Source organism: Gemmobacter fulvus (genome assembly GCF_018798885.1).
GTDB classification, from domain to species: Bacteria; Pseudomonadota; Alphaproteobacteria; order Rhodobacterales; family Rhodobacteraceae; genus Gemmobacter; species Gemmobacter fulvus.
In genome coordinates, this window is sequence record NZ_CP076361.1 from 2,790,649 (window position 1) to 2,844,930 (window position 54,282).

58 protein-coding genes and 2 pseudogenes (2 of these 60 cut by a window edge) are annotated in these 54,282 nt (G+C 64.8%); 32 read left to right on the forward strand and 28 right to left on the reverse strand.

The window, feature by feature from the left end; translation table 11 throughout:
- Both recN and KM031_RS13500 read left to right on the forward strand, forming a co-directional pair.
- A protein-coding gene (gene recN / locus KM031_RS13495) for a DNA repair protein RecN (protein ID WP_215506159.1) crosses the window boundary here: on the forward strand, nt 1-1,234 show its 3' portion. 410 nt of this gene lie to the left of the window's left edge; 1,234 of the gene's 1,644 nt are visible here — the last part of the coding sequence; its start codon lies off the left edge, out of view; it ends in the stop codon at nt 1,232-1,234.
- A 123-nt stretch (nt 1,235-1,357) separates the two neighbouring features.
- The gene (locus KM031_RS13500) at nt 1,358-1,522 is read left to right on the forward strand and encodes a DUF3563 family protein (RefSeq protein WP_215506160.1); all 165 of its coding nucleotides are present in this window, start codon (nt 1,358-1,360) and stop codon (nt 1,520-1,522) included.
- A 2-nt stretch (nt 1,523-1,524) separates the two neighbouring features.
- Here KM031_RS13500 and KM031_RS13505 read toward each other — a convergent pair whose 3' ends face one another.
- The 4 genes from KM031_RS13505 to KM031_RS13520 form a co-directional block, all read right to left on the reverse strand.
- Complete coding sequence (locus KM031_RS13505; protein WP_215506161.1) at nt 1,525-1,908, reverse strand: SgcJ/EcaC family oxidoreductase; 384 nt, start codon at nt 1,906-1,908, stop codon at nt 1,525-1,527.
- Nucleotides 1,895-3,274, reverse strand: coding sequence for an FAD-binding oxidoreductase (locus KM031_RS13510; RefSeq protein WP_215506162.1), 1,380 nt, complete (start codon nt 3,272-3,274; stop codon nt 1,895-1,897). Before KM031_RS13510 ends, KM031_RS13505 begins: the two co-directional genes overlap by 14 nt.
- 65 nt (nt 3,275-3,339) lie before the next feature.
- Nucleotides 3,340-3,981 carry a DUF1638 domain-containing protein gene (locus tag KM031_RS13515; protein ID WP_215506163.1) on the reverse strand — a complete coding sequence of 214 codons (642 nt, stop codon included), beginning with the start codon at nt 3,979-3,981 and terminating at the stop codon, nt 3,340-3,342.
- Nucleotides 3,982-4,102: 121 nt separating this feature from the next.
- Nucleotides 4,103-4,801, reverse strand: a complete 699-nt coding sequence (locus KM031_RS13520; protein ID WP_215506164.1) for a cobalamin B12-binding domain-containing protein — start codon at nt 4,799-4,801, stop codon at nt 4,103-4,105.
- A 165-nt stretch (nt 4,802-4,966) separates the two neighbouring features.
- Here KM031_RS13520 and KM031_RS13525 point away from each other — a divergent pair, with 165 nt between their 5' ends.
- Nucleotides 4,967-6,055, forward strand: a complete 1,089-nt coding sequence (locus KM031_RS13525; RefSeq protein ID WP_215506165.1) for a PA0069 family radical SAM protein — start codon at nt 4,967-4,969, stop codon at nt 6,053-6,055.
- A 74-nt stretch (nt 6,056-6,129) separates the two neighbouring features.
- Here the strand turns inward: KM031_RS13525 and KM031_RS13530 are convergent, their stop codons facing one another.
- From KM031_RS13530 to KM031_RS13550, 5 genes are all read right to left on the reverse strand, one after another.
- On the reverse strand, nt 6,130-7,524 hold the full coding sequence (locus KM031_RS13530; RefSeq protein ID WP_215506166.1) for a glutamine synthetase family protein: 1,395 nt from the start codon (nt 7,522-7,524) through the stop codon (nt 6,130-6,132).
- Nucleotides 7,521-8,909, reverse strand: a complete 1,389-nt coding sequence (locus tag KM031_RS13535) for an aspartate aminotransferase family protein (RefSeq protein WP_215506167.1) — start codon at nt 8,907-8,909, stop codon at nt 7,521-7,523. The genes KM031_RS13530 and KM031_RS13535 overlap by 4 nt, the downstream gene beginning before the upstream one ends.
- A 192-nt stretch (nt 8,910-9,101) precedes the next feature.
- Nucleotides 9,102-10,673 carry a 5-guanidino-2-oxopentanoate decarboxylase gene (locus KM031_RS13540; RefSeq protein ID WP_215506168.1) on the reverse strand — a complete coding sequence of 524 codons (1,572 nt, stop codon included), beginning with the start codon at nt 10,671-10,673 and terminating at the stop codon, nt 9,102-9,104.
- Between the two features lie 48 nt (nt 10,674-10,721).
- A complete protein-coding gene (locus tag KM031_RS13545; protein ID WP_215506169.1) occupies nt 10,722-11,909 on the reverse strand; it encodes a pyridoxal phosphate-dependent aminotransferase in 1,188 nt (395 codons plus the stop codon).
- A complete protein-coding gene (locus tag KM031_RS13550; protein WP_215506170.1) occupies nt 11,906-12,571 on the reverse strand; it encodes a TetR/AcrR family transcriptional regulator in 666 nt (221 codons plus the stop codon). Before KM031_RS13550 ends, KM031_RS13545 begins: the two co-directional genes overlap by 4 nt.
- A gap of 73 nt (nt 12,572-12,644) precedes the next feature.
- On the opposite strand from KM031_RS13550, the gene KM031_RS13555 reads away from it, so the two are divergent.
- The 12 genes from KM031_RS13555 to KM031_RS13610 all read left to right on the forward strand — a co-directional run bounded on the left by KM031_RS13555 (nt 12,645) and on the right by KM031_RS13610 (nt 23,354).
- Nucleotides 12,645-13,421, forward strand: a complete 777-nt coding sequence (locus tag KM031_RS13555) for an ABC transporter ATP-binding protein (RefSeq protein WP_215506171.1) — start codon at nt 12,645-12,647, stop codon at nt 13,419-13,421.
- Nucleotides 13,422-13,455: 34 nt separating this feature from the next.
- A complete protein-coding gene (locus tag KM031_RS13560) occupies nt 13,456-14,226 on the forward strand; it encodes a transporter substrate-binding domain-containing protein (protein ID WP_215506172.1) in 771 nt (256 codons plus the stop codon).
- 5 nt (nt 14,227-14,231) lie between these two features.
- Nucleotides 14,232-14,975, forward strand: a complete 744-nt coding sequence (locus tag KM031_RS13565) for an ABC transporter permease (protein WP_370879014.1) — start codon at nt 14,232-14,234, stop codon at nt 14,973-14,975.
- Complete coding sequence (locus KM031_RS13570) at nt 14,972-15,742, forward strand: ABC transporter permease (RefSeq protein WP_215506173.1); 771 nt, start codon at nt 14,972-14,974, stop codon at nt 15,740-15,742. Before KM031_RS13565 ends, KM031_RS13570 begins: the two co-directional genes overlap by 4 nt.
- A gap of 181 nt (nt 15,743-15,923) precedes the next feature.
- On the forward strand, nt 15,924-16,628 hold the full coding sequence (trmB, locus tag KM031_RS13575; RefSeq protein WP_215506174.1) for a tRNA (guanine(46)-N(7))-methyltransferase TrmB: 705 nt from the start codon (nt 15,924-15,926) through the stop codon (nt 16,626-16,628).
- 90 nt (nt 16,629-16,718) lie between these two features.
- On the forward strand, nt 16,719-17,774 hold the full coding sequence (locus tag KM031_RS13580) for an amidohydrolase family protein (protein WP_215506175.1): 1,056 nt from the start codon (nt 16,719-16,721) through the stop codon (nt 17,772-17,774).
- A gap of 162 nt (nt 17,775-17,936) precedes the next feature.
- A complete protein-coding gene (gene aroA, locus KM031_RS13585; protein WP_215506176.1) occupies nt 17,937-19,283 on the forward strand; it encodes a 3-phosphoshikimate 1-carboxyvinyltransferase in 1,347 nt (448 codons plus the stop codon).
- 43 nt (nt 19,284-19,326) lie between these two features.
- Nucleotides 19,327-19,929: a (d)CMP kinase gene (locus KM031_RS13590; protein WP_215506177.1), complete on the forward strand. Its 603-nt coding sequence runs from the start codon at nt 19,327-19,329 to the stop codon at nt 19,927-19,929.
- Nucleotides 19,930-20,108: 179 nt separating this feature from the next.
- Nucleotides 20,109-21,794: a 30S ribosomal protein S1 gene (gene rpsA, locus KM031_RS13595; RefSeq protein ID WP_215506178.1), complete on the forward strand. Its 1,686-nt coding sequence runs from the start codon at nt 20,109-20,111 to the stop codon at nt 21,792-21,794.
- Between the two features lie 199 nt (nt 21,795-21,993).
- Complete coding sequence (gene ihfB, locus KM031_RS13600) at nt 21,994-22,278, forward strand: integration host factor subunit beta (protein ID WP_215506179.1); 285 nt, start codon at nt 21,994-21,996, stop codon at nt 22,276-22,278.
- Between the two features lie 77 nt (nt 22,279-22,355).
- Complete coding sequence (locus tag KM031_RS13605; protein ID WP_307742828.1) at nt 22,356-22,712, forward strand: LapA family protein; 357 nt, start codon at nt 22,356-22,358, stop codon at nt 22,710-22,712.
- Nucleotides 22,713-22,715: 3 nt separating this feature from the next.
- Nucleotides 22,716-23,354 carry a phosphoribosylanthranilate isomerase gene (locus KM031_RS13610; RefSeq protein WP_215506180.1) on the forward strand — a complete coding sequence of 213 codons (639 nt, stop codon included), beginning with the start codon at nt 22,716-22,718 and terminating at the stop codon, nt 23,352-23,354.
- Nucleotides 23,355-23,490: 136 nt separating this feature from the next.
- Here the strand turns inward: KM031_RS13610 and KM031_RS13615 are convergent, their stop codons facing one another.
- Nucleotides 23,491-24,270, reverse strand: coding sequence for a DUF4394 domain-containing protein (locus tag KM031_RS13615; protein WP_215506181.1), 780 nt, complete (start codon nt 24,268-24,270; stop codon nt 23,491-23,493).
- A 223-nt stretch (nt 24,271-24,493) separates the two neighbouring features.
- On the opposite strand from KM031_RS13615, the gene trpB reads away from it, so the two are divergent.
- From trpB to KM031_RS13635, 4 genes are all read left to right on the forward strand, one after another.
- Nucleotides 24,494-25,726 (forward strand): tryptophan synthase subunit beta, encoded by a 1,233-nt coding sequence (gene trpB, locus KM031_RS13620; RefSeq protein WP_215506182.1) that lies wholly within the window; start codon nt 24,494-24,496, stop codon nt 25,724-25,726.
- A 203-nt stretch (nt 25,727-25,929) separates the two neighbouring features.
- Nucleotides 25,930-26,544 carry a hypothetical protein gene (locus KM031_RS13625; RefSeq protein WP_215506183.1) on the forward strand — a complete coding sequence of 205 codons (615 nt, stop codon included), beginning with the start codon at nt 25,930-25,932 and terminating at the stop codon, nt 26,542-26,544.
- A gap of 136 nt (nt 26,545-26,680) precedes the next feature.
- Entirely contained in the window at nt 26,681-27,142 is a 462-nt protein-coding gene (locus KM031_RS13630) for a hypothetical protein (RefSeq protein ID WP_215506184.1), read from the forward strand.
- Nucleotides 27,139-27,726 (forward strand): helix-turn-helix transcriptional regulator, encoded by a 588-nt coding sequence (locus KM031_RS13635; RefSeq protein WP_215506185.1) that lies wholly within the window; start codon nt 27,139-27,141, stop codon nt 27,724-27,726. The genes KM031_RS13630 and KM031_RS13635 overlap by 4 nt, the downstream gene beginning before the upstream one ends.
- Here the strand turns inward: KM031_RS13635 and KM031_RS13640 are convergent.
- The 3 genes from KM031_RS13640 to pth are packed head-to-tail and all read right to left on the reverse strand — an operon-like array spanning nt 27,723 to nt 29,990.
- Nucleotides 27,723-28,097, reverse strand: a complete 375-nt coding sequence (locus tag KM031_RS13640) for a DUF2237 family protein (RefSeq protein ID WP_215506186.1) — start codon at nt 28,095-28,097, stop codon at nt 27,723-27,725. The genes KM031_RS13635 and KM031_RS13640 overlap by 4 nt on opposite strands.
- Nucleotides 28,090-29,253, reverse strand: a complete 1,164-nt coding sequence (locus tag KM031_RS13645; RefSeq protein ID WP_215506187.1) for a serine hydrolase domain-containing protein — start codon at nt 29,251-29,253, stop codon at nt 28,090-28,092. Before KM031_RS13645 ends, KM031_RS13640 begins: the two co-directional genes overlap by 8 nt.
- 26 nt (nt 29,254-29,279) lie before the next feature.
- Nucleotides 29,280-29,990 (reverse strand): aminoacyl-tRNA hydrolase, encoded by a 711-nt coding sequence (pth, locus tag KM031_RS13650; protein ID WP_215506188.1) that lies wholly within the window; start codon nt 29,988-29,990, stop codon nt 29,280-29,282.
- Nucleotides 29,991-30,106: 116 nt separating this feature from the next.
- On the opposite strand from pth, the gene hmuQ reads away from it, so the two are divergent.
- Nucleotides 30,107-30,421 (forward strand): heme-degrading protein HmuQ, encoded by a 315-nt coding sequence (gene hmuQ / locus KM031_RS13655; RefSeq protein ID WP_215506189.1) that lies wholly within the window; start codon nt 30,107-30,109, stop codon nt 30,419-30,421.
- Between the two features lie 53 nt (nt 30,422-30,474).
- Nucleotides 30,475-31,470, forward strand: coding sequence for a glycosyltransferase family 2 protein (locus KM031_RS13660; protein WP_215506190.1), 996 nt, complete (start codon nt 30,475-30,477; stop codon nt 31,468-31,470).
- Here KM031_RS13660 and KM031_RS13665 read toward each other — a convergent pair.
- Both KM031_RS13665 and KM031_RS13670 read right to left on the reverse strand, forming a co-directional pair.
- Nucleotides 31,380-31,793, reverse strand: a complete 414-nt coding sequence (locus tag KM031_RS13665) for a hypothetical protein (protein WP_246567152.1) — start codon at nt 31,791-31,793, stop codon at nt 31,380-31,382. The genes KM031_RS13660 and KM031_RS13665 overlap by 91 nt on opposite strands.
- A 95-nt stretch (nt 31,794-31,888) precedes the next feature.
- A complete protein-coding gene (locus KM031_RS13670; RefSeq protein WP_246567153.1) occupies nt 31,889-32,059 on the reverse strand; it encodes a chromate transporter in 171 nt (56 codons plus the stop codon).
- 124 nt (nt 32,060-32,183) lie between these two features.
- On the opposite strand from KM031_RS13670, the gene KM031_RS13675 reads away from it, so the two are divergent.
- Entirely contained in the window at nt 32,184-32,684 is a 501-nt protein-coding gene (locus tag KM031_RS13675; RefSeq protein WP_215506191.1) for a MarR family winged helix-turn-helix transcriptional regulator, read from the forward strand.
- Between the two features lie 26 nt (nt 32,685-32,710).
- Nucleotides 32,711-33,046 (forward strand): DUF6616 family protein, encoded by a 336-nt coding sequence (locus KM031_RS13680; protein ID WP_215506192.1) that lies wholly within the window; start codon nt 32,711-32,713, stop codon nt 33,044-33,046.
- A gap of 72 nt (nt 33,047-33,118) precedes the next feature.
- Here the strand turns inward: KM031_RS13680 and KM031_RS13685 are convergent, their stop codons facing one another.
- Nucleotides 33,119-33,712, reverse strand: a complete 594-nt coding sequence (locus KM031_RS13685) for a 50S ribosomal protein L25/general stress protein Ctc (protein WP_215506193.1) — start codon at nt 33,710-33,712, stop codon at nt 33,119-33,121.
- A gap of 58 nt (nt 33,713-33,770) precedes the next feature.
- Nucleotides 33,771-34,232: an Rrf2 family transcriptional regulator gene (locus tag KM031_RS13690; RefSeq protein WP_215506194.1), complete on the reverse strand. Its 462-nt coding sequence runs from the start codon at nt 34,230-34,232 to the stop codon at nt 33,771-33,773.
- 48 nt (nt 34,233-34,280) lie between these two features.
- Between KM031_RS13690 and KM031_RS13695 the strand changes: the two genes are divergently transcribed.
- Together KM031_RS13695 and KM031_RS13700 are read left to right on the forward strand one after the other, a co-directional pair.
- Nucleotides 34,281-35,225 carry an NAD(P)/FAD-dependent oxidoreductase gene (locus tag KM031_RS13695; RefSeq protein WP_215506195.1) on the forward strand — a complete coding sequence of 315 codons (945 nt, stop codon included), beginning with the start codon at nt 34,281-34,283 and terminating at the stop codon, nt 35,223-35,225.
- A gap of 67 nt (nt 35,226-35,292) precedes the next feature.
- Nucleotides 35,293-36,438 (forward strand): MFS transporter, encoded by a 1,146-nt coding sequence (locus KM031_RS13700; protein ID WP_215506196.1) that lies wholly within the window; start codon nt 35,293-35,295, stop codon nt 36,436-36,438.
- A 2-nt stretch (nt 36,439-36,440) separates the two neighbouring features.
- Here KM031_RS13700 and KM031_RS13705 read toward each other — a convergent pair whose 3' ends face one another.
- Both KM031_RS13705 and trpA read right to left on the reverse strand, forming a co-directional pair.
- Nucleotides 36,441-37,604 (reverse strand): alpha-hydroxy acid oxidase, encoded by a 1,164-nt coding sequence (locus tag KM031_RS13705; protein ID WP_215506197.1) that lies wholly within the window; start codon nt 37,602-37,604, stop codon nt 36,441-36,443.
- Between the two features lie 179 nt (nt 37,605-37,783).
- Nucleotides 37,784-38,575 (reverse strand): tryptophan synthase subunit alpha, encoded by a 792-nt coding sequence (gene trpA, locus KM031_RS13710; protein ID WP_215506198.1) that lies wholly within the window; start codon nt 38,573-38,575, stop codon nt 37,784-37,786.
- A 168-nt stretch (nt 38,576-38,743) separates the two neighbouring features.
- On the opposite strand from trpA, the gene ychF reads away from it, so the two are divergent.
- From ychF to istB, 4 genes and pseudogenes are all read left to right on the forward strand, one after another.
- Nucleotides 38,744-39,841, forward strand: coding sequence for a redox-regulated ATPase YchF (gene ychF, locus KM031_RS13715; RefSeq protein ID WP_215506199.1), 1,098 nt, complete (start codon nt 38,744-38,746; stop codon nt 39,839-39,841).
- A 114-nt stretch (nt 39,842-39,955) separates the two neighbouring features.
- On the forward strand, nt 39,956-41,323 hold the full coding sequence (locus KM031_RS13720) for an NAD(P)/FAD-dependent oxidoreductase (protein WP_215506200.1): 1,368 nt from the start codon (nt 39,956-39,958) through the stop codon (nt 41,321-41,323).
- A gap of 118 nt (nt 41,324-41,441) precedes the next feature.
- Nucleotides 41,442-43,081: pseudogene (gene istA / locus KM031_RS13725) on the forward strand (IS21 family transposase).
- Nucleotides 43,014-43,742, forward strand: a pseudogene (gene istB / locus KM031_RS13730) (IS21-like element helper ATPase IstB). Before istA ends, istB begins: the two co-directional pseudogenes overlap by 68 nt.
- Before the next feature lie 143 nt (nt 43,743-43,885).
- On the opposite strand, the gene KM031_RS13735 reads toward istB, so the two are convergent.
- From KM031_RS13735 to menC, 4 genes are all read right to left on the reverse strand, one after another.
- Nucleotides 43,886-44,701 (reverse strand): IS3 family transposase, encoded by an 816-nt coding sequence (locus KM031_RS13735; RefSeq protein ID WP_260692143.1) that lies wholly within the window; start codon nt 44,699-44,701, stop codon nt 43,886-43,888.
- Nucleotides 44,677-45,042, reverse strand: coding sequence for a hypothetical protein (locus tag KM031_RS13740; RefSeq protein WP_246567528.1), 366 nt, complete (start codon nt 45,040-45,042; stop codon nt 44,677-44,679). Before KM031_RS13740 ends, KM031_RS13735 begins: the two co-directional genes overlap by 25 nt.
- A 239-nt stretch (nt 45,043-45,281) precedes the next feature.
- Complete coding sequence (locus KM031_RS13745; RefSeq protein WP_215506965.1) at nt 45,282-45,995, reverse strand: GNAT family N-acetyltransferase; 714 nt, start codon at nt 45,993-45,995, stop codon at nt 45,282-45,284.
- A complete protein-coding gene (gene menC, locus KM031_RS13750) occupies nt 45,992-47,104 on the reverse strand; it encodes an o-succinylbenzoate synthase (RefSeq protein ID WP_215506963.1) in 1,113 nt (370 codons plus the stop codon). Before menC ends, KM031_RS13745 begins: the two co-directional genes overlap by 4 nt.
- A 153-nt stretch (nt 47,105-47,257) precedes the next feature.
- On the opposite strand from menC, the gene KM031_RS13755 reads away from it, so the two are divergent.
- Nucleotides 47,258-47,434 carry a CTP synthetase gene (locus KM031_RS13755; protein ID WP_215506961.1) on the forward strand — a complete coding sequence of 59 codons (177 nt, stop codon included), beginning with the start codon at nt 47,258-47,260 and terminating at the stop codon, nt 47,432-47,434.
- Between the two features lie 9 nt (nt 47,435-47,443).
- Here the strand turns inward: KM031_RS13755 and KM031_RS13760 are convergent, their stop codons facing one another.
- A complete protein-coding gene (locus KM031_RS13760; protein ID WP_215506959.1) occupies nt 47,444-48,217 on the reverse strand; it encodes an alpha/beta fold hydrolase in 774 nt (257 codons plus the stop codon).
- Nucleotides 48,218-48,316: 99 nt separating this feature from the next.
- Here KM031_RS13760 and KM031_RS13765 point away from each other — a divergent pair, with 99 nt between their 5' ends.
- Nucleotides 48,317-48,688 carry a hypothetical protein gene (locus KM031_RS13765; protein WP_215506957.1) on the forward strand — a complete coding sequence of 124 codons (372 nt, stop codon included), beginning with the start codon at nt 48,317-48,319 and terminating at the stop codon, nt 48,686-48,688.
- On the opposite strand, the gene KM031_RS13770 is transcribed toward KM031_RS13765, so the two are convergent.
- On the reverse strand, nt 48,621-49,508 hold the full coding sequence (locus tag KM031_RS13770; protein ID WP_215506955.1) for a DUF817 domain-containing protein: 888 nt from the start codon (nt 49,506-49,508) through the stop codon (nt 48,621-48,623). The two genes, KM031_RS13765 and KM031_RS13770, sit on opposite strands and share 68 nt — an antisense overlap.
- A 76-nt stretch (nt 49,509-49,584) precedes the next feature.
- The gene (glyA, locus tag KM031_RS13775; RefSeq protein ID WP_215506953.1) at nt 49,585-50,877 is read right to left on the reverse strand and encodes a serine hydroxymethyltransferase; all 1,293 of its coding nucleotides are present in this window, start codon (nt 50,875-50,877) and stop codon (nt 49,585-49,587) included.
- 210 nt (nt 50,878-51,087) lie between these two features.
- Here glyA and KM031_RS13780 point away from each other — a divergent pair, with 210 nt between their 5' ends.
- Nucleotides 51,088-51,843: an NAD kinase gene (locus tag KM031_RS13780; protein WP_215506951.1), complete on the forward strand. Its 756-nt coding sequence runs from the start codon at nt 51,088-51,090 to the stop codon at nt 51,841-51,843.
- Between the two features lie 72 nt (nt 51,844-51,915).
- Here KM031_RS13780 and prpE read toward each other — a convergent pair whose 3' ends face one another.
- Together prpE and KM031_RS13790 are read right to left on the reverse strand one after the other, a co-directional pair.
- Nucleotides 51,916-53,820, reverse strand: coding sequence for a propionate-CoA ligase PrpE (gene prpE / locus KM031_RS13785; protein WP_215506949.1), 1,905 nt, complete (start codon nt 53,818-53,820; stop codon nt 51,916-51,918).
- A gap of 270 nt (nt 53,821-54,090) precedes the next feature.
- Nucleotides 54,091-54,282: the final stretch of an NADP-dependent malic enzyme gene (locus KM031_RS13790; RefSeq protein WP_215506947.1), read on the reverse strand. The gene runs 2,088 nt beyond the window's last position; only the last 192 of its 2,280 coding nucleotides appear in the window; the start codon falls outside the window, past its right edge; its stop codon occupies nt 54,091-54,093.

The following is a 54,282-nucleotide window of genomic DNA, read 5'->3' on the forward strand; positions in this document are numbered from 1 at the left end:
GAACCCGCGGGGGCACCGGCAGATGCTTGATGCTTATGCCGGGCTGGATCTGGCCCCGGCGCGCGCCGCATGGTCGGCCCTGGCCAGCAGCAAGAAGCAGCTTGCGGCGGCGGAAGGGGCCTTGGCGGCAGTGCAGGCCGAAGAATCCTTCCTGCGTCATGCGGTGGCCGAACTGGACAAGCTGAACCCTGAATCGGGCGAAGAGGCGGTGCTCGACACCCGCCGCCGCGCCATGCAGGCATCGGAGAAAATCCGCGCGGATGTGGCGCGGGCGGCGGCCACCCTGTCAGAGCAGGGGGCCGAGGCGATGCTGCTGGAGGCGCTGCGGCGGCTGGAAGGGGCGGCGGATCAGGCCGATGGCGCGCTGGATGCGCCGATTGCCGCGTTGAACCGCGTGCTGATGGAATTGGGCGAGGCGCAATCCGGCGTGGATCGGTGCCTTTCGGCGCTGGATTTCAACCCGGCAGAGCTGGAGGCGCTGGAAGAGCGACTGTTCGCCATCCGGGCGCTGGCGCGCAAACATTCGGTGCTGCCGGACGATCTGGGCGGTTTCGCCGAAGGGCTGCGGACCCGGCTGGAGGCGCTCGATGGCGGGGCGCAGAACATTGCGGCACTGACGCGGGCAGTGGCGCTGGCGCAAGACAGCTATGATGCAGCGTCGGCAGAGTTGACCGCCATCCGGCGTGCGGCGGCGCTGCGACTGGATGCGGCGATGGCAGCAGAGCTGGCCCCGCTCAAGATGGAGCGGGCGGTGTTTGTCACCCATGTGACCGAGGGCGATCCGGGGCCGGAGGGGCGCGATGCGGTGGCCTTTACCGTGGCCACCAATCCGGGTGCCCCGGCAGGGCCGCTGAACCGCATCGCCTCGGGCGGTGAGCTGAGCCGGTTCCTGCTGGCGCTGAAGGTCTGCCTGACCGGCGATACCCCCGGCATGACGCTGATCTTTGACGAGATCGACAGGGGCGTCGGCGGGGCCACGGCGGATGCGGTGGGGCGCAGACTCAAGGCGCTGGCGACGGGCGCGCAGGTTCTGGTGGTGACACACAGCCCGCAGGTTGCGGCGCTCGGGGCGCATCACTGGCGGGTGGAAAAGCGGGTTGTGGCTGATATGACGACCTCGACTGTCACACCGCTGGACGGGGCCGCGCGGATCGAAGAGATCGGGCGGATGCTGTCGGGCGACAGCGTGTCGGATGCCGCGCGCGAGGCCGCCCGCGCCCTGCTGGCAGGCTAGACCGCCGCGACGAGTTTTGCTGCGTTGCAGAAAATGCAAGGCGGCACGGCGCAGGTGGCGGTTGTTCTGTCAGCCCCTATGACCCATATTGAGCGCAGGGAGGCTAACCATACGAGGTTCGCCATGTTGTCCACCGTGACCAAAATCATCCGCGCGCTGCGCATTCCGACCGCCGAAGAACTGGAGCAATCCTATCTGAGCAGCGCACGGGATCGCATTGACCTTGAACACCGTCAGCGCGAAATCGACAGCGGAAAATTCCGCCGTCACTATTCCGCCTATTACTGAGCTCAGCCGTCCGTGGCGCTGAATTGCAGCGTCACGGCCTGCCAGCCTTCGGGTTTTGCGACCAGCGTGGCAATCAGCAGCGCGCCGATGCGGCCAAGGTCGCGGCCTTCGGCATCGACAAGGCCAGACAGGACGAACCGCTGATGCAGCACGGCGGCCCCCGGCCCCAGCGGGCGCAGCTTGCCCTTGCCAGTGACCAGACGGGCGCGGCTGAACAGGCCGGTCAGTTCTGCCTCGAAGGCAGCGGTGATGGCGGTGCGGCCTTCGCACCACAGCCCGGTCAGGGTCAGCATATCTGCGTCCTCGCAGGCCAGTTGTGCCAGCCCCTTGGCGTCGCGCGCGCTCCAGAGGGTGACGAAGCTGCGGGTGAAATCATCCGGCGTCATGCGGCGGCACCAATTTTCCGGGGTTGAGGATATTGTCGGGGTCCAGCGCATGTTTCAGCGTGCCCATGACCGCCCAGGCGTCACCATGTTCGGCCTGCATATAGGCCAGCTTGCCCATGCCGATGCCATGTTCGCCGCTGACCGTGCCGCCCAACCTTAGGGCGCGTTCGGCCATGCGGCTGGCCAGCGCCTTGGCGGTTGCGGCCTCGGCGCGGCTTTCGGAGTCAATCAGCAGGATGGCATGAAAATTGCCATCGCCCACATGGCCAAGGATCGGCCCCGGAATACCGCTTTCGGCGATATCGGCCCGCGTTTCCTCGACCGCCTCGGCCAGTTTTGAAATGGGCACACAGACATCGGTCACAATCGCCGTGGCACCGGGTCGCGAGGCGAGGCAGGCCGGGTAGGCGGCATGGCGCATCCTCCACAGCGCGCTGCGCTCCTCGGGCTTTTCGGCCCAGCGAAACCCGGTGCAGTCATGGCTTTCGGCAATCTCGCCAAAACGCGCGGCCTGTTCGGCGACACCTGCGGGAGAGCCGTGAAACTCCACCAGCAAATGCGGGGCCAGCGGCAGGTTTTGCTGGGCATGGGCGTTGCAGGCGGCAACCGCCGCCGGATCGAGAAATTCGATCCGCGCCATCGGCAGACCGGACTGAATGGTTTCGATCACGCAATCGACCGCCGCCCCCATGCTGGCAAAGGCGCAGACCGCCGCCGACACCGCTTCGGGCTGGCCATGCAGGCGCAGCGTCAGTTCGGTGATCAGACCCAGCGTGCCCTCTGACCCGACAAACAGCGCCGTCAGATCATAGCCCGCGCTGGATTTCGGCGCGGCCGTGCCGGTGCGGATCAGCCGACCATCGGCCAGCGCCACCTCCAGCCCCAGCACCGCGTCGCGCATCGTGCCATAGCGCACCGCCGTCGTTCCCGAGGCGCGGGTGGCAGCCATACCGCCCAGCGAGGCATTGGCCCCCGGATCGACCGGGAAGAACAGCCCCGTCGCCCGCAATTCGCGGTTCAGATCTTCGCGTGTGATGCCGGGCTGCACCCGCACCAGCATGTCTTCGGGGCTGACCGACAGCACGCGGTTCATGCGTACGAAATCCACACTCACGCCGCCATGCAGCGGCAGGGCATGCCCCTCCAGCGAAGTGCCGGCCCCCCAGCCGATCACCGGCAGCCGATGTGCGGCGCAGATCCGCAGGATCGCGGCCACCTCGGCGCTGGTTTCGGGAAAGACCACTGCATCGGGCAGGCCGGTGCGGATATGGGTCTCGCTTTGCGCATGGGCGGCGCAGACGGGGCGGGCGGTGCTGAACCTGTCGCCCAGCAGGGCGGAAAGGGCCGAAAGTGCGGGGGCTGTCATGCCGGGCGTCCTTGCATTTTCGCCACCCTAAAGAAGCGGGCAGGCAAGGGAAAGGCCGGGCGGTATCAGCGGGCGGCAACCTGCTCAATCGCCACAGCCAGATCGCCATAGCCGGTAAAGCGGCGTTCATAGGCAAGGCCCAGCCGCGCGGCGCAGTCTGCCGCCTTGGCATCCAGAGCCGGATCGTCGGTCTGCGCCTGATACACCAGCTTGGTGTAATTGCCGAACATCATGCGGATCAGTTCCGGGTGTTTGTCAAACCCCATGGGCCGCCAGACAAAGGCATCGAACTGCCGCACCAGAAAATCGGTGAGGTAGAAGGCGGTGATCTCGTCCTCTGCGATCTTGGCGAAGGTGGCATTGCCTTCAAAGAACGAATAACAATGCGGGCCTTCCAGCATTTCCACGCCCAGCTCGGCGCATTTGGCCTGCAACAGGCCGCCGGTGCCGCAATCGGCATAAAGGATGAACACCGCCTCATAATCCGCGCGATGTTCGGCCACGGCGGCGGCCACGGCATCGGGGATGCGGTCGGGCCAGAGATGCAGATTGGCGGGCAGACATTGCAGATCCAGATGAGCCCAGCCGCCCGCGCGTTTCACGGCCAGCACCTCATGTGCCAGCGCCCCGCAGGCAATCAGCAGGACGCGGCCCTGATGCGCGGGGGCGAGGCCGGTCTCGGTCAGCTTTACATCGTCGGGGCGCATGGCAGCCTTCCTTAGGCGTCTGGCTCAGGTGTGGGGATGGGGCGGCAGCGCGTCAAGGTCCACCCGCAAAAGAAAAGGCGCGCCACCGGGCGCGCCTTTGCAAAAACGAACCAGCGCGCGATCAGGCGCTGAGCTGGTTGTGCTTGCGCGCCACGAACTGCTTGGCGGTTTCCACCGCAACGGCGGCATCGCGGCAATAGGCATCCGCACCGATTGCCCGGCCAAATTCCTCGTTCAGCGGCGCACCGCCGACCAGCACGATGTAATCCTCGCGCATGCCTTTTTCTTTCAGCGTGTCGATGACGACCTTCATGTAAGGCATGGTCGTGGTCAGCAGCGCCGACATGCCAAGAATGTCAGGCTTTTCGGCTTCCAGCGCCTCGAGGTATTTCTCGACCGAATTGTTGATGCCCAGATCCAGCACCTCGAACCCGGCGCCTTCCATCATCATGCCGACAAGGTTCTTGCCGATGTCATGGATGTCGCCCTTCACGGTGCCGATCACCATCTTGCCCATGCGCGGCGCGCCGGTTTCGGCCAGCAGGGGCTTCAGGATGAACATGCCCGCCTTCATGGCATTGGCGGCCAGGAGCACTTCGGGCACGAACAGGATGCCGTCACGGAAATCGGCGCCCACGATGGTCATGCCGGCGACCAGTGCCTTGGTCAGGACATCATAAGGGGTCCAGCCGCGTTCCAGCAGGATCGTCACGCCCTCTTCGATCTCTTCTTTCAGGCCGTCATAGAGATCGTCGTGCATTTGCAGGACCAGCTCATCGTCGGACAGGTCAGAGAGGATGATATCGTCTTCGTCAGCCATGGAAGGGCTCCTGCGGGGATGTGTCTCTCCTTCAATGCGCCGGATGTGCGGGCGGGACTTTTCGCTTTGCGACATGGCGGTAGGTAAAGGCGACAGCGAGAGCCCTTGTCCTTGCAAACCCCGGCTGCCCCTTGCGAATGTTCTTTATTTGTTCTAGTTTTTGCCATGGCCGAACGCGATACAGCACTCAGACCGGAAATACGTGTGCGGGCGCGCGGCGCGCTCGACAATGCGACGGGCCGGTTTGAACGCGAAACCCGTGTTGCCGTCGACGATGGCTGGGATCTGCCAGAGGACGAACGGCTGCTGCGCACCGAGATCCGGGTGGAGCGGCCCCGCTCGGCGCTCAGCTTCAATCGCTCGCCCGATCTGCCGTTTGACCGCTCGGTGAACCCCTATCGCGGCTGTGAACATGGCTGCGTCTATTGCTTTGCCCGGCCCAGCCATGCCTATCTGAACCTGTCGCCGGGCCTCGACTTTGAAACGCGGCTGATTGCCCGCCCCGGTATCGGCGCGGTGCTGGCGCAGGAGATCGGCGCGAAAGCCTATCAGGTTGCGCCCATCGCCATCGGCACCAATACCGACCCCTATCAACCCTGCGAGGCGCAATATGGCGTCATGCGCGAGGTGTTGGAGGTGTTGTCACGCTGGAGCCATCCGGTTGCGATCACCACCAAGGGCGTGCTGGTGGAACGTGACCTCGATCTGCTGGGGCCGATGGGGCAGGCCGGGCTGGCGCGGGTGGGGATCTCGGTCACCACGCTGGATCCGGGTCTGTCGCGCAGCCTTGAACCGCGGGCGGCAGCGCCCGCGCGGCGTCTGGCGGCGATCCGGCGGCTGACCGATGCCGGGGTGCCGGTGCGGGTGATGGTGGCACCCGTCATCCCCGGCCTGACCGACAGCGAGCTGGACGCGATTCTGGCCGAAGCGCGCGCGGCGGGGGCCGTGGCGGCCAGCTGGATCATGCTGCGCTTGCCACGCGAAGTGGCCCCGATGATGAAAGACTGGCTGGAGGCGCGGCTGCCGGGGCGGGCGGCCAAGATCATGGCCCGCATACGCGAGGTGCATGGCGGGCGCGACTATGACGCGACCTTTGGCAAACGCATGCGCGGCGAGGGCCTGTGGTCCGAACTGATTGCCGAACGTTTCCGGCTGGCCTGCGCGCGGCAGGGGCTGGATGTGGCGCAGCCGCCGCTGCGCCGCGACCTGTTCGCGCGCCCCGCACAACCGGGCGATCAGCTCAGCCTGTTCTGATCGGCAGATTTGGACAAACCGCAAACCATCTTGCATTTTGCCCAAATACTCACTTTTGCCAGCGCCGTCGCCCCTTACACCGTATGCAGATACAGATCGAAGTCCACCTCTGACACCGTGCGCGCCACGCGGGCGTATTCGGCGGCCTTGATGGCGGTAAAGGTGCGGTGCATGTCTTCGCCCAGGGCGTCTTTCAGAAAGGCGGAGGCCTTGGCCGCCTCGATGGCCTGCCGCCAGTCCACCGGGATCGGCGGCGCGTCCGGCGCATCGGCATAGCCATTGCCGGTGGTTTCGGGGCCGGGGTCGATCTTGCCGCGCAGACCGTGGCGCAGGCCCGCAAGCACGGTCGCCGCCACTAGATAGGGGTTGGCATCCACACCCGCCGGGCGATGTTCGATCCGCCGCGCCTTGATGTCACCGGCGGGGATGCGCAGCGCGACCGAGCGGTTGTTCACCCCCCATGTCGGGCTGACCGGCGCATAGGACTGGCTGGCAAACCGCCGCCAGCTGTTGGCATGGGGTGCAAAGACCAGCATGGATTCACCCATGGTGGCACGCATCCCGCCCAGAGCGTGCAGGATCGTGTCGGACCACTGGCCCTCCTGCGCCTCCATGAACACATTGCGCCCCGCATCATCCTGCAACGACACATGGAAATGCATGCCCGAGCCGGCATAGTCCTCGTTCGGTTTGGCCATGAAGCAGGCAGTCACGCCATGGGCGCGGGCCTGCGCGCGCACGATGCGTTTCAGCCGCATCAGATCATCCGCCGCCTGCATCACATCGGCGCGGTAATGCAGAGTCAGCTCATATTGGCCGGGCGCATATTCCGAGATCATGGTTTCGGCCATGATGCCCGCCTTGGCCGCCCCGGCATAGATGTCGGAAAACAGCGGCAGCATCCCGTGCAGGTGATCGACGGAATAGACCTCGGTCTTGCTGGAGGGGCGGCCATCCAGCACGTCACGGGCGGGCACCATCTTGCCGTTCGCGTCACGCTCATTGGCCAGCAGGAAGAACTCCAGCTCGAACGCGCCGGCCGGATGCAGCCCTTCGGCGGCCAGCGCATCGACCTGCCGTTGCAACGCGTGGCGCGGATCGGAGGTCATCTTGTTGCCCTCCAGATCATACATCGACATGAACACCTCGCCGCGTGGCGGCTGGGTGTTGTGCAGCGGCTTCAGCGTGCCGGGGATCGGCCAGGCGCGCAGATCCCCATCGCCCTGATCCCAGATCAGCCCGGTTTCATGCACATCCTCGCCGCAGATATCCAGCCCGAGGATGGAGATCGGCAGATGCCGTCCGCTTTTGTAAAAGCCGGACAGTTCATGGCGGCGGATGATCTTGCCGCGCCCGATGCCATTGGCGTCGTGCAGCACGATGTCAAACGCCTCGATCTCGGGATGGGCGGCGAGGAAGGCTTCGGCCTCGGCAAGGGTGGAGCCGGAGGGGGAGGGGAGATCGGTCATATCGCAAACAGCTCTGTCAGAATTTCGTCAAAGGCGGCAATCAGGCGGTCAATCTGGCGGGTTCTGGTCGCCGGGCTGATCAGCATCATGTTGTGGAACGGGGCAATCAAGCAGCCGCGGTTCAGCAGGGCGGTGTGCAGTGCTGCCTCCACCTGTGGCTGATGCGCAGCGGCGGCTTCGGCACCGTTGCGCAGCGGGCCGGGGGCGCAGATGAATTCAACCCGCGCGCCGACGCGCACGACATGCCAAGGCGCCTGATGCGCGGCAATCACCCGCGACAGGCCCTTGGCCAGACGGGCGGCGCCTTTTTCCATGCGGGCATAGGCCTTTGCCGTCATCACCTCGGCCAGCGTGGCGCGCAGGCAGGCGAATTGCATCGGATTGGCCGAGAGTGTGGTGCCCATGCCGGAATGGCCCGCCGGGCGCTGCGCGTCATAGGCGGCAAAGCGGCGGGCCAGGTCGGCGGTCATGCCCCAGACGGCGGTCGGCATGCCGCCTGCGACGCATTTGCCGACCACGAACATGTCGGGCACCAGCCCATGCACCGCGGTATAGCCGCCAAGGCCCGAGGAAATCGTATGGGTCTCGTCGATGATCAGCACCGCGCCATTGCGGGTGGCAAGGTCGCGCAGCCCGGCATGGAAACCGGGATCGGGCAGGACCATGCAGGAATTGGTCATCACCGGCTCGGTCAGGATGGCGGCAATCTCGCCCGAGGCCAGCGCCGCCTCGACAGCCGTCAGATCGTTGAATTCGACGCAGGTGGCGGTCTGCGACAGATCGCTGATCTGGCCGACAAGACCGGGGCGGGCGACGGTCTGACCATCGTGCAGCGCCACCATCGTGTCATCGACCGTGCCATGGTAACAGCCGTTGAACACCAGCACCTTGGGCCGCCCGGTGACCGCCCGCGCCACCCGCAGGGCAAAGCGGTTGGCATCGGTGGCGGTGGTGGCGATCTGCCATTGAAACGCGCCGAAGCGCTGGGTCAGCAGATCTGCGGCGGCCAGCGCAGCCTCGGTCGGCAGCATATAGGTCAGGCCATGGCGCGCCTGTTTGCGGATGGCCTTGGCCACCGGGGCTGGGGAATGGCCGAACATGGAGCCGGTATCGCCCAGACAGAAATCGTCGATGCCGTAGCCATCCAGATCGGTCAGGGCCGCGCCCTTGGCCTCGGCCACCAGCATCGGGAAGGGCATCGGCCAATCCTTCATCCAGTGCATCGGCACACCATCCAGAAAATGCTGGCTGCCCGCCGCCAGCGCCGCGCGGGTTTTCGGGCGCGATGCGGCAAAGCGCTTGGCTTCGCGGGTGGCCAGCGCCGTGAGCCGCTCGGGGCGGATACCGGCGATGCGGGGGTCTGGGGTCGGCTGGGCTTTGGCCATGGGTCAGCTCCGGCAACGGGGGATGACCGGCTTATGCGGGATAATTTGATCAAATTCAAGGTGGCGTTTTGCCAAAGTGACAGATCGCCCAGATATCACCCAGAAAGGGGGGGCCAGCGACGCGGGCATCGAGCCCGCCCCGCTGGCATTGCCATGGGATGCGCAACCGGCGCGCGGTGACCGACGGCGGGATCAGTCGGCGCGGATCTCGATCAGGCGCGGGCCGGTGCAGCGGGGGCCGAGGGCGCGGCGCAAGTCCTCGGCCTTGCTGGCGACCGACTGGAACGGCAGATCGCAGGCGGCAGCGAAGGGCTCCAGCCGCAGCGGCGTCGGATCGCAGCCCAGCACCGGCACGTTGACGGCGCGCATCGCCTCGGCAATCTCGCCAAAGCCATGATTGTTCCATACAAGGAAGGTGACGGGCAGTTGTTCGTCCCGCGCGGTGCGCAGCTCTCCGGGCGAGAATTGCAGCCCGCCATCGCCGATCAGGCAGATCACCGGCGTGCCGGGGGAGGCGAGGGCGGCGCCGATGGCGGCACCGGGGCCAAAGCCAAGCGCGCCATAGCCGGTGGCGGCGTTGAACCAGCCACCGGGGCGATCGTGGTCGTAGTATAGATTGCCCGCATAGACCGGCTGGGTGCTGTCGCCCACGATCAGCGCGCCGGGCAGGGTGTCGCGGATCGTGTCGAGCAGGGTGATCTGGTGGCGCATCGCCTCGGTCAGCTCGGCCAGCGCCGCTGTGCGGGTCTCGGCGGCGCGGGCTGCCCCGTCAGCCTGTCGGGCCGACAGCAGTGGCAGCAGGCCGACAAGGCTGGCTCCGCAATCGGCCTGCAGGGTCAGGGCGGCGGGGTGGCGGGCGAGCTGTTCGGCGCAAAGATCGACGCGGATCATGCCCGACACATCGGGAAAGCCGCCGCGCAAATACATATCGTAATCGGTGGGGCCGAATTCGGTGCCAAGCGCCAGAATCTGATCCGACGCGGCGATCAGCGCCCGGGTCGCCTCCAGCGAGGGCGAGGCAGGCACGCAGAGCGGATGGCCATGGAGCAGCCCGCGCGCATTGGCGGTTTGCACCACCGGGGCATCCAGCGCTTCGGCCACGGCCAGCACTGCGGCCCCGCATTGGCGCGCGCCGCCGCCGACAAGGATCAGCGGGCGGCGGGCGGCATTGAGTCGCTGCGCCGCCTCGGCCAGCTGCGCCGGATCGGGATGGCGCATCGGCGCGGGCAGCGGCGGGCGCGGCAGCGCGGCGGGCAACGGCATCACATCGGTGGGCACCTCGATATGCACCGGGCCGGGGCGGCCCGTGGTCAGCGCGGCAAAGGCGCGGGTGAGCACCGGCTCCAGCATGTCGGGGCTGGTGATCTGGAAGCTGGGGCAGAGGCTGCGCACCATCGCGCCCTGATCCGGCAATTCATGCAGCAGGCCAAGCCCCTGACCCAGACTGTCGCGCCGGTTCACGCCGGAAATGATCAGCACCGGCACCGAATCCTCGCGTGATTGCGCCATGGCGGTCAGCGCATTGGTCAGGCCGGGGCCAGTGATCACAAAGGCCACGCCGGGTTTGCCCGATACCCGGGCATAGCCATCGGCCATGAAGGCTGCCCCCTGTTCGTGGCGCGCGGTGACATGGCGGATGCCCGAGCCGGGCAGGCCGCGATAAAGCTCGATCGTATGCACGCCGGGGATGCCGAACACCACTTCGACGCCACGCGCCTTCAGGCCCGCGACAAGGGCTTCACCGACGGAAAGGGCTTTGGTCATGGGCAGATTCCTGTGCAAGCAGAGGTGCAACCGGGGACGGCGTGGCGCTCAGGCCGCCTTGTCCAGCAGACGGGCGGCATGGCGGGCGATGCGGGCGCAGCCTTCCAGAACGATGTCATCCGGCTGGCTGAGGGCGAAGCGCAACCAGCCCGACAGCGCCGCGCCAAAGCTTTCACCGGGCATCACCGCCACATGCTCGGCCTCCAGCAGAGAGGCCGCGAAAGCCTCGCCCGACAGCCCGGTTTCACGCACGTCGATCAGGGCGAACATGCCGGCATCGGGGCGATGCACGCGCAGGCCCGCCGTGCCATTCAGCCGGTCATGAATCAGGCCAGCGCGGCGCTGAAAACGGTCGACCATGCCGGGGGCCACGGCAGAGGGATGGTTGACGGCCTGTGCCGTCATATCCGCGATGAAGGGCTGATTGCCGAACAGCATGGTTTCCGACAGCGGCAACAGCCGGTCGGCAAAGTCTGCCGGGCCGATGCACCAGCCCGAACGGAAGCCGGGGGCGGCATGGGATTTGGAGATCGAGGCACAGGCAATGCTGCGCTCCGCCAGTTCCGGCAGATCAAGCGGCGAGGCAAAGGCCACCCCGTCAAAGACCAGATCCTCATAGACCTCGTCCGACACGATCCACAGATCATGCTGCACCGCCAGCGCGCCAAGCGCCGCGATGTCGTCGCGGGTCAGCACCGCGCCGGTGGGGTTGTGTGGCGTGTTCAGAAACAGCACCCGGCTGCGCGGCGTGATCGCCGCCGCCACATCTGCCACGCGCAGGCGGAAGCCGTGTTCGGGGCGCAGTGTCACCGGCACGGGCTGCGCCCCCGTGGCGCGGATCAGTCCTTCATAGGTGGCATACATCGGATCGCCGATGATCACCTCGTCGCCGCTTTCGACCAGCGCCATCAGCACCGCAAACAGCGTGGTCTGCGTGCCCGGAAAACACATCACCTGTTCGGGGCCGAAATGACGGCCGCGCCGGGTGCTGTAGCGGGCGGCGAGGGCGCGCAGCAGGCCCGGCTCTCCGCGGCCATTGGAATAGCCGGTGCGACCGGATTCCATCGACCGGGCGGCGGTCTCGATCAGTTCGGGCGGGCAGGGGGCATCGGGTTCGCCAATGGTGAATTCCAGCACCGGGGTGCCTGCGGCCTTCATCTTGCGGGCGCGGGCGTGGATTTCCCATTTTGCCCCGCCCAGACCGGCGAGACGTTCAGTGATGCTGGCGTATTTCATGGGGCGGACTCCGGTAAGGGGGCACCGTCTGTCGGTGACAGATACGGCAGAAGATCATGGCCGGTGATGGCACCGACAGCTTGCAGCGCGATTTGTTCCAGCTCGCCCGGGGCAAAGGCCGAGGGCAGCGCGCAACCTTCAAGCCACAGACCGTCGATCACGCCGTTGCAGGCGATGGCCATGGCGCGGTGGCGGGTCGGGTCATTCGGTGCGGGCAGGGCGGCGATCAGGCCCTGCAAGGTATCGCGGTAGCCCAGATAGGTTTCGGCATGGACAGCGGCCATATCCGCATCGCGCCGCACCTGATGGATGAAGCCGGCCCAAAGCCCCATGCGGCGCGGATCGAGCACCGGCGGGCGCAGCGCTGCGGCCACATAATCGGCCAGACGGGCGCGGGGATCGGCGGGGGCCTGATCGAGCACCGTGGCATTGTCGCTGTTCATGCGCTGCATCAGCGCGCGATATGCCTCGCGGGTCAGTTCTTCCTTGGACTGGAAGTAATGGCGGATCAGGCCGGGGGTGACGCCTGCCCGATCCGCGATGGCGCGCACCGTGGCCGATCCGGGCCCGCCTTCGGAGATCAGATCAAGCGCTGCGGAAATCAGCGCATCGCGCCGCCGCTCTTCGCCTTCGCGTCTGAATTTGCGCCGTTCGCCGGTCATCGTCGCCTCAATTATACACTTGCATAATTACAAACTTGTGGTCTTACTGCAATAAGGTAATCACGGAGTCCCGATGACGCAGAGTGAGGGCGGCAGCCGACCTGAGGCAATCCGAATTGAAGGGTTGCACAAATCTTTCGGCCCGATCGAGGTGCTGAAAGGCGTGTCCCTGACCGCGCGCGAGGGTGATGTTGTCGCCATCATCGGCGGTTCCGGCTCTGGCAAATCCACCATGCTGCGCTGCATCAACTTTCTGGAAACGCCGTCGGCAGGCAAGATCGTGATCGGTGGCGAGGCAGTGGAGATGCGCGCGGATGGCACGCCCGCCAATCGTCGCCAGTTGGAGCGGTTGCGCCAGAGCCTTGGCATGGTGTTCCAGCAATTCAATCTGTGGACCCACAAGACCATTCTGGAAAACCTGATCGAAGTGCCGGTGCATGTGCTGGGCTGCCCTAAACCCGAGGCCATCTCACGGGCGCAAAAACTGCTGGACCGGGTGGGGCTGGCGCAAAAGGCCGATGCCTATCCGGCCTTCCTGTCAGGCGGGCAGCAGCAGCGCGCCGCCATCGCCCGCGCCCTGTGCATGGAGCCGCGCGCGATGCTGTTCGATGAACCGACCTCGGCGCTGGACCCCGAACTGGTGGGCGAAGTGCTGAACGTGATCCGCGATCTGGCCGCCGAAGGTCGCACCATGATCCTCGTGACCCATGAAATGAAGTTCGCCCGCGAAGTGGCGAGCCATGTGATCTATCTGCACAACGGCCTGATCGAAGAAGAAGGGCCGCCCGATGCCCTGTTCGGCGCGCCCCGGTCCGACCGGCTGAAACAATTCCTGAAAAGCGTGGGATAACCCACCGAACCGACCAACAGCAAAGAGGTACATAATGAAAAAATTCGCCCTGACCCTGACTGCCGCCCTGCTTCTGTCCGGTGCCGCAATGGCCGAAACCGTAAAGGTGGGCATCGCCTCGGAACCCTATCCGCCCTTCGCCTCGCCGGATGCGTCGGGCAAATGGACCGGATGGGAGATCGAGATGATCGGCGCGGTCTGCAAGGCCGCCGAAATGGAATGCGAGATCGTGCCCGTGGCCTGGGATGGCATCATCCCGGCGCTGACGGCGGGGCAGATCGACGCGATCATGGCCTCGATGTCGATCACCGAAGAACGCATGCAGACCATTGATTTCTCGGACAAGTATTACAACACGCCAGCTATGATCGCCGGGGCGAAAGGCGTCGAGATGACGCCCGATGCAGCAGGGCTGACCGGCAAGATCATCGGTGTGCAGGTCTCGACCATCCACGAAACCTATGTGCAGAAGCACTTCAAGGACGTGGCGGCAGAGATCAAGATCTATACCACGCAGGATGAGGCCAATCAGGATCTTGTGGCGGGCCGGATCGACGCAACGCAGGCCGACAGCATCGCGCTGGATGCCTTCCTCACCTCCGAAGCCGGGGCTGCCTGCTGCGAGTCCAAAGGGGCAGTCGCCAGCGACCCCGAGGTGCTGGGCCTTGGCGCCGGGGTCGGGCTGCGCAAGGGCGAGGATGCGCTGAAGGCAAAGTTCAACGCCGGGATCGCCAAGGTGCTGGAAGACGGCACTTATGAGGCGATTTCCAAGCCCTATTTCGCATCGTCGATCTACGGCGGCTGACGTCCGTGCTGGCGCTGATCGGGGCCGCGGGTGCGGCCTCCACGCTGGAGCTTTTGCAGCTTTCGCCCCCCGGTTGGGGGGCGAACCTGCTGCGCGGATTGATGAATTCGATCCTGATTGCCTCGGGCGCCTTCGGATTGGGCATCTGCATCGGCATTTTCGGGGCTTACGGCAAGCTTTATGGCGGGCCGGTGCTGCGCGATCTGCTGGGCATTTACACGACAGTGGTGCGGGCGGTGCCGGAACTGGTGCTGATCCTGATCCTCTATTACGCGGTGACGGATGCGGTGAACCAGCTGCTGATCTCGTTCGGTTATGCGCGGATCCAGCTGTCGGGGCTGGCGGCGGGCATTGCGGTGCTTGGCGTGGTGCAGGGGGCCTATGCAACCGAGGTGCTGCGCGGGGCCATCCTGGCGGTGCCGGCCGGGCAGATCGAAGCCGCGCGCGCGATGGGCATGCCTGCCGGGCTGCTCGCGCGGCGGATCACGCTTCCCGCCATGCTGTCCTTTGCCATGCCGGGGCTGGCCAATCTGTGGCTGGTGGCCACCAAGGATACCGCGCTGCTGGCGGTGGTCGGCTTTGGCGAGTTGACTCAGGAAACCCGGCAGGCGGCGGGCACGACCAAGGCCTATTTCACCTTCTTCATGGCGGCGGGCATGTTGTATCTGACGCTGTCGATCGGATCGGGCCTGCTGTTCGGGCGGATTGAAAAGTGGGCGCGGCGCGGCCAGCCGGAGGTGCGCGGATGACCGGGTTCTGGCAAACGCATCGGGTGGTGATGGCGCTGGTCGCGCTGGCGCTGCTGGTCTGGTGTGTGCTGCGGCTGCGCTGGGAGTGGTTGCCCGAATACCTGCCGCTGGCGGCGGCGGGCATCTGGCGCACGATCTGGATTCTGGCGGTGACGGTGCTGCTGGGCATGACGCTGGCCATCCCTCTGGGCTTGGCGCAGGCGGTGGGGCCCTGGTATCTGGCCGCACCTGCGCGGGTATTCTGCACCGTGGTGCGCGGCACGCCACTGCTGTTGCAGCTGTGGCTGCTGTATTACGGGCTGGGATCGCTGTTTCCGCAAATTCCCTGGATCCGGGGCAGTGACCTCTGGCCGATCCTGCGGCAGGCCTGGCCCTATGCGGTGCTGGCGCTGACGCTGAGCTTTGCAGGCTATGAGGGCGAGGTGATGCGCGGCGCTTTCCGCAGCGTGCCGAAGGGCCAGCTGGAGGCGGCGCGGGCGATGGGCATGCCACGCTTCACCATCCTGCGCCGGATCTGGCTGCCGCAGGCGCTACACCGCGCGCTGCCGACGCTTGGTGGCGAGACGGTGTTGCAGTTGAAGGCCACGCCGCTGGTGGCGACGATCACGGTGGTGGATATCTATGCCGTCTCCAGCCGGGTGCGGCAGGATACCTTCATCACCTATGAGCCGCTGTTGCTGCTGGCGCTGGTCTATCTGGTGATCACCGGGGTGATCGTGCTGGCCTTCCGCTGGCTGGAGCGGCGGGTGCCCGCCCGCGTCGCCTGACCCCGCCGGATCCAGCGGAGCGCGCTGCCGCGCGCACGCCTCTGTCTCGGCAACCGGGGAAGGCCCGGCTTGCCTTGGGTGCCTGCGGCGCGAGTATTTTGACAAAGAGCAAGATGCAGGGTTGCTTGACCTCTGGAGGGTGGGATTGTAGGGCGCGGGCACTGCCATGGAGGCCCCCGGAATGAGTGAAGATCAAGCTGCCCCTGAACGGCGCAATTTTTATGGCCGTGTGCATGGCAAGACCCTGCGCGCCAGCCAGAAAACCTATCTGGCCGAAGATCTGGAGCGGCTGAGCCTTGCTGGTGTGACGGTGGCCGACAATCCGGCGCGGGTGTCGCTGGATGTGGCGGCCATCACGGGCGGCAGGCCCTTGTGGCTGGAGGTCGGCTTTGGCGGCGGCGAGCATCTGGTGCATATGGCCGCGCGGTATCCCGGGATCGCGATCATCGGCTGTGAGCCTTTCGTGAATGGCATCGCGATGCTGCTGGGCAAGATCCGCGCGGCGGGGGTGGACAATCTGTGCATCCATCCCGGAGACGTGCGCGATCTGTTCGATGTGTTGCCCGATGCCTGTGTGGCCAAGGCTTTTCTCAATTATCCCGACCCCTGGCCCAAGGCCCGGCATCATCGCCGCCGCTTTGTGACGCAGGGCTATCTGAGCGCGCTGGCGCGGGTGATGCAGCCGGGGGCCGAGTTCCGCGTGGCGACCGACATTCCCGATTATGTGCGCCAGACGCTGGAAGAAGTGCCGCAGGCCGGGTTTGATCTGCTGGCGCAGACCGGGCGGGGGGCGGCCTGGGACGACTGGCTGTCGACGCGATACGAGCAGAAGGCGCTGCGCGAAGGCCGCGATCCGCATTACCTGACCTTCCGGCGCCAAGGCTGATCGGTCAGGGCTGATCGGCCAGCGCGCGCCCGGTTAGGCGCGTCTTGGGGCGGATCGGGCAGGCTGATCTCCGTTTGCACCGGAGGGATCATGTCGCGCATCCGCATCACCAATTGCCATGTTCACACCTTTACCGACCGGCATGTTCCGGCGCGCTATCCGCATCTTGTGGTGATGCCGTTCAAGCGGGCGCCCTGGCTGGTGCGGGGGCTGGCAGGGCTGGCGCGGCTGGCCGGGCAGGAGGCGGCGGCGGCATCGCTGCGCCGGTTGCACCGGTTTCAGCGCGCGGCAGGGGTGGCGGATCAGGCCGAGATCTTTGCCGAGCTGGTGGCGCAATATCCGCGCGGCACCCGCTTTGTCGTGCTGCCGATGCAGATGGCGGGCATCGGGCATGGCCGGGTGCGGGCGGGTCTGGCGGCCCAGCATGACGAGCTTGCGGCGCTTGCGGCGGCCCATCCCGGTCTGGTGATCCCCTTTGCCACCTGCGATCCGCGTCTGCCGGGGGCCGCCGAGGAGGTGCGGCGCTGTCTGGAAACGTTGAAGTTTCGCGGGCTGAAGCTTTATCCTCGGCTGGGATATGCGCCAGACCATCCGGTTCTGATGCGCGAGATCTATCCGCTGCTGAATGCCCGTGGGTTGGCGGTGGTCAGCCATTGTTCACGCGGCGGTGTCACGGGGCGGCTGCCCCGGGCACAGGCGGATGAATTTTGCGCGCCGCAGGCCTTTGCGCCGGTGTTGCGCGCCTTTCCGCAGATGCAGGTCAATCTGGCGCATTTTGGCGGCCAGAGTGAGTGGGAGGCCTATATCGGCGAGGGCCTGAACCCCTATGCGCCGCAAGCTGCTGGCAATTGGCTGATCGCGCTGCGGGAGATGATCGAAAGCGGCGCGTTTCCCAATCTCTGGACCGATATTTCCTACACGCTGTTTCAGTCGGATGCCTTCTTGCCGTTTCTGCGCCTGTTCCTTGACCATCCGGCGTTGCGGGCGCGGGTGCTGTTCGGGTCCGATTTCTACATGACCCGGCAGGAAAGCCTGTCGGAGCGGGCGGTTGCGGTGCGGTTGCGGGCAGGGCTGGGCGAGGATCTGTTCCGCCAGATTGCCGAGACCAACCCGGAGCGGTGGTTGCGGGATGCGGCGCGCGGTTGATCCGGGGCCGACAGCCCGCACCAAGGCCCGTGGCAGGTGCTGGGGCGACCTTGACCGGCGGGGGCGATACGCTGCGTGGGCCGGGTCGCCCTTCCTTGGGACTGGACCGGCCCGCGCGCTTGCGCTAACGGAACAACGCATCATTCGCGCGAAGGAAATCCGATGTCTGGCCATGGCGAACCGCAACCGATGACCGCCCGCAAATCGGCGCCGCTCAAGGGCACCGCTGCTGTGCCGGGCGACAAGTCGATCAGCCACCGCGCGCTGATCTTCGGCGCGATGGCGGTGGGCGAGACCAAGATCACCGGGTTGCTGGAAGGGCAGGATGTGCTGGATACCGCTTCGGCCATGCGCGCCTTCGGGGCCGAGGTGATCCGGCATGACGCGGGCAGCTGGTCGGTGCATGGCGTCGGCGTTGGCGGCTTTCGTGAGCCTGCCGACGTGATCGACTGCGGCAATTCCGGCACCGGCGTGCGGCTGATCATGGGCTGCATGGCCACCACGGCGATGAGTGCCACCTTTACCGGCGATGCCTCGCTGCGCAAGCGCCCGATGGGCCGGGTGACGGATCCGCTGAGCCTGTTCGGCGCGCGGGCCTATGGCCGTCAGGGCGGGCGTCTGCCGATGACCTTGGTGGGGGCTGCCAATCCCGTGCCGGTGCGCTACGCCTTGCCGGTTGCCTCGGCGCAGGTGAAATCGGCGGTGCTGCTGGCCGGGCTGAATGCGCCCGGCGACACGGTGGTGATCGAACGCGAGCCGACGCGTGACCATTCCGAACGGATGCTGCTGGGCTTCGGCGCGCAGTTGCATGTCGAAAAAGGCCCCGAGGGCCATGTGATCACCCTGACCGGCCAGCCCGAATTGCGGCCGCAAAGCGTGGCGGTGCCGCGCGATCCGTCCTCGGCGGCGTTTCCGGTCTGTGCGGCGCTGATCGTCGAGGGGTCGGACATTCTTGTGCCCGGTGTCAGCCAGAACCTGACGCGCAATGGCCTCTATCTGACGCTGGTCGAGATGGGCGCCGAGATCGAATTCCAGAACCCGCGCACCGAGGGCGGTGAGCCGGTGGCCGATCTGCGCGTGCGCTTCTCGGGCAATATGAAGGGCATCGAAGTGCCGCCCGAACGCGCGCCCTCGATGATCGACGAATATCCGATCCTGTCGGTGGTGGCGTCTTTTGCCACCGGCAAGACCGTCATGCGCGGCGTGAAAGAGCTTCGGGTCAAGGAATCGGACCGGATCGACGCGATGGCGCGCGGGCTGGAGGCCTGCGGCGTGACCATCGAGGAGGATGAGGACACGCTGATCGTTCACGGCATGGGCGCAGGCGGGATGCCGGGCGGTGCCACGGCGAAAACCCATCTGGATCACCGTATCGCCATGAGCTTTCTGGTGGCGGGCATGGCGTCGCAACAGCCGGTGACGGTAGATGACGCCTCGCCCATCGTCACTTCCTTCCCAATCTTTGAAGGGCTGATGACCGGGCTGGGCGCGCGGTTCGGGCAGGAATGAGCGGGGCGTTCGGCCCCCATGATCTGAAACGGAAAGGCAGCAGATGATTTTCACAGTGGCGATCGACGGACCTGCTGCCGCAGGCAAGGGCACGATCTCGCGGGCGGTGGCTGACCGCTTTGGCTTTGCGCATCTGGATACCGGGCTGCTGTATCGCGCGGTCGGCATGTTGGGCGGTGATCCGGCAACTGCGGCCCGCAATCTGACCGCCGAAGATCTGCAACGGCTGGATCTGCGCTCGCTTGCGGCGGGGGCGGCGGCCAGCCGTGTCGCGGTGATCCCCGAGGTGCGCGCCGCCCTGTTCGATTTCCAGCGCCGCTTTGCCCGGCGCGAGGGCGGGGCGGTTCTGGATGGCCGCGATATCGGCACGGTGATCTGCCCAGATGCCGAGGTGAAGCTTTACGTCACCGCCAGCGCCGAGGTGCGTGCGCGCCGTCGCTGGCTTGAACTGGGCGGTGAGGCTGCGGCCCAGCCCTTTGCCGAGGTTCTGGCCGAGGTGGAAGCGCGCGACGCCCGCGACATGGGCCGCGCCGATGCGCCGCTCAAACCGGCGGCGGATGCCGTGCAGCTTGATACCAGCCTGATGAGCATTGATGAGGCAGTGGCCGCAGCCTTTGCCCATATCACGGCGCATCTGCCGGGCTGAGCGCTACCGCCTTTCCCTTGCCAGCAAGGCACAAAGCCGCTAAGAGGCACCATCCTGAAAAGGGAGTCGCCCGCGCCGGTTTTCCGGGGCGGCCACGCATTTCCGGCCACAGGGCCAGCAAAGACCGGCGGAGCCAACCGCATGGCCAGTCAAATCACGTGTAAAGGAAACTGATCTATATGTGCGCTAAAGCATCCATGGAAGAATTCGAAGCCCTTCTGAAAGAAAGCTTTGAAATTGACACCCCCGAAGAGGGTTCGGTTGTCAAAGGCCGGGTTATCGCGATTGAAGCGGGCCAGGCCATCATCGACGTCGGCTACAAGATGGAAGGCCGCGTTGACCTGAAAGAATTTGCCAACCCCGGCGAAGCCCCCAGCATCAATGTGGGCGACGAGGTTGAAGTGTATCTGGATCGCGTGGAAAATGCCCGTGGCGAAGCCCAGATCAGCCGTGACAAGGCCAAGCGCGAAGAAGCTTGGGACCGTCTGGAAAAAGCCTATGCGAACGAGACCCGCGTCGACGGCGCGATCTTCGGCCGCGTCAAGGGCGGCTTCACTGTCGATCTGGGCGGCGCTGTTGCGTTCCTTCCCGGCTCGCAGGTCGACGTGCGCCCCGTGCGCGACGCTGGCCCGCTGATGGGCATGAAGCAGCCGTTCCAGATCCTGAAAATGGACCGTCGCCGTGGCAACATCGTTGTGTCGCGCCGCGCGATCCTCGAAGAATCGCGTGCCGAACAGCGTGCCGAAGTCATCTCCAATCTGACCGAAGGTCAGACCGTGGATGGTGTGGTCAAGAACATCACCGAATACGGTGCGTTCGTTGATCTGGGCGGCGTGGACGGCCTGCTGCACGTGACCGACATGGCATGGCGCCGCGTCAACCACCCGTCGGAAATCCTTGCCATTGGTGAAACTGTCAAAGTGCAGGTCATCAAGATCAACAAGGAAACCCATCGTATCAGCCTGGGCATGAAGCAGCTCCAGTCCGATCCGTGGGATGCCGTGGAAAAAGCCTACCCGCTGGGTTCGGTCCACAAGGGCCGCGTCACCAACATCACCGATTACGGCGCCTTCGTGGAGCTGGAAGCCGGTGTCGAGGGTCTGGTTCACGTGTCCGAAATGTCCTGGACCAAAAAGAACGTGCACCCCGGCAAGATCGTTTCGACCTCGCAAGAAGTCGACGTCATGGTTCTGGAAATCGACAGCGCCAAGCGCCGTGTGTCGCTTGGCCTCAAGCAGACCCAGCGCAATCCGTGGGAAGTCTTTGCCGAGACGCACCCGGTTGGCACCGCGATTGAAGGCGAAGTCAAGAACATCACCGAATTCGGTCTGTTCGTCGGCCTCGACAATGACATCGACGGCATGGTTCACCTGTCTGACCTGTCCTGGGATCAGCGCGGCGAAGAAGCCATCCAGAACTACCGCAAGGGCGACGTGGTGAAAGCCGCTGTCACCGAAGTGGACATCGAGAAAGAGCGTATCTCGCTCTCGATCAAGGCTCTGGGCGACGACACCTTCACCGATGCAGTCGACGGCGTGAAGCGCGGCTCGATCGTGACCTCGACCGTCACCGCGATCGAAGAAGGCGGCATCGAAGTCGAATACAACGGCATGAAATCCTTCATCCGTCGTTCCGACCTGTCGCGCGACCGGGCAGACCAGCGCCCCGAGCGTTTCCAGATTGGCGACAAAGTCGATGCCCGCGTTACCAACGTGGACAGCAAAACCCGCCGTCTGGGCCTGTCGATCAAGGCCCGCGAAATCGCGGAAGAGAAAGAAGCTGTCGAACAGTATGGCTCGTCCGATTCGGGTGCATCGCTGGGCGATATCCTCAGCGCAGCTCTCAAAGGCGGCGACCGGAACTGATCCTGACCTCGGTCAGGTTGTGCAGGCCCCTCCGAAAGGTGGGGCCTGTGGCCATTCTGGCGGCTTTTTGCTGATCCGGACGGCCAAGTTACGGCGATTGCACGGGTTTTCCTTTTGTCAGCGGGATTTTTTTGCCTATAGTCCAAGCACAAGAAAAACGCGGGCCGGTTGCCACATCGCCCCAGGGGGGACACTTCGGATGATCCGTTCGGAACTGATCCAGAAAATTGCGGATGAAAACCCGCATCTCACGCAACGCCATGTCGAGCGGATCGTGAACACTGTTTTCGAAGAAATCATCGAGGCGCTTGCCAAGGGCGACCGGGTGGAGCTGCGCGGCTTTGGCGCGTTCTCTGTCAAGTCGCGCGATGCGCGGGTGGGACGGAACCCGCGCACGGGGGAAGCGGTTGAAGTGGAAGACAAGAAGGTGCCCTTCTTCAAGACGGGCAAACTGCTGCGCGACCGGCTGAACGGCAAAGCGTAAGCGCGGGGCGCGATGCGGCGTGGCGTTCTGCCCCGGTCCGACAGCGTCACCGATACTGAAGGAGGCACGGTCCGCCGATGCTGCGATATCTGCGTTATCTCATTCTGCTGGTTCTGGGGCTGTGCCTGCTGACCGTGGCGCTGGCCAACCGCGCGCCGGTGCTGGTCAAGGCGCTGCCCGATGATGTCGCCGCCGTGGCGGGCCTGTCCTGGCAAATCGAGATCCCGCTGTTCCTGGCGATTTTCGGCGGCGTGGCGGTGGGCCTGCTGATCGGCTTCGTCTGGGAATGGATCCGCGAACATCGCCACCGGGCCGAGGCCAGCACCCAATCCGCCGAAGCCCGCCGGTTGCAGCGCGAGCTGGCGGCGATGCGCGACGCCAAGGGCGTGGTGCAGGATGATGTTCTGGCCATCCTCGACCGGAAGGCAGGCTGATCCATGTCCGATATCCGTGTGAAGATCTGCGGTCTGCGGACCGTGGCCGATGTTGCCGCCGTGGCTGCCGCCGGGGCGGCCTATGCGGGCTTTGTGTTCTTTGCCAAAAGCCCGCGCCACCTGACGATTGACAGCGCGCGCGAACTGGCGCTGGCGGCCCCGGTGGGGCTGGCGAAGGTGGCGCTGACGGTGGATGCCGATGACGCCACGCTGGATGCGATTGTCGCGGCGGTGCCGCTGGACATGCTGCAACTGCATGGCCACGAAAACCCCGACCGTGTGGCGGAACTCCGCAGCCGCTATGGCCTGCCGGTGATGAAGGCGGTGGGTGTGGCGGATGAGGGCGATCTGGCGGCGCTGTTTGATTACACGCTGGTCGCGGATCAGATCCTGATCGACGCGAAACCGCCCAAGGATGCCGTGCTGCCGGGCGGCAATGGCCTGTCATTCGACTGGCGGCTGGTGGCGCAGCGGCGCTGGTTGCGGCCCTGGATGCTGGCGGGGGGCCTGACTGCCGCAAACGTGGCCGAGGCGATCCGGCTGACCAATGCGCGGCAGGTCGATGTCTCGTCAGGGGTGGAATCGGCCCCGGGCGTCAAGGATGCGGCCCGTATCGCGGCTTTCGTGCAGGCGGCGCGTTAGGCGCCCGGCGGTCTGAAAAACGAAAACATGGGAAATGTGCGGCCCTCTTGGGGGCTTGGGGCCGCACATTCACCAGCCACTCGTCACGGTAACATTGACCAGTCACTCGTCACGGCAAACGTTGGCTCTGCCGCCCTTACATGGCGGGCAGAATGGTCAGATCGCGCAGCGGGGCATCGGCCCCCTGAAGCGGCCAGGAGGCGGTGATCTTGCCGCTGACCAGATCGACGGTATGCAGCCCGCCATTGGCGGCCAGCCATGCGGTGTTCACGCCCTCTGCCGTGGTGGCCACATCAAACCCGATCGGACCCTCCAGCGTGGCCCCCAGTGCGCCGATGGTGGCCAGCACGCCGTCATTCGGTTTGGTCTGCTGGATCAGCGCCGACATACCGGTGTCGATGTCGAACATCGCGGTCTTTTCGGGTTTGCCGAAGCTGTTGGTATAGGCCACGGCCCCGATCATCGGCGCCTTGCCGATATTGGCATCGGCGGCGTCAAAGGCAATCGCACCATCGACGGTCACGGCCCCGCTGGCCATATCGACGCGGTGGTTGGTGGTGCCCGACATGACGCGCAGCTTGTCGGCAGCGGGGTTCACATCAACGATCACAGCCGCACCTTCGGCGATGCTCAGCATCGTGTCCATCTGGCTCAGCATCTTGGTCGCGCCGGTGGCGGGATCAATGCTGACGATGGCCTGCGTGTCGGTCACGCCGATCAGCTCCGATGTGCCGGGGCGCCAGTCGATGCCGAGCAGGCGGGTCACGTCCTGTGCCTCGACAGTGCCGGTCACTGTGGCTGTGGCGGGATCAATCATCACCAGCGTCTTGTCGCCCGAAAGGCCAAGCGCGGTTTGCGCCAGGCCGGGCGACGCGGCGGCGGTGGTGATCAGCAAAGCGGCGAAAAGGCGGGTCATCTGTCTCTCCTTTTGGTCGGTGGCTGGCAGGGCAGACGGCACCGGATCCGGGGATCGGCGCAGGCATACCCTGCCGCGATACCAAAGATACGGAGCGCTGCGCCCGAAAGTTTCACCCAAGGCACAGAAAATTCGTGATGCGCCAAAGCAGGGGCGATGCTGCGCACTTTACCCTGTGCCACAAGGGCGCTACATCGGGTCGAGATAGCAAAAAGGGTGCGCCATGGCCGATGACGGGATCAACAGCTTCATGACCGGGCCGGATGAACAGGGCCGCTTTGGCATGTTCGGCGGGCGCTTCGTGTCGGAAACCCTGATGCCGCTGATCCTTGATCTGGAAGCGCGGTATGAATTTGCCAAGACCGACCCGGAGTTCTGGGCCGAGATGGACGATCTGTGGAAGCACTATGTTGGCCGTCCGTCGCCGCTGTATTATGCAGCGCGGCTGACCGAGCATCTGGGTGGGGCCAAGATCTATCTCAAACGTGACGAGCTGAACCACACCGGCGCGCACAAGATCAACAATGTGCTGGGCCAGATCATTCTGGCGCGGCGCATGGGCAAGACCCGGATCATCGCCGAAACCGGCGCGGGCCAGCATGGCGTGGCGACGGCGACGGTCTGTGCCAAGTTCGGGCTGAAATGCGTGGTCTACATGGGCGCGCATGATGTGGAGCGGCAGGCCCCGAACGTATTCCGCATGCGCCTGCTGGGCGCCGAAGTGGTGCCGGTGACCAGCGGCCGCGGCACGTTGAAAGACGCGATGAACGATGCGCTGCGCGATTGGGTCACGAATGTGCGCGACACTTTCTATTGCATCGGCACGGTGGCGGGGCCGCATCCCTATCCGGCGATGGTGCGCGATTTCCAGTCGATCATCGGCAAGGAAGTGCGCTGGCAACTGGCCGAGCAGGAGGGCGAGGGGCGTCTGCCCGATACCGTGATCGCGGCCATCGGCGGCGGCTCCAATGCCATGGGCCTGTTCTTCCCCTTCCTCGATGATCCTTCGGTGCGCATCATCGGCGTCGAGGCCGGCGGCAAGGGCGTGGATGACCGGATGCAGCATTGCGCCAGCCTGACCGGCGGTCGCCCCGGCGTGCTGCATGGCAACCGCACCTACCTGCTGCAAGACCCGGATGGGCAGATCCTCGAGGGCTTTTCGATCTCGGCGGGTCTCGATTACCCCGGCATCGGGCCGGAACATGCCTGGCTGCACGATACCAAGCGCGCCGAATATGTCTCGATCACCGATGTCGAGGCGCTGGAGGCGTTCCAGCTGTCCTGCAAGCTGGAGGGGATCATTCCGGCGCTGGAGCCGTCACACGCCTTGGCGCATGTGATGAAGATCGCGCCGACCCTGCCGAAAGACCATATCATCGTGATGAACATGTGTGGCCGGGGCGACAAGGACATCTTCACCGTCGCCAAACACCTTGGCTTTGACATGAAGATCTGACGCACCACGCCATCTGACCCGCTAAACTTTGGTTTAGGCCCCGAAACCCTGTGGTTCGGGGCCTTTTAAACATTTGCGGAATGGACCTGCGGGGGCGTGCGGTCGTCAGATGGCCCATCCCTTGCCGGATGACATACGCCAGAACGGCGACGCGGCGGGGGGCAGCGGCAATCGGGCAGATTGTCTTTATGGGAGTTGCAAGCATGTATATTTCAGGATCACGCGCGTTGTTGGCCAGTGTCGCATTTTGCGCGGGCATGGCCGGACCAGCCTTGGCGGTGCCGCTCGCCGGGGGCACGGCCCTCGCCCCTTTGGGGGCGGATCAAACCGCCGCTGCGTCGATGGCGGGCCTGTTGATCCTCGCCGAGGCCGAGGGTGAGGCGGGGAACGAGTCGGGGGACGAGGATGCAGGCGGCACCGATGAAGGTGCGGCAGAGGACGGCGATACCAGCCTTGGCGATCCGGTCGATGGCCGTGACGGCTGCGACAATTGCCGGGACGAGGACGCGACCGGTACCGATCCCGGTGACGATGCGGGCGAGGACGTGACCGAAGGCGAGTTGCCGGATGGCGAAGTCACCGAAGGCGAAGTGACCGATGGCGAGGTCACGGATGACGACGGCATGGCCTGGGCCGGCGGCAGCCCGGATTTCTGCGAAGCCTGTGGCGGCGAAGTGGTGAGTGAAGAGACGGTTCAGACCACCGCAACCCGGTCTGACCGCAGCGCCCCGCGTGGCACCTCGTTCAGCCGCAAGGAACGCGGCGCCGATCTGCGCGAAGGCTGCCGGGGCACCGCCAGGGTGGCCTGCAGCGACTGAGGCAACCCGGCCCGTCTGCCCCCGTGGCAAACCGGCCCCTGTCGTGTAAACTGCAAGAACAGGCCTGCCCCGCATCACCGGGGCGGGCCAGATGGCAAGGGGCGGCGCAGACCGCCATGCCCCGGAGGATGACAGCATGAAACGCGCCGCCGTAACCGCCCTGATCTGCGCCTGCCTGCTGACGGCGGGCAGCCCGCCAGTGCAGGCCGCCAGTGTCGACGAGGCGCTGGTCGCGCAGCTTTATGCGCAGGGCTATCATTCGGTGCAGGTCAGCCGCACCTTTCTGGGCCGGGTCAAGATCAATGCCGTGCTGGGCGATCTGCGGCGCGAGATTGTGGTGAACCCGCATACCGGCGAAATCCTGCGCGACTATCAGACCGAAGTGAATCGCTTTGCCGGGCGGGGCAGCTCAGGCGAGACGGGCAGCAGCACCACGGTAACGCGCAGCACGCCGTCCAAGGGTGGCATCTCGGTGCCCGATATCGTGGACCGCAGCGGCGGATCGGATCGTCCTGACAGATCTGGCCCCGGGGCAGGCAACGGCGGGGCGGGCACGGCGTCCAGTGGCGGGGGCGAGACCGTCGGAGATGTGCCATGACGGGGCCGACCCCGGCACGGTTTCGCCGGTTTCTGACGCGCGGATCGGTCGGTATCGGGCTGCTGTTGGCGGTGCAGGGCCTCTGCGCCGCCGTGTTCATCCTCGATATCCTGTCCTCGCTGATCGGGTTCCGCGCCGCGCCGATCAGCTGGCAATTGCGCGAGATCGTCGAACTGGGCGCGGCTTTGGGCCTGCTGACCGGCCTCGGGCTGGGGGCCTATGCGCTGCGTCATGCGCTGGCCGAGCGCAACATGGCCGAAGCGCGGCTGCGCCGGGCCTCGGGGGCCTTTGCCGAGATCCTGAACGAGCGGTTCTGCGAATGGGGCCTGACCCCGGCCGAGCGCGACGTGGCGCTGTTTGCGATCAAGGGCCTGTCCACCGCCGAAATCGCCGCTTTGCGCGAAACCTCGGAAGGCACGGTCAAGGCGCAGACCAATGCGATCTACCGCAAGGCCAGCGTGACGGGGCGGCCGCAACTGCTCAGCCTGTTCATCGAGGAATTGATGCGCGACGATGGCCCGCTGCACAGCACCCCCGCCGAAGCGGCGAAGCCCCGCGCCGTGCCTCGCTCGGATGCGGCCTAGGCTTCGGCGTATAGCCGAAGTACGCTCATCGGAACCACATCCAGCGTGCGGATATGGGTGGCGGCCAGATTGACCTGCGGCGCAGCCCCTTCCTCATGCGCCTGCAGGAAGCGGCCCGCGCAGAGGCACCAACGATCCCCCGCCTTCAGCCCCTTGAAACCGTATTCCGGGCGCGGCGTCGACAGGTCATTGCCCAGATATTTCGACATCGCCAGAAATTCATCCGTCATCACCGCACAGACCGTATGCCGCCCGGCATCCGCATCGCCGGTATCGCAGCAGCCATTGCGCCAGAACCCGGTCACCGGCGCGGTGGAGCAGGTTTCCAGCGGTTGCCCCAGGACATTGACGGACGGGTCTTTCTCAGCCATCTGCGGCCTCCAGTGCTGCGGTCAGGGTGCGGAACATGGCGATATTCTGCGCCTCGACTCCCGCTGCGGTAAAGCCCTTGTCGGCGCCATTCGCGGCAATCACAACCCCCGCCGCGCGATTGACATAGATGAACTGGCCATAGACGCCCTGCGCCAGAAACTCGCCCGGCGCGGCCCCCTGCGGGATCCACCATTGATAGCCATAGCCCATCGCGCCCGGCGGGGTGACGGCCTGCGGCACGGTGGATTGCGCCACCCAATCGGCGGGCACGATCTGCCGCCCTTGCACCGCGCCATTGTTCAGGAACAGCAGGCCCATGCGGGCATAATCGCGCGTGATCAGATTGAGCCCGCCCAGCACGAAAGGTTGGCCAAGGCCATCGGTCAGATAATAGGGTTCCTCCTCCAGCCCCAGCGGCTGCACGATCCGCGTGGCCAGCAGATCGGCCAGCGGTTGCCCGGTGGCGCCAGCGATCACCATGCCCAGAACATGGGTGTCGATCGACACATATTGCCAGCTGTCGCCGGGGGGCGCCCGCCGTGCGGTAATGCCCGCCGTAAAGGCATCCATCGAGCCGCCAAGGCCCAGAACCCGGCCCATCTTGTTGATGTCGGACGAAAATTTCAGATAATCCTCGTCGAATTCCACACCTGCGGTCATATTGGCCACCTGCCGCACCGTGGCCCCGGCATAGGCAGACCCGGCGAGAGCCGGCGCATAGGCCTCGACCGGGCGGTCCAGATCAAGGGTGCCATCCGCAACCAGCGTGCCCATCAGCGCCGACAGAAAGCTTTTCGCCACCGACCAACTGATCCGCCGGTCCAGCGGGCCTGTGCCGAGGTAATAGCTTTCATGCCGCAATTGCCCGTCCTTGACGAGAACCAGCGCCGTGACCGACCGCTGCGCCACCCAATCCTGTGCTTCGGGCGGCAGCGCGAAGGGTGTGCCCGCAGGCAGGGGCAGGGGGGCGGCATCGCCCTTGGGCACCGGCACCGACAGGAAGGCCGCATCCATATGGCTGAAATTCTGCACGATGCGCCCGGTGTCAAACAGGGTCAGCACGGCGTGCAGCCGTGCCAGATCGTCACGTTTCCAGACGGCAAGGGCGGCAAGGATCAGGACAATGATCCCAAGGGCTTTGATGATGCGGCGCATGATGTCTCCTCTGCGCCCAACATAGCCTAGCGGAAGCGGTCTGCCAGCTTTTGCAACGCCGAGCGCGGGTCGGGTGACGCTTCCGTTGCGTCCGGGGCTGCCGGTTTGGCGGTGGCCGGGTCAGGTTTGGCGCGTGGTCCGGGCCGTTCGGTGCCGGTGGAGGACCGGGGCGGCGCGGTGCGCAGCGCCACCGCATTCAGGAAACGCGCGCCATCGCCATCGGCCAGCGCCGCCGCGCCGTCGGAAATGCCGCGCAGCAGATCCTCCAGCCAGTCCTGTTCGGACTTGGCAAAATCATGCAGCACATAACCCGCGACCGCATCCTTGTGCCCCGGATGACCTATGCCCAGCCGCACGCGGCCATAGGCCTCGCCGACATGCGCATGGATGGAGCGCAGGCCGTTATGCCCGGCATGGCCGCCGCCCTGTTTGACGCGGGCCTTGCCCGGGGCCAGATCCAGCTCGTCATGGAATACCACCAGATCGGCGGGCGTCAGCTTGTAGAAGCGCAGCGCCTCGCCCACGGCCTGCCCCGACAAGTTCATGAAGGTTTCGGGCTTCAGCAGGATCACCTTGTCGGCCCCCAGCCGCCCTTCGCAGAACAGCCCCTGAAAGCCGCGCTTCCACGGGCTGAACCCATGGTCCGCCGCGATGCGGTCCAGTGCCATGAAACCGATGTTATGTCGGTTGCCCGCATATTTCGCACCCGGATTGCCCAATCCTGTCCACAGCTTCATTGCGCCCTCATTGCCTCTTGACCCGCCCCGGTAATGCCCCGATTTTACGGGCAATGCCAGACAGCGCGCATCGTGCCAGCCATCCAGCCCCGAAACTGACTGCAAGGGATGTGCACATGTACCTCACCATGAACCGTTTCAAGGTCAAGCCGGGGCAAGAGGCGGCGTTCGAGGCGATCTGGCGCAGCCGCGACAGCTATCTGCCGCAGGTGCCGGGCTTTGTGTCCTTTCACCTGATGAAAGGGGCCAGCAGCCACAGCCACACGCTCTATGCCTCGCATACGCTGTGGCAGAGTGCGGCGGATTTCACCGCCTGGACCAAATCCGAGGCGTTTCGCGCCGCCCATCGCGGGGCGGGCAGCCATGGCGACATCTATGCCGGGCACCCGGAGCTGGAGTTGTTCGCCTCGGTCCAGGAGATCACCGCCTGATCGGTTGACTTCGCACCGCCGAGGTCCGAGTCTGCCGGGAAACGGAGGTCTTGGTGAAGGCGACGGTTGTCTGTTCGATGCGCAATGAAGGGCCGTTCCTTGTGGAATGGGTCTGCTGGTATCGGATGCTGGGCTTCACCGATCTGGTCATCGTCACCAATGATTGCACCGATCATTCGCCCGAGTTGCTGGACCATCTGGCGCGGGCGGGATGGGTGCATCACCTGCGCTCGGATGTGGTGCCGGGCGAAAAGGTGGTGGCGGCCAAGCTGAAACAGGCGCGTCGCCATCCGGCGGTGCGGCGGGCCGATTGGGTGCTGGTCTGTGATGTCGACGAATTTCTGGTGATCCATCGCGGCGCGGGCAAGCTGGCGGATCTGCTGGCCCCGCATCTGGCCGAGAGCGGGCCTGACATGCTGGCCATGGCGATCAACTGGCGCGTGTTCGGCACCTCGGGCATTGCAGAGTGGCAGGACGGGTTGACGCATCGGCAGTTTCGCCGCGCTGGGCCGACGCGCAACTGGATCTCGCGCTGGATCAAGGTCTTGCACCGGGCACCGCTGGCCTTCGGGGCCTTGGGCGAACATGGGCCGAAGCGGCTGTCCGCGGACAAGGCCGCGCCGCCCCTGCGGTTTGTGAACAGCGAAGGGGTGACGGTGCCCGACTGGTCGCCCGAAGGGCCTTATCTGCGCATGCTTCCCGCCGATCTGACCACGCATGAGGTGGCGCAGATGAACCATTACATGCTGCGGTCCGAAGAAAGCTGGGGCCTGAAACAGGGAACACCCTCGGCGGTACAGGGGGCGGATCGGTATAATGACAGCTATTACCGTTCGACCAACCGCAATGAGCTGCGGGATCTGTCGGCGCTGCGCCATGAGGCGGCGTTTGATCTGATCCATGCCGAAGCCATGGCCTTGCCCGGCGTGCGCCGCCTGCATCATCTGTGCTGCGCCGATTATGCGGCGCGGCTGTGCGACAAGGCCGGGCGCGCCGTGGAGACGGATGCGCGTTGGCGCTGGCACATGGCGCAGGCGGGCGAGGCCTGAGTCAGACCAAGCCCCAGCGCAAAGAAACCGATGCCCGCCAGCGCCGCCAACGGGATCAGCCACAGGCACAGCGCCACCAGCCCGGCACCGATGGCCCCGCGCCGGGCGCTGGTTGGCATATCGTGCAACTCTGCACCCAGCAGCGTCTCGGCATCTGCCACATGCGTCTTGCCCATGGCCCCATGCCGGCCGCTGCCGTGAAAGGCGGGCAGACCGGCCTTGGCCCCGGCCCCGCCCAAGGCGGCGGCCAGCAGCACGATCACCGGAAAGGGGGCCCCCAGCGCAAAGATCGCCAGAAAGGACAGCGCAGCGATGGCCAGCATCGTGGTGTTTTTCAGCGCGCGCCGCCCCAACTGCGGTGCATCAGCCAGCCGATATAGGTGGCCAATTGCTGGGCCTCGGGACCGCGCAGCACCATTCAGAAGTTCAGCGCGTGCAGGAACCGTGCATCACCGATCCATTTCTTTTCCTCCACCAGAATGCGGTGCATCACCGCAATCTGCCCCACAGGGCCGCCAAAGCTGAGCGCGGCAATGTGGGGCAGATTGGTGGCTTCGGCCAGACTGGGGTGGGCGTGCTTCTGGCGCATGTCGCTGACCTGTGTCGTGTGGGCATCTGTGGCAGCGCTATCAGAGGATTGCGGGGCGGTTTGTCAAAAGCGTGCCGGGTGGAGCGCTTGACATATGATTAGGCGATAAACTATATGCTGACTTATGATACTCCAGCAAAAACATACCGCCCTGTTGCAAGAGGCAGAGCGCCGTGGCGCGACCGGGATCGCGCCGTTGCGGCTGTGCCTTCAGATGCTGTCGCTGGCGACGGCGATAGATGACGATTGCGCCGCCCGGCTTGCGCCCTTCGGTCTGTCAGAAGGCAAGTTCGTGATGTTGTTTCTGTTGCAGGGGCAGGCCGAAGGGCTGTCTCCGCATGAATTGGCCGAACGGGCGGGCGTAAGCCGCGCTACCGTGACCGGGCTGCTCGACGGGCTGGAGCGGGACGGCTTTCTGGCCCGGCAAGGCGGGCTGGCTGATCGCCGCAAGATCCGGGTGCTGCTGTCTGCCAAAGGGGCGGCCATGGCGCAGGATCTGTTCGCGCGGCACACCACATGGATTTCGACGCTGTTTTCCGGCCTGTCCGAAACCGAACAGCAAACCCTGACCGGCCTTCTGGCCCGTGTCTGGCGCAACACCGATGCCGGCAAGGCCGCATCCTGACTCCCCAAGGCAACAAGGATTTTCCAATGCCCCATTACCTGACCGAGCTTTACAGCCCGAAACCCGCATGGCTGGCGCTGAGCCTGGCAGAGCGCCAAAGCTATTTCGCCAGCATCGCCGAAGGCATGGGGGCGCTGTCGGCCCTGGGTGTGGAACCCATCGCATTTGGCGAAACCGAGCCATCCATCCATCCCGCGCCGCAACAGTTCTTTTCGGTCTGGCGTCTGCCCGATGCCGAGGCGCAGGCGGCGCTGCTGTCGGGCATCGCCGCAACCGGCTGGCATGACTATTTCGACACGGTGAATGCGGCGGGCAAGGGCGTCGATTTTCCCGCACACCTGACCCAGCTTACCGGGGTCTGAAGCCCGGCAGTAGACATGAAAAAACGCGGCAGGAAGATCCTGCCGCGTTTTTGTTTTCCCGAATGGGAAATCTTACTCGTCTTCGCCTGCAACCAGACCCGTCGGGGCGGTCACATTGGCGATCACGAAGTTGCGCTCGATGGTCGGCTTTGCGCCTTTCGGCAGAACCACGTCGCTGATGTGGATCACGTCGCCGAAGGTCTTGCCGGTCAGGTCAACCACGATTTCGCTCGGGATGTCGGAGGCCAGAACTTCCAGCTCCACTTCCGGGCGCACCACGGTCAGCGTGCCGCCACGCTTCAGGCCGGGGCTTGCTTCGTGGTTGATGAAGGTGACGTGGATGAACAGGTTGATGCGGCTGTCATCGTGCAGGCGCATGAAGTCGATATGCGTCGGCAGGTCTTTCACGACGTCGCGCTGGACGCCACGGCAGACCACATGCACGTCGGGCTGGCCTTCAACCTTGAGGTTGATCAGCGTCGACAGGAAGCGGCCTGCTTTCAGGCGCTTCAGCAGCATGTTGTAGCCAAGGTTGATCGGCTGCGGCTCTTTGCCGTCGCCATAAACGATGCCGGGTACGTAGCCCTCACGACGAGCTTGACGAGCGGCCCCCTTGCCTGTCCCCGTCCGCACCACAGCCTGAAGATCCGGGATCTCGCGTGCCATAGGTATTCTCCATATATAAATCCGCCATCCTCCAAGGGTGCATGGCGCGACCGGGGGCCTATAGCGGGGAATCGCCTTGGGGGAAAGAGGAAATCGCGCGCGCCTGTCCCATCGCCTGTGCCAGATCGGCCAGATTGCGCGCCGCGAAGTGCCGCAGGATCACCGCTTCGGCCTCGACCATCGCCGCCGAGACGACATCGGCCATGGCCGCTTCGATGGCGCAGGTGCCATGCGGTGCGGGGGACAGAGGGGCTGCGTTCAGAAACGGCTCATCCAGCGCGCGGTAGATATCGGCCACGGTGATCGCTTCGGCCGGGCGGGCCAGCCGCCAGCCGCCGTGATGGCCCTTTTCCGATGTCAGCAGCCCGGCGCTGCGCAGCAGGCCGAACACCCGCCGCACCACAACCGCATGGGTCGCATGATGTGCGGCAATCTGCTCAGAGGTCTGCGCCACCTGCGGCCTCAGCGCCATATGCCCCAGCGCATGCAGGGCAAGGGACAGCTTGCTATTGCGTTTCATGTAACTATCTTTGTTGCGTGAGTCGAAATCAAAGCACAGAGGCCCCTTATGGCACAGAACATCCCCCGAACGACAGATGACACCCCGAAACCCACCGAATTGCTGGATGTGGCGGTGGTGGGCGGCAGTTTTGCCGGGCTGACCGCCGCGCTCTATCTTGCGCGGGGGCGCAAGCGCCTGGCGGTGATCGACGCGGGCGAGACCCGCAACCGCGCCGCCAGCAGCGCGCATGGCTTTCTGGGGCAGGATGGCCGCCCGCCTGCCGAGATCCGCGCCGCCGGGCTGCGTGATCTGCTGGCCTACCCCGAGGCGGTGCTGATCCCTGGCCATGTGACAACGATCCACGGTGGCCCCGACGATTTTACCCTGACGCTGGCAGACGGGGGCACGCTGCGGGCGCGCCGGGTGATCCTTGCCCATGGGATGCGGGACATCCTGCCCGATCTGCCGGGGCTGGCACAGATCTGGGGTCAGACCGCCTTTCAATGCCCCTATTGCCATGGCTATGAACTGGCGGGGCAGCCGACAGGCTTGCTGATGTCAGGCGCCAAAGTCGTGGAACACGCCCAGTTCCTGACCGATTGGGCCCCCGGCCTGACCGTGTTTGATCCCGATGCCAACGCCGAAGACATGGCCTCGCTTGCGGCGGCGGGCATCCCGGTGATCCAAAGCCCGGTGCAGCGGATCGAGGCCGAGGGTGCCCGGCTGCGCGCGCTGCATCTGGCGGATGGGCGGCGCATCCCGCTTGCGGTGCTGTATATGGTCAGCCGCGCCGAACCGGCGAGCGATCTGCCGCAGCAGCTTGGCTGCAAGATGGAGACCGGACCGCAAGGCCCCTATATCGCCACGGACATGATGAAGGCGACATCGGTGCCCGGCGTCTTTGCCGCAGGCGATCTTGCGCGCCCGGTGTTCGGCGCGGTGTTTGCGGCGGCAGATGGCGCGATGGCCGGGGTGGCGTGTCAGCGCAGTCTGGGACTCTCTGCGACATGATCTGTCGCCTGCGGGCATGACGGCGGGCCGGGGGCGGGCTAGCACGGGGCGATTGAAGGAGCCGACCATGCCCGCCCTGTCCCTGCTCAGAACGGCGCGCGCGCCTTTGGCCGCCTTTGCCGCGATGGGGGTACTCTGGGGCACATTCGCCGCCGTGCTGCCCGATCTGAAAGCGCAGCTTGGCGTGGGCGAGGCGCAACTGGGCCTGCTGATGCTGATGACGCCGCTGGCGGCGGTGACGGCCATGCTGCTGGCACCGGGGGTGGGGGTGGCCTTGGGGCGGGTGGCCCTGCCGCTGTCGGCGCTTGCCATGGCGGCGGCCTTTGTGCTGCCGGGGCAAGTGACGATGCTCTGGCTGTTTCCGCTGGCGATGATGGCGATGGGTGCGGCCACCGGCCTGACCGATGTGCTGATGAACGCCCGTGTCGCGGCGCTGGAAAGCAGCCGGAACCTGCATCTTATGAACCTGTGCCATGCCGCCTATTCCTTTGGATATGCCGGCGGCGCGCTGGCAACCGGCGTGCTGCGCGACGGGGCCTGGCCGCCGGGCTGGGTGATGGCGGCAGCGGCGCTGGCGGCCGGTCTGGTGGCGCTGCTGTGTTTCGAGGCGGATGGTACTATTCACGGGCTGGCCAGGCCGCAAGGGCAGGGGGCCGCCGGGCTGGGCCTTGTGCCGCTGATCGGCGGCGGCATCGTGCTGATCGCCTTTCTGACCGAAAACGCCGCCGAGAACTGGTCGGCGCTGCATATCGAAAAGACGCTTGGCGGCAGCCCGTCGGAAGGCGCGATGGGGCCTGCGGCGTTGGCGCTGACCATGGGATTTGCCCGTTTGGCGGGGCAGGGGCTGGTGGCGCGGCTCAATCCGTTCCGGTTGCTGATGGGCGGCGCGATGCTGTCGGCCTGCGGTGCCCTCGGCGCGGCGCTGGCCAGCACGCCGACCATGGCCTATGCAGGATTCATCGTGATGGGGCTCGGCTCTTCGGTGATCGCGCCCACCGCTTTTTCACTGGTGGGTCGGCTTGCCAATCCGGTAGCGCGTGCGCGTGCCGTGGCCCGCGCCACGCTTTATGGCTATTTCGGTTATTTCTTCGGCCCGCCGATGCTGGGCTTTCTGGCAGGCCTGTTCGGCCTGCGTGCCGCCTTTGTCTTTGCCGCCGCCATGTTGCTGCTGGTGCTGATCCTGTCGCCGCTGATGGCGCGGCAGAAGGCCTGAGCTTACACCCAATCGCCTTCAAAATCCTTGGGCACCAGCAGGTTGTGCCGCCCCAGCGCCGCCACGTCGCGTTCACCACACAGCGCCATGGTGATATCCAGCTCTTTCTTCAGGATCTCCAGCGCCATGGTGACACCGGCCTGACCCATCGCACCCAGACCGTAGATATAGCTGCGCCCAATCATGGTGGCATCGGCCCCCATCGCCAGCGCCTTCAGGATGTCCTGCCCAGACCGGATACCGCTGTCGAGCCAGATCTCGGTCTGTCCCTTTACCGCCGCCACGATGGACGGCAGGATGCGGATGGAGCTGAGCGCGCCGTCCAGTTGCCGCCCGCCATGGTTGGAGACGATAATGGCATCGGCCCCGAAATCGGCGGCACGCCGCGCGTCATCGGCATCAAGGATGCCTTTCAGGATCATCTTGCCGCCCCATTTTTCGCGCAGGCGGGCAATCTTGCCCCAGTCCAGCTGCGGGTCGAACTGTTCATTGGTCCAGCTGGTCAACGAGGACAGATCGCCCACGCCTTTGGCATGGCCGACAATATTGCCAAAGCTGCGGCGTCTGGTGCCCAGCATTCCCATGCACCAGGCCGGTTTGGTGGTCATGTTCACGATATTGGGCAGGGTCAGGCGGGGCGGGGCGGTCAGCCCGTTCTTCAGATCCTTGTGCCGCTGGCCCAGGATCTGCAAATCCAGCGTCAGCACCAGCGCCGAACAGCCCGCCGCCTTGGCACGCGCGATGATATTGTCGACAAACTCTTCGTCGCGCATCACATAAAGCTGGAACCAGAACGGCTTGCTGGTATGGGCCGCCACATCCTCGATCGAGCAGATCGACATGGTTGACAGGGTGAAGGGCACGCCAAAGGCCTCGGCGGCACGCGCGGCCTTGATCTCGCCATCTGCCGACTGCATCCCGGTCATCCCCACCGGCGCCAGCGCCACCGGCATCGCCACCGGCTGACCGATCATGGTTCCGGCGACAGAGCGGTTCGACATATCGACCGCAACCTTCTGGCGCAGGCGGATTTTTTGAAAATCCGTGGTGTTGTCGCGGAAGGTCTGCTCGGTATAGCTGCCGCTTTCGGCATAATCGTAGAACATCTTCGGGGCACGCTTGCGGTGCAGCCGTTTCAGATCGTCGATGCAGGCGATGACGGTCATGGCGTTCAAAACTCCCGATATTGGTTAGAATCCTTTACCAATCCTTGCGGATCAATGCAAGAACCAAGCCTCTGGCTTGCACTTTGTTCAAATACTCAAACAACAGCGCCGCACGGCTCCGGCCAAAAGGAAAAGCGCACCCGGAAGGATGCGCTTTCAGCAAGCCTGAGGGGCAGGGCTCAGGCCGAATGGGCCCCTGCCGCAAGGGCGGCCACATTGGCCAGCACCTCAGCCACGGGTTTACCCGCACCGATATCCTTGACGATGGCCGACCCCACCACACAGCCATCTGCAATCCCGGCGATGTCGCGGGCATTGTCGGGCGTGGTGATGCCAAAGCCGACGATGATCGGCAGATCGGTCTGCGCCTTGATGCGCTGCACCTCGGGGGCCACATCCGCCGCCTTCGCCGCCGCAGCGCCGGTGATGCCGGTGATCGAGACGTAATACACAAACCCGCTGGTATTCTGCAGCACCTTGGGCAGACGGGCATCATCGGTGGTGGGCGTGGCCAGCCGGATGAAGTTCAGCCCGGCGGCCTGCGCGGGCAGGCACAGCTCGCTGTCCTCTTCGGGCGGCAGATCGACCACGATCAGCCCGTCGATCCCGGCGGCCTGCGCCTCGGCCAGAAAACGGTCGACGCCGCGCGCATAGATCGGGTTGTAATAGCCCATCAGCACGATGGGCGTGCGGTCATCGCCCTTGCGGAATTCGGTCGCCATGGCCAGCACCTTGTCCATGGTCATGCCGCCTTCCAGCGCCCGCTGTCCGGCCAACTGGATCGTCGGCCCGTCCGCCATCGGATCGGTAAAGGGCATCCCCAGCTCGATCACATCGACCCCGGCCTCCGGCAGACCCTTCATCACGGCGAGCGATGTGGCCACATCCGGATCGCCACCCATGATATAGGCGACAAAGGCCTTTTTGCCCTCGACCTTCAGGGCTGCAAATTTGGCATCAATCCGGGTCATCGGGCATCCTCTCTGGCAGTTCCGCCCGGTGTGCAAAAAACCACGCTGAAAAGCAATGGGGCTTTGCCGTTCCGCAGGCCGATCCCGCCCTGGCCGCAAAGCCGCGCTTGCGATTCTTCCCCCCGCGCCCTAGAAGCCAAGCGGAATTTCGCAAAGGGGATCGCGGTCATGGGTTTCAAGATGGGCATTGTCGGCCTGCCGAATGTGGGCAAATCGACGCTCTTCAACGCGCTCACCCGCACGGCGGCGGCGCAGGCGGCCAATTTTCCCTTCTGCACCATCGAACCCAATGTGGGCGAAGTGGCGGTGCCCGATGCGCGGCTGGACAAACTTGCCGCCATTGCCGGCAGCAAACAGATCATCCCGACGCGGATGACCTTTGTTGATATCGCGGGCCTCGTGCGCGGTGCCTCGAAAGGCGAGGGTCTGGGCAACCAGTTCCTCGCCAATATCCGCGAATGCGACGCGATTGCCCATGTGCTGCGCTGTTTCGAGGATGGCGACATCACCCATGTCGAAGGCCGGATTGATCCCGTCGCCGATGCCGAAACCATCGAGACCGAGCTGATGCTGGCTGATATGGATTCGATCGAGCGGCGGCTGGCCAACCTCGCGCGCAAGCTCAAGGGCGGCGACAAGGACAGCCTCGATCAGGATCGCCTGCTGCGGCTGGCACAGGTGGCGCTGAACGAGGGCCGGCCCGCCCGCACCGTCACCGTGGCGGCGGATGACCGCAAGCAATGGGAGATGCTGCAACTGCTCACCTCCAAGCCGGTGCTCTATGTCTGCAACGTCGAGGAATCGAAGGCGTCGGAAGGCAACAGCCAGTCAGCGCGTGTGGCCGAAATGGCGGCACGGCAGGGCGCGGCCTCGGTGGTGATTTCGGCCAAGATCGAAGAAGAGATCAGCCAGCTTCCCGATGAGGAAGCGGTGATGTTCCTGGAGGAGATGGGCCTGCACGAAGCCGGTCTGGATCGCCTGATCCGCGCGGGATATCAGCTGCTTGGCCTGCAAACCTATTTCACCGTCGGCCCCAAGGAGGCCCGCGCCTGGACCATCACCAAAGGCACGCTCGCGCCGCAGGCGGCCGGCGTGATCCATGGCGATTTCGAGAAGGGCTTCATCCGCGCCGAAACCGTTGCCTATGATGATTACATCGCAGGCAAGGGCGAGGCGGGCGCTAAAGAGGCGGGCAAGTTCCGCGTGGAAGGCAAGACCTATGAGGTGAAGGACGGCGACGTTCTGCACTTCCTGTTCAACGGTTGATCTTTGGTGGCCCCTTTCGCACGGCGAGAGGGGCGCCGATCTGATCGCCGCGCTATCACATTTGATCAAACGCCTGATCCGCGCTAGCCTGCGCCACAAACGGAGGCCAGCCCCATGCGCATCGGTGAGATTTCCTTCTGGTATGCCGATATCGGCCTGCCGCCGCCGCGCCCGGCGCTGGCAGGCGACACCGAGGCCGACATCTGTATCATCGGTGCTGGATATACCGGCCTCTGGACCGCCTATTATCTGAAAAAGGCAAATCCAGCCCTGAATATCCTGATTGTCGAGCGGGAATTCGCAGGTTTTGGTGCGTCGGGCCGCAACGGCGGCTGGCTTACCGGCGGGTTCGCCTGGTCGCACGACCGGTATCTGCGCCATTCCAGCCCCGAAGCGGTGCGCGCCATGGTGCAGGCCATGGGCGGCACGGTGGAGGAGGTGATCCGCGTCTGCACAGCCGAAGGCATCGACGCTGACATCCTGCGCACCGATGAGCTGATGGTGGCTACCAACCCCGCCCAACGCGCGCGCATGCAGGCCGAAGCGCAGCACCGGCAAAGCTGGGGCGAGGATCGTGTGAGCCTGCTATCGCAGGCAGAACTCAGCGCGCGAATTCAGATCCCCGGCGCGCTTGCTGCGCTGCGGGTCGGGGGTGTCGCCCGTGTACAGCCCGCCAAACTGGTGCAGGGTCTCGCTCGCACAGTCGAAGCTCTGGGCGTGCGGATCGTCGAAGGCACCGCCGTCACCGCCTATGGCCCGGGTCAGGTGCAGACCGCGCAGGGCCGGGTGCGCGCGGCCATCGTGCTGCGCTGCACCGAAGGTTTCACCGCGGATCTGCCGGGCCATCACCGCGACTGGCTGCCGCTGAACTCCGCCCAGATCGTCACTGCCCCGCTGCCGCCCGAGATCTGGCAGAAGATCGGCTGGCAAGGCCATGAAATTCTGGGCGATTTCAACAATGCATATTGCTACTGCCAACGCACCCGCGAAGGCCGCATCACCGTGGGCGCGCGCGGCGTGCCCTATAAATACGGCTCGCGCACCGATACCGGCGGCGCGCCTGATGCCGAAACCATCCGCCGCCTGACCGCAATCCTGCACCGCCATTTTCCCGATGCCGTCGCCGTGCCGGTCGATCATGCCTGGTGTGGCGTGCTGGGCGTGCCGCGCGACTGGTGCGCCACCGTGGGCTTCACGCCCGAAACCGGGCTTGGCTTTGCGGGCGGCTATGTCGGGGTGGGTGTCAGCACTTCCAACCTCGCAGGCCGCACGTTGGCGGATCTTGCGCTGCGGCGCGCGACCGATCTGACCCGACTGCCCTGGGTCAATCACAAGGTCCGCAGATGGGAGCCAGAGCCGCTGCGCTGGCTGGGCGTGCAGGGCATGTATGCGCTGTTGAACCAGGCCGATGCCCGCGAACAGCGCCTCGGCATCCCGCTCTCGCGGCTGGCCCGTCTCGGCAACTGGCTGACCGGACGCTGACCGCCTGTTTGTTTCGGCGTGCAAATTTGACCCCCTAAGGCGGGGTATCGGCGTCCAATTTTGCCCCCCTTGAAGTTCTATCAGACCGTTCGTTGCGGGGCAGCGAACGGAGTGGGGGATGAAGCGAGTGGATACGATCGCGCGGGTCAGACGGGCCTACTATGTCCAGAAGTGGTCGGTGAAGAAGATCGTGCGGGAACTGCACGTGTCGCGGAATACCGTCCGGAAGATCCTGCGGTCTGACGAGACGGACTTCAGCTACGAGCGTGAGCGCCAGCCGATGCCGCGGATCGGGCCGTGGCAGGGACAGCTTGAGCAGTTCCTGTCGTCCAACGCGAACAAGCCGTCGCGGGAACGGCTGACGCTGATCCGCATCTTTGAAGAGTTGCGCGGGTTGGGCTACGAGGGCGGCTATGATGCCGTGCGCCGGTTCGCGAAGGGCTGGTCGCAGAACCGGGGCGCGGTGACGGCGGAAGCCTATGTGCCGCTCTACTATGCGCCCGGCGAGGCATACCAGTTCGACTGGAGCCATGAAGTCGTGGTGATCTCCGGCGTCACGGTGACGGTGAAGGTGGCGCACGTCCGGCTTTGCCACAGCCGGATGATGTTCGCCCGAGCCTACATGCGCGAGATCGAGCCATTGTCCGCCATTGGTCCGAGGACAATGGCGAGGGGAGATGGTGTTTGACGCCCATGACCGGGCCTTCGCCTTCTTCAAGGGCACCTGCACACGCGGCATCTACGACAGTGAGGCTTGGCCGCCATCGGTCCGAGGCCAGGCCGAACGAAGACGGCGGTGGAGGCGGTCTTCACCGGCAAGGAACGGCATTACAACCGTCGCTTCCTGCAGATGTGCAGCCATTACCTGGTCCAACCCGTTGCCTGCACCCCGGCGTCCGGCGGGGAGAAGGGTCAGGTCGAGAACCAGGTCGGGCTGGTGAGGGAACGGTTCTTTACGCCGCGCCTTGGAGTCAAAAGTCTGGACGAACTGAACGCCTGGCTGCTGGAAAAATGCGTGGCCTAAGCAAAGGCGCACCGCCATGTGGAAGAGACCGACAAGACGATCTGGGAGATGTTCGAGGCCGAGCGGCCCCACCTCGTTCCATACGTCGGCCGCTTCGATGACTTCCACAGCGTGCCAACCTCGGTATGGAATACCTGCACGGTGCGGTTCGACAACAACAAATACTCGGTCTTGGCGACTGCCGTCGGACGTCCCGTAGATGTGCATGCTTACGCCGAACGCATCGTCATCCGACAGGATGGCGTGGTGGTTGGGGAACATGCCCGCGCCTTCGGGCGTGGCCAGACGGTCTATGATCCGTGGCATTATGTGCCTGTGCTGGCACGCAAAACCCGGCGCGCTGCGTAATGGGGCTCCGTTCAAGGACTGGGTGCTTCCGCCCGCCATGGCTGCGATCCGGCGCAAGTTGAAGGGCAGCGATGATGGCAACCGGCAGATGGTCCATATCCTGAGTTGCGTGCCCGATGACGGGTTGCAAGCCCGAAGCCACCTGCCGGGAAGCCGTGGATCAGGGCGTCCATTCCGTGCCTGTCGTCATCAACATCCTCGCCCGACGACGTGACCCAACCCCGCCACCACTTCTACTCACCCCCACCGCGCTGCGCCTGACCCACGAACCCGTGGCCGATTGCGCTCGCTACGACAGCCTCAGGAGGACCAGCCGACATGGAACGCACCCAAATCTTAGACCTGATGGGCAGCCTCAAGCTCTACGGGATGCGCAGCGCCTATGAAGAGGTCATGGCCGCGGGCATCAAGCGCCAGCACGAACCGCCCCGCATCGTCGGTGACCTGCCGCAATCCGAGATCGCGGAGAAGCAGGCCAGATCGATCCACTACTAGATGACCGTCGCCAAACTGCCGCTGGTCAAGGATATCGAAGAGTTCGACTTCACCGGCACTCCGATCAACGAGGGGCTGGTTCGGGAACTGGCCACCGGCAGCTTCGTCGCGGACCAGCGCAATGTCGTCCTCATCGGCGGCACTGGCACCGGCAAGATCCACCTCGCAATCGCCATTGCCCGTGCGCTCATCCGCAATAGCACCCGCGGCCGCTTTTACAACGTCGTCGATCTGGTGAACCAGCTTGAAACCGAGACTCGCGGCGGCAAACAGGGACGGCTGGCCGATTACATGACCCGCCTCGACTTTGTAATCCTCGAGGAACTCGGCTATCTGCCCTTTGCGCAATCCGGCGGACAGCTGCTCTTCCACCTGATCAGCCGCCTCTACGAACGCACCTCCATCATCGTCACAACCAACCTGGCCTTCGGCGAATGGCCGACCGTCTTCGGCGACGCAAAGATGACCACGGCGCTCCTCGACCGCCTGACCCATCACTGCGAGATCGTTGAGACCGGCAACGAGTCATGGCGCTTCAAAAACCGCGCCTGACCCTGATCAGGGCCTGACCCGCCTCCACTCTGTGATAAGTTCCGCCGACTCAGGCCCTGATCTCGACGCAGCATAGGGGGGTCAATTTTGGACGCCGATATGGAGTGAACCCCTCGGGCTGGACCATAGGGGTGCCATCTGAGCTAAGCCGCCTTTTGGGCGAATAGGGTTTCGAATTCCTCGGGGGTTCGGTAGCCGAGGGCGGAGTGCAGTCTCTTCGAGTTGTAAACCTGCTCGATGAATTTGGGCAAGCGGGCCGCGACGTCGGCGAAGGTTTCGTATCCGGCCCTGTAGACTTCCTCGACCTTCAGCGTCTTCATGAAGCTTTCGGCCTGTGCGTTGTGATAGGGGTTTCCGACGCTGCTCATGGAACCGCGCAGACCTGCGGCCTGAAGAGCATCGCGATAGGTTTGAGATGCGTATTGGCAACCCCTATCCGTATGATGGAGACAGCCTTCGGGAGGGTTTCGGTTGGCCACGGCCGAGTGCAGAGCCGCAAGTGCCAAGGGCGTGTCGAGACGCTGCGACAGCGCATAACCGACAACTTTGCGGCTGCAGGCATCCAGAATGACCGCCAGATAGCAGAACCCTGTCGCAACGCGGATGTAGGTGAAGTCTGCGACCCAAACCCTGTCCGGGTGATCAGGGATGATGTTGCCGTAAAGGTTCGGGAATATTGGGGAATCGTGCCTGCTGTCCGTCGTTCTGACAAAGCGCCTGCGGGGTTTGATGCCAAGTCCCGCCTCCCGCATCACCCGTGCTATCCTCTTGTGATTGACTACAAACCCGTGGCGACGAAGCTCATGGGTCACGCGGCGGTAGCCGTAGCATGGCAGTTCATCCTGGATGTCTTCGATGATGGCCGTGAGTTCAGCGTCTGTAAGCCCTTCGGCCTTGGCGGCGGGGCGGTAATAATAGGTGCTGCGAGGCAGGTTCATGGCTTTGCACCCCCGCCTGATGGAGCAGGTGCGGGGCCGCTGATCACGAAGGACTTCTCGCTGTTGTTGGCGGTCGGCATCCGCGGTGTTTTTTTGGCAAGATCCAGCTCCATCGTGAGCTGGCCCACCTTGCGCTCGAGGGCTGCGATGCGGGCCTCGTATTCGGCGATGACGCTGGCTTCGGCCTCCTCGTCCGTCAGCTCGCCACGGTCGAACTGGGTCAGCCAAAGCTGGATGAGGTTGGCAGAGATGTTATGGCTGCGTTGCGCATCGCGTCGCCCGATGACGCCGGCCCGGATATCTTGGCAGAGCTGCAGCTTGAATGCGGTCGAATGTCGACGGTAGGGACCTCGTGATGTCATGAGCCTTCTCCAAACAAGGCCCGTTCAGCGTATCAGATCTTCAGGCTCCTGTGGTCCAGCCCGAGGGGTTCACTCCAATAAGGGGTCAAGTTTGCAAGCCGATTGACAATCACCTGTTTGCACTTTGTAAAAATACTCATCTTCTGCGGCCAGCTTGCCCAACCTAGGGCGCTCTGCGCCAGAGCCGCCCCTGCGGCCGCAGGTCTGCGGGGCTCGATGCCCCGCAGACCTGCCCCTGCTCAGCCGGTTGTCAGCAGATAGCTGCGGCTGGCGCTGTCAAAGCCGGTGATGCGCTGGCCTTGGGCAAAGGCCTGTTGCAAGGTGGCGCGGTTTTCCAGACGGGCGGCGCGCGCCGCTGCCGGGTCCGCGTGCAACAAGGCCCCAAAATCGGCGGGCACGGCCACCCGCGCGGCGGGATCTGTCGGATAGGGCAGTGGCGCGCCTGCGGCACAGGCCACAACGCGCGGGCTGTCCAGAAACCAGTCCGCCATCAGGCGGTCGGACGGCGCACCTTTGTTGATGCCCTCCATCGCGCCATAATAATCCGGCAGATAGGTCGAGGCCTGCGCCCCCAGCCGATGAATGTTCAGCGTCGCATTGGGCAGGCGCAGCGGGTCATAGGTCCAGCGCACATGGCGGATGTCGCGCGCCAGACACCAGTCACGCTGATACCATTTCAGCCGCACCCCCAGCCCCAGCCCGCGCGCCGCTTCCAGCACGGCCAGCCGGTGCGAATGCTGCACGCCGGGCGTGGCGGTTGGAAAACCGAACACATAACCCAGCATCTGCCCGTCGCGGAACGCCCCCGCTACCAGCCCGCCTTCATGCTGCATGACCATCATCAGATCGGCAGGGTCTTCCTTGTCGCCTTCGCCCCAGACGGCGCGTTGCAGCTCTTCTGCGGTGCGGAACTCCGCCATGCCGTCCAGATCGCGGAAGGTGATCTCGCTCATGGCCGGAACACCTCGGGCGCGTCCGAGACCGTGGCGAGGAACGCCTGATCCAGCGTCACGCCCAAGCCCGGCCCTTCCAGCGGCACCGGCATCCGGCCTGCCACGGTTTCCAGCTTCTGCTCCACGATGTCGCGGTGGAAATAGCGGCTGGCCGAGGACACATCGCCGGGTTTGGTGAAGTTCGGCAGGGTGGACAGGTGGATGTTATGGGCGCGGCCCACGCCGCTTTCCAACATGCCGCCACACCAGACCGGCACATTGAAGGCGGCGCACAGATCATGGATGCGCAGGCTGTCCAGATAACCGCCCGACCGCCCGACCTTGATATTGATCACCCGCGCTGCATCGCTTTGCAGCGCCTTGCGCGCCTCTTGCACGCCCTTGATGCTTTCATCGAGGCAGATCGGCGTGGCAATGCGCTGTTGCAGGGTGGCATGGTCGTGGATGTCATTCCAGGCCAGCGGTTGTTCGATATAGTCAAGATCGAAGGCATCCAACCGGCCCAGTAGCGCCGTATCGGCGAGCGTATAGCAGGAATTTGCATCTACCGTCAGATGCGCATCGGGGAAGGCCGCGCGCACCGCGCGCACCAGCGTCAGGTCATGGCCCGGCATGATCTTCAGCTTGATGCGTTTGTAGCCTTGCTCCAGATGGCTGCCGACCCGTTCGACCGTGCTGTCGATCGGACCGATGCCCAGCGACACGCCGACATCTACCGCGTCGCCCGCGCCGCCCAGTACCGTCTGCAACGGCAGGTTCAGCGATTTGGCCCAGAGATCCCAGAACGCCATTTCCAGCGTCGCCCGTGCCATCTGATGCCCGCGCCACGGCGCCAGCACCGGCGCCAGCGCCTGCGGGTTGGCAAAGCTTTTGCCGACCACCGCGGGGATCAGAACATCGCGCAGCAGCGCCAGCGTGCCGGGCAGCGATTCATCCAGATAATCGGGCAGCGGGTCCATCACGCCTTCGGCAAACCCTTCGATCCCATCGGCGCGCAGCACCAGAAGCGGGAAGAGCTTCTCATACATCGTGCCGGTGGAGATGGTGAAAGGCGTGATTAGCGGCAGGCGCACGAGGCGGAGTTCGGCGCTGTCGATCCTGAGGGGCATGGGGAACCTGCTGGTGGTTATATTTTGGGCAGAGCCTCTGCCAAGGCTGGCGGAAGGTCAAGCCAGCCCGGCAGAATTGACCAAGATCAAGGCAAATCGCCGGAAGCGGGCGCATTCTGCAGGTGGACGCGCGTCCGGATCGAGAGGTTTCAAATGACCCGTCTGATGATGGTTATCTTTTCCATGGCGTCGACCACCCTGATGGGGGTGGGGATCGTGGTGGCGCTGACCACCGGGCACGACACCCTGCAACCGATCCTGCTGGCGGCAGCGCTTGGTTTTGTGGCGGCGGTGCCGGTCAGCTGGCTGGTGGCGCGGGCACTGGCCTGACAGCGGGGGTCAGCTGTTGAGGAACACGCGCAGGGTATCTTCAAACTCGCGCGGCTTGTCGGCGTGCAGCCAGTGCCCGGCCCCGGCCAGCTTTGCAAAGAGGGCATTGGGGAACAGCGGGCGGATCAGCGCGCGATGCTCTGGCTTGACATAGGGGCTTTCGCTGCCGGTCAGGAACAGCACCGGGCCATCGAACTGGCCCGTCGGCGCAGGCCAGCCGACAATTCTGGCCATATCGGCGGCCAGCACATCAAGGTTGAGCCGCCAGCGCGGCCCGCCCTCGGCCTTGAGGTCCAGCGATTGCAGAAAAAATGCCCGCAGCGGCGCTTCCGGCACGAAGGCGGCAAGGCGGCGGTCGGCCTCGGCGCGGGTGGTCAGATCGGTCAGATCCATCGCCTTCATCGCGGTGATGTATTGCGTCTGGTCATGCGCATAGGCCACCGGGGCAATATCGGCCACCACCAGACGGCGCACGGCCTCGGGATGGGCAAGGGCCAGCATCATGGACGCCTTGCCGCCCATGGAATGACCAACCACATCGGCCTGCCCACCGGCGGCGGCAATCACCTCGGCCAGATCGACAGCAAGCTCGGGGTAGGTATGGCTGGGCATCCACGGGCTTTCGCCATGATTGCGCATGTCCACCGTCAGCACATTGCGCGTGTCCGACAGCCGCTTGGCAATCACGTTCCAGTTGCGGGCCGACCCATAAAGCCCATGCGCAATCAGCAGGGGCGGCAGGTCAGAGGGCGTGGTGGCGGGGTGGTGGACAGTGTTCAGCATGAAACAGGTTTAGCCTCCCGCACGCGGCACGGCCAGAGGTGTTGAAGCGCCCCGCGCTGCGGCGTAAGCTTCGGGCAACGAAAAACCGGGGCAGGGACAATGGGCGCGATCACCATACAGCAGATGGCCGACCGCGTGGCGGGCCTGATGGAGGACCGGCTGCGCATCCGGGGCAATGGTCTGGCTGACAAGCTGGGCCGGGGCGGCGGGCGGCTGCCGCGCAAGGTGCGGGCGGCAGCAGGTCGGCTGGCCGAAGCCGCGCATATGTCGCAGAACCCGAAACTGCTGTTGCAGGTGGACGAGGGCGAGGTGGCCGAAGCCTATGACATCTGCGTGCGGTATCTCGCGCCGCTTGGGGCCGCCGCGCGGCGCAAGGGCCTGCTGATGGGCATGGCGGCGCAGATCACCTTCGGCTTTCTGGTGCTGGCGGCCGGGGTTCTGCTGGTGCTGAAATGGCGTGGGCTGGTCTGAGTGCGGCGCGGCTGACCAAGGTCACAGTGACGAAGGCCACATAGAGCAGCAGATACCACGCCCCCAGTTTGCCAAAGCTGACCCATTGGCCGGGGATCTGCCCGGAATAGAGCCAGGTGCCGGTGGCGGTGCCGATATTCTCGGCCACCCAGAGCGCAAGGCTCGACAGAAAGGCGGCAAGCGGCAGCGGCATCCACCAGTCGCGGTCCGAGATGCGGAACCAGACGCGGGTGCGGGCAAACAGCAGCAGCGAGGCCGCAAACAGCCCCAGCCGGATATCCGGCACAAAGTGATGCGCAAAGAAATTGACATAGATGGCACTGGCAAACAGCACCGTCAGCCAGAATGGCGGGTAGGGGGCAAAGCGCATGTCAAAGATGCGGATCACCCGCGCCATATAGCTGCCGACCGAGGCATACATGAACCCTGAGAACAGCGGCACGCCCAGCAGCTTCAACACGGCGGGTTCGGGATAACTCCAGCTGCCCGCGCCGACCTTGAACCATTCCATCGCCGTGCCGGTCAGATGAAACAGCAGGATCACCCGCGCCTCTTCCCAGGTTTCCAGCCGCGCCCACAGAAACAGTGCCTGCGTGGCGATGGCAAACAGGAACAGCGCATCATAGCGGTGCAGCGGCCAGTCCGGTTGCCAGACCGCGCGGCTGATCAGAATGGCCGCCAGCAGCAGCCCGCCGAACAGGCAGGCCCAACCCTGTTTCAGCACGAACATGGTGATTTCGGCCAACCCATAGGGCAGGCGCGCGCGTGCCCAATCGCCAAGGCGGCGTTCGATCCGGGTCGAGTGCGGGGCGTGGGACATGGAGGATATGGGGCCGGGCAAACGCCGGCGCCTCTCTTGCAAGGAAAAAGGCCCCGCATCGCGGGGCCTTTCGGGATCAGAGCGTCGGGTAGAGCGGGAATTTGGCGCAAAGGTCTGCGACCTTGGCCTTCACCGCAGCTTCGACCTCGGCATTGCCGTCTTCACCATTTGCAGCCAGACCGTCGACCACTTCGGTGATCCACTGGCCGATCAGGCGGAATTCAGCCTCGCCAAAACCACGGGTCGTCCCGGCCGGGGTGCCAAGGCGCACGCCCGAGGTGACGGTCGGCTTTTCCGGGTCAAACGGGATGCCGTTCTTGTTGCAGGTGATATGCGCCCGGCCAAGTGCCTTTTCGGTCGCATTGCCCTTCACGCCTTTCGGGCGCAGGTCCACCAGCATCACATGGGTATCGGTGCCGCCGGTGACGATATCGAGGCCCCCTTTCATCAGCTCATCGGCCAGCGCCTGCGCGTTCTTGATGACCTGTGCCGCATAGTCCTTGAACTCGGGGCGCAGCGCCTCGCCAAAGGCCACGGCCTTGGCGGCGATCACATGCATCAGCGGACCGCCCTGAATGCCCGGGAAGATCGCCGAATTCACCTTTTTGGCGATCTCTTCGTTATTGGTCAGGATCATGCCGCCACGCGGGCCGCGCAGGGTTTTATGCGTGGTGGTGGTGGCGACATCGGCATAGGGGAAGGGCGAGGGGTGCTGGCCACCGGCCACCAGACCGGCGAAATGCGCCATGTCCACCATGAGGTAGGCACCAACCTTGTCGGCAATCGCGCGGAAGCGGGCAAAGTCGATCTGGCGCGGCACAGCAGAGCCACCGGCGATGATCAGCTTGGGCTGATGTTCCACTGCAAGCGCCTCAAGCTGATCATAGTCGATCAGGCTGTCTTGCTGGCGCACGCCATATTTGATCGCGTTGAACCATTTGCCGGACTGGTTCGGGGCCGCCCCATGCGTCAGGTGCCCGCCCGAGGCGAGATCCATGCCCAGAATGGTGTCGCCGGGTTTGATCAGCGCCTGAAACACGCCCTGATTGGCCTGGCTGCCGGAGTTGGGCTGCACATTGGCAAAGGCACAGCCAAACAGCTGTTTGGCCCGCTCGATTGCCAGATTCTCGGCCACATCGACGAACTGGCAGCCGCCATAATACCGCTTGCCCGGATAGCCTTCGGCATATTTGTTGGTCATCACCGACCCCTGCGCTTCCATCACGGCGCGCGAGACGATGTTTTCCGAGGCGATCAGCTCGATCTCGTCGCGCTGGCGGCCGAGTTCCGAGGTGATCGAACCGAACAGTTCGGGATCACGGGTGGCGAGGGCTTCGGTGAAGAAACCGGAATCGCGGCTGGCAGTCATGGGCGTCTCCTGTTGGGAAGTCGTATTCGCGGCCATTTAGACCATGCCCCCTGCGACAGGGAAGGGCAGAAACCGACATCGCGCCGGATTCAAGCGAAGTGCGTGTAGCGTATCGGAAACTTTTTGTCTGCGAACAGGCCGGGCGAGGGGTTGAGTTTGCCCGGCGCGCAGCCCAAGACTGGCGCGCAAGGACAAGGAAGGACATGCCCCATGCGCATCGGATTCCGGGCCAGCAACGCCCCCGCCGCCCAACAGGCCTTGGCAGAGCTGACCGCCCGTCACGGCGACGTTCCGGTGCAGAAGGCCGAGGTGATCGTGGCGCTGGGGGGCGACGGGTTCATGCTGCAAACCCTGCATGAAACCCAAAGTCTGGAACTGCCGGTTTACGGCATGAACTGTGGCACAATCGGCTTTTTGATGAATATCTACGCCGAAACCGGGCTGGAACAGCGCTTGGCAGTGGCCGAAGAAGAGGTGATCAACCCTTTGGCCATGCACGCGGTCACGGCATCGGGGCGCGAATACCGGGCGCTGGCGATCAATGAGGTCAGCCTGCTGCGCGCAGGGCCGCAGGCGGCAAAGCTGCGCATTTCTGTGGATGGGCGGGAGCGGATGCCGGAGCTGGTCTGTGACGGCGCGCTGCTTTGCACCCCTGCGGGATCGACGGCCTATAACTATTCGGCGCATGGCCCGATTCTGCCGATCGGGTCGGACGTGCTGGCGCTGACCGCGATGGCGGCGTTCCGGCCCCGGCGCTGGCGCGGGGCCTTGCTGCCCAAAACCGCCACGGTGCGCTTTGATGTGCTGGAGCCTGCCAAACGCCCGGTGATGGCGGATGCGGATGGCCGGTCGTTCCGCGATGTGCTGAGTGTCGAGATCCGTTCGGAACCGACGGTGCGCCACCGGATCCTGTTCGACCCCGGTCATGGTCTGGAAGAACGCCTGACGCATGAGCAGTTCATCTGAACCGCAACCGCCGACCGCCCGGCGATTATTCCGGCCCGGCAAGGGGATCCCCTGCCGGGCCGCTGTGCAAACTTAGCCGCGAGCGAGACCCAGAGCCTGCAAGGCCGTGCGGATTTCATCCAGAACCGCCGGATCGTCGATGGTCGCGGGCAGTTTGAACGGTGCGTCATCCGCGATCTTCACCATGGTGGAGCGCAGGATCTTGCCCGAGCGTGTTTTGGGCAGGCGGTCGACCACGCAGGCACGCTTGAAATCAGCGACGGGGCCGATCTTTTCGCGCATCAGGCTGACACATTCCTTGACCACATCGGCATGATCGCGGCCCGAGCCTTTGTTGAGGCACAGGAACCCCAGCGGCGACTGCCCTTTCAACGCATCCGCCACACCGATCACCGCACATTCCGCGACATCGGGATGGCCTGCCAGCACCTCTTCCATCGCGCCGGTCGACAGGCGGTGGCCCGCGACGTTGATCACGTCATCGGTGCGCGCCATGATGTAAAGATAGCCGTCCTCGTCGATATAACCCGCATCGCCGGTTTCATAATAGCCGGGGAAATGGCTGAGATAGGCCTTCTGGAACCGCTCTGGTGCATTCCACAGCGTCGGCAGGGTGCCGGGCGGCAGCGGCAGCTTGATTGCAATCGCGCCCAGCGTGCCCGAGGACACCGGATGCCCGCCTTCGTCCAGCACCTGCACATCATAGCCCGGCATCGGCACAGAGGGGCTGCCCAGCTTGACCGGCAGCTCTTCGATGCCCAGCGGGTTTGCGGCAATCGGCCAGCCGGTTTCGGTCTGCCACCAATGGTCGATCACCGGCACCTTCAGATGGCGCTGGGCCCATTGGATCGTATCTGGATCGGCGCGCTCTCCGGCCAGATAGAGCGCAAACAGGCCCTTCAGATCGTAATTGCGGATCAGCAGCCCTTCCGGGTCATCGCGCTTGATGGCGCGCAGTGCAGTGGGGGCGGTGAAGAAGCTTTTGACCTTATGCTCGCTGATCACTCGCCAGAAGGTGCCTGCATCCGGCGTGCCGACCGGCTTGCCCTCGAACACCAGTGTGGTGCAGCCCGCAATCAGCGGGCCATAGCAGATATAGCTGTGCCCCACGACCCAGCCCACATCCGAGGCGGCCCAGAACACATCGCCCACGCCCACGTTGAAAATGGCGCGCATCGACCAGTTCAGCGCCACCAGATGCCCGGCGGTGGCCCGCACCACGCCTTTCGGCGCGCCGGTGGTGCCGGAAGTATAGAGGATATAGGCGGGGTGGTTGCCGTCGACCGGCACGCAATCGGCAGGCTCCACCCCATACTGGAAGGTATGCCAGGCCACATCACGGCCCTCGATCAGCTTGGCAACCTCTTGTTCGCGCTGGAAGATCACGCAGAAATCCGGCTTGTGGTCGGCCAGTTCGATCGCGCCATCCAGCAGCGGCTTGTAATGCACCACGCGGTTCGGTTCGATCCCGCAGGAGGCGGCAATGATTGCCTTGGGTTTGCAGTCGTCGATCCGCACCGCCAGCTCATTGGCGGCAAACCCGCCGAACACCACCGAATGAACGGCACCGAGCCGGGCGCAGGCCAGCATCGCTTCCAGCGCTTCGGGCACCATCGGCATATAGATGATGACCCGGTCGCCCTTTTCCACGCCCTTGGCGCGCAGCGCCCCGGCGAGGGTGGACACACGCGTCAGCAGTTCGGCATAGGTGATGCCATGTTTGGTATGGGTCACCGGGCTGTCATGGATGATCGCCAGCTGATCGCCGCGCCCGGCCAGAACATGGCGGTCCACCGCGTTCCAGCAGGCATTCACCTGCGCATCGGTATACCATTCATACAGCGGCGCCTGATCGGCATTCAGCGCGCGGGAAGGGTGCTTGATCCAGTCGATGCCGCCTGCGGCCTTCATCCAGAACCCCTCGGGATCTGCCTTCCAGCCATCATAGATTTCTGCATAAGCGCCACTGTATGCCATTGTATGCCTCCTCCTCCGACTTGCTGCGTTGTTACGCGACGGCGGGTGAGTCTCGCAACGCTGTTACCGGTCACGGAACGGCGCTGGGGCAGAATAATTTGCAATTTATGCGGATGTGGATTGGCAAACTTTTGCAAAGTTGCGCGATATGCCAATAATTCAACGCAGTCAGGCCGGGTTTGCAAAGTTTATGCAGTTTGCAGCCTGTGGTGCGGGCGCTGATTCCCCCGGGGCAACAGGGCCACGCAACGCGCGGCCCTGTGCTGTGCTTTACCCGTAATGGGCGACGGGCGTGCCGGCCAAAGCCGAGATGTTCAGCAGCCCGCGCGCCGTGATCGACGGCGTGACGATATGCGCCCGGTTGCCCATGCCCATCAGGATCGGCCCGACCTCAAGCCCGCCCGCTTTCATCTTGAGCATGTTGCGCGCGGCATTCGCGGCATCGGTATAGGCGAACACCAG

Excerpts from the sequence above, each read along its gene's own strand:
- KM031_RS13500 (WP_215506160.1), top strand. The coding sequence starts at position 1,358 with ATGTTGTCCACCGTGACCAAAATCATCCGCGCGCTGCGCATTCCGACC.
- KM031_RS13505 (WP_215506161.1), bottom strand. The coding sequence starts at position 1,908 with ATGACGCCGGATGATTTCACCCGCAGCTTCGTCACCCTCTGGAGCGCG.
- KM031_RS13510 (WP_215506162.1), bottom strand. The coding sequence starts at position 3,274 with ATGACAGCCCCCGCACTTTCGGCCCTTTCCGCCCTGCTGGGCGACAGG.
- KM031_RS13515 (WP_215506163.1), bottom strand. The coding sequence starts at position 3,981 with ATGCGCCCCGACGATGTAAAGCTGACCGAGACCGGCCTCGCCCCCGCG.
- KM031_RS13520 (WP_215506164.1), bottom strand. The coding sequence starts at position 4,801 with ATGGCTGACGAAGACGATATCATCCTCTCTGACCTGTCCGACGATGAG.
- KM031_RS13525 (WP_215506165.1), top strand. The coding sequence starts at position 4,967 with ATGGCCGAACGCGATACAGCACTCAGACCGGAAATACGTGTGCGGGCG.
- KM031_RS13530 (WP_215506166.1), bottom strand. The coding sequence starts at position 7,524 with ATGACCGATCTCCCCTCCCCCTCCGGCTCCACCCTTGCCGAGGCCGAA.
- KM031_RS13535 (WP_215506167.1), bottom strand. The coding sequence starts at position 8,909 with ATGGCCAAAGCCCAGCCGACCCCAGACCCCCGCATCGCCGGTATCCGC.
- KM031_RS13540 (WP_215506168.1), bottom strand. The coding sequence starts at position 10,673 with ATGACCAAAGCCCTTTCCGTCGGTGAAGCCCTTGTCGCGGGCCTGAAG.
- KM031_RS13545 (WP_215506169.1), bottom strand. The coding sequence starts at position 11,909 with ATGAAATACGCCAGCATCACTGAACGTCTCGCCGGTCTGGGCGGGGCA.
- KM031_RS13550 (WP_215506170.1), bottom strand. The coding sequence starts at position 12,571 with ATGACCGGCGAACGGCGCAAATTCAGACGCGAAGGCGAAGAGCGGCGG.
- KM031_RS13555 (WP_215506171.1), top strand. The coding sequence starts at position 12,645 with ATGACGCAGAGTGAGGGCGGCAGCCGACCTGAGGCAATCCGAATTGAA.
- KM031_RS13560 (WP_215506172.1), top strand. The coding sequence starts at position 13,456 with ATGAAAAAATTCGCCCTGACCCTGACTGCCGCCCTGCTTCTGTCCGGT.
- KM031_RS13570 (WP_215506173.1), top strand. The coding sequence starts at position 14,972 with ATGACCGGGTTCTGGCAAACGCATCGGGTGGTGATGGCGCTGGTCGCG.
- trmB (WP_215506174.1), top strand. The coding sequence starts at position 15,924 with ATGAGTGAAGATCAAGCTGCCCCTGAACGGCGCAATTTTTATGGCCGT.
- KM031_RS13580 (WP_215506175.1), top strand. The coding sequence starts at position 16,719 with ATGTCGCGCATCCGCATCACCAATTGCCATGTTCACACCTTTACCGAC.
- aroA (WP_215506176.1), top strand. The coding sequence starts at position 17,937 with ATGTCTGGCCATGGCGAACCGCAACCGATGACCGCCCGCAAATCGGCG.
- KM031_RS13590 (WP_215506177.1), top strand. The coding sequence starts at position 19,327 with ATGATTTTCACAGTGGCGATCGACGGACCTGCTGCCGCAGGCAAGGGC.
- rpsA (WP_215506178.1), top strand. The coding sequence starts at position 20,109 with ATGTGCGCTAAAGCATCCATGGAAGAATTCGAAGCCCTTCTGAAAGAA.
- ihfB (WP_215506179.1), top strand. The coding sequence starts at position 21,994 with ATGATCCGTTCGGAACTGATCCAGAAAATTGCGGATGAAAACCCGCAT.
- KM031_RS13605 (WP_307742828.1), top strand. The coding sequence starts at position 22,356 with ATGCTGCGATATCTGCGTTATCTCATTCTGCTGGTTCTGGGGCTGTGC.
- KM031_RS13610 (WP_215506180.1), top strand. The coding sequence starts at position 22,716 with ATGTCCGATATCCGTGTGAAGATCTGCGGTCTGCGGACCGTGGCCGAT.
- KM031_RS13615 (WP_215506181.1), bottom strand. The coding sequence starts at position 24,270 with ATGACCCGCCTTTTCGCCGCTTTGCTGATCACCACCGCCGCCGCGTCG.
- trpB (WP_215506182.1), top strand. The coding sequence starts at position 24,494 with ATGGCCGATGACGGGATCAACAGCTTCATGACCGGGCCGGATGAACAG.
- KM031_RS13625 (WP_215506183.1), top strand. The coding sequence starts at position 25,930 with ATGTATATTTCAGGATCACGCGCGTTGTTGGCCAGTGTCGCATTTTGC.
- KM031_RS13630 (WP_215506184.1), top strand. The coding sequence starts at position 26,681 with ATGAAACGCGCCGCCGTAACCGCCCTGATCTGCGCCTGCCTGCTGACG.
- KM031_RS13635 (WP_215506185.1), top strand. The coding sequence starts at position 27,139 with ATGACGGGGCCGACCCCGGCACGGTTTCGCCGGTTTCTGACGCGCGGA.
- KM031_RS13640 (WP_215506186.1), bottom strand. The coding sequence starts at position 28,097 with ATGGCTGAGAAAGACCCGTCCGTCAATGTCCTGGGGCAACCGCTGGAA.
- KM031_RS13645 (WP_215506187.1), bottom strand. The coding sequence starts at position 29,253 with ATGCGCCGCATCATCAAAGCCCTTGGGATCATTGTCCTGATCCTTGCC.
- pth (WP_215506188.1), bottom strand. The coding sequence starts at position 29,990 with ATGAAGCTGTGGACAGGATTGGGCAATCCGGGTGCGAAATATGCGGGC.
- hmuQ (WP_215506189.1), top strand. The coding sequence starts at position 30,107 with ATGTACCTCACCATGAACCGTTTCAAGGTCAAGCCGGGGCAAGAGGCG.
- KM031_RS13665 (WP_246567152.1), bottom strand. The coding sequence starts at position 31,793 with ATGCTGGCCATCGCTGCGCTGTCCTTTCTGGCGATCTTTGCGCTGGGG.
- KM031_RS13670 (WP_246567153.1), bottom strand. The coding sequence starts at position 32,059 with ATGCGCCAGAAGCACGCCCACCCCAGTCTGGCCGAAGCCACCAATCTG.
- KM031_RS13675 (WP_215506191.1), top strand. The coding sequence starts at position 32,184 with ATGATACTCCAGCAAAAACATACCGCCCTGTTGCAAGAGGCAGAGCGC.
- KM031_RS13680 (WP_215506192.1), top strand. The coding sequence starts at position 32,711 with ATGCCCCATTACCTGACCGAGCTTTACAGCCCGAAACCCGCATGGCTG.
- KM031_RS13685 (WP_215506193.1), bottom strand. The coding sequence starts at position 33,712 with ATGGCACGCGAGATCCCGGATCTTCAGGCTGTGGTGCGGACGGGGACA.
- KM031_RS13690 (WP_215506194.1), bottom strand. The coding sequence starts at position 34,232 with ATGAAACGCAATAGCAAGCTGTCCCTTGCCCTGCATGCGCTGGGGCAT.
- KM031_RS13695 (WP_215506195.1), top strand. The coding sequence starts at position 34,281 with ATGGCACAGAACATCCCCCGAACGACAGATGACACCCCGAAACCCACC.
- KM031_RS13700 (WP_215506196.1), top strand. The coding sequence starts at position 35,293 with ATGCCCGCCCTGTCCCTGCTCAGAACGGCGCGCGCGCCTTTGGCCGCC.
- KM031_RS13705 (WP_215506197.1), bottom strand. The coding sequence starts at position 37,604 with ATGACCGTCATCGCCTGCATCGACGATCTGAAACGGCTGCACCGCAAG.
- trpA (WP_215506198.1), bottom strand. The coding sequence starts at position 38,575 with ATGACCCGGATTGATGCCAAATTTGCAGCCCTGAAGGTCGAGGGCAAA.
- ychF (WP_215506199.1), top strand. The coding sequence starts at position 38,744 with ATGGGTTTCAAGATGGGCATTGTCGGCCTGCCGAATGTGGGCAAATCG.
- KM031_RS13720 (WP_215506200.1), top strand. The coding sequence starts at position 39,956 with ATGCGCATCGGTGAGATTTCCTTCTGGTATGCCGATATCGGCCTGCCG.
- KM031_RS13740 (WP_246567528.1), bottom strand. The coding sequence starts at position 45,042 with ATGACATCACGAGGTCCCTACCGTCGACATTCGACCGCATTCAAGCTG.
- KM031_RS13745 (WP_215506965.1), bottom strand. The coding sequence starts at position 45,995 with ATGAGCGAGATCACCTTCCGCGATCTGGACGGCATGGCGGAGTTCCGC.
- menC (WP_215506963.1), bottom strand. The coding sequence starts at position 47,104 with ATGCCCCTCAGGATCGACAGCGCCGAACTCCGCCTCGTGCGCCTGCCG.
- KM031_RS13755 (WP_215506961.1), top strand. The coding sequence starts at position 47,258 with ATGACCCGTCTGATGATGGTTATCTTTTCCATGGCGTCGACCACCCTG.
- KM031_RS13760 (WP_215506959.1), bottom strand. The coding sequence starts at position 48,217 with ATGCTGAACACTGTCCACCACCCCGCCACCACGCCCTCTGACCTGCCG.
- KM031_RS13765 (WP_215506957.1), top strand. The coding sequence starts at position 48,317 with ATGGGCGCGATCACCATACAGCAGATGGCCGACCGCGTGGCGGGCCTG.
- KM031_RS13770 (WP_215506955.1), bottom strand. The coding sequence starts at position 49,508 with ATGTCCCACGCCCCGCACTCGACCCGGATCGAACGCCGCCTTGGCGAT.
- glyA (WP_215506953.1), bottom strand. The coding sequence starts at position 50,877 with ATGACTGCCAGCCGCGATTCCGGTTTCTTCACCGAAGCCCTCGCCACC.
- KM031_RS13780 (WP_215506951.1), top strand. The coding sequence starts at position 51,088 with ATGCGCATCGGATTCCGGGCCAGCAACGCCCCCGCCGCCCAACAGGCC.
- prpE (WP_215506949.1), bottom strand. The coding sequence starts at position 53,820 with ATGGCATACAGTGGCGCTTATGCAGAAATCTATGATGGCTGGAAGGCA.